Raw genomic sequence first — 57,671 nt, 5'->3', positions numbered from 1 at the left:
GCAGCTTGTTTCCTTCATGGAGAAAGATGGTTTTCCAGTTCCGAATGGATTTACTGAGTCCGATCTTAATAAGGGTGCAAAGAGATTGTTTTCTGACACATTGTGCTTAAATTATTTACATATAATGACGATACATGGTTTGTTGGGTCATACCACTGCTTTAAGTGTTTCTGTCAGAAAGGACCTACGTGAATTTTACAATTCATGTGATAATGATGCAAAAAGGATGTACGATTTAACCATTGAGTTATTGCTTAAAAAAGGAAAATTCCAACGAGATCCCTATTTCTATCCTAAAGAGAACCCTGAATATATTTCCACCAAAGATTTTACTTATGGATTCTTCGGAAAAGGGAGACTTTTATCTGCTACAGAAATAATCAGTATTTCTCTTAATATTAAAAAAAGCATTATGGCAAAAACTCTTTCAATCGGGTTCAGTCAAGTCGCTGAATCGGAAGAAATAAGAACGTTTTTTGAGGAAATAGGAAAAAAGGCAGATGAAAACATACAAGCCCTTGCAAGTATTTTGCACAAGGATAATTTGCCCATTCCAATGTCGTGGGAATCAGAGGTTACAACGTCACAGGACTCTCCTTTTTCAGATAAATTAATGTTGTATCATATGGGTTTCTTGGGTCAAACTGCACAAGTATATTACGGTACAGGTCTAGCAGGAGCCATGCGAACAGACCTAGCTGTCGTTTATGAAAAGACAATTCTAAAAACATTAACATTGACAAAAAGTTGGTTCGATATTATGGTGGAAAACAAATGGTTAGAACAGCCACCACTTGCTCCCAATAGAAAAGAACTTGCACAAGATAAATAAGATATACCCCTCATTAGTGAGGGGTACACTTTTAATTAACTTTTTAATTTAAGGGATAATTTCAACATAAAGTAGTTATTTCCTTCTTAAGCTAATCTGCCCGATAGTTTAAGAACAACATTTCACAATCTTTCTGGTAGAAAAAGAAAAGGGCGACCTTCTTGTTGGAGAATCGCACTCGTGACTAAAAGCAGAAAAATTTTAAATACCCGAATTGACTAAATGCGAGAATAATCCTACCAAACCTATAACAATTGCAATGCTTAATAAAGCAATCGTATATTTCTTTCTAATCAGATTAAATATCGAAACTATAACACCAAGAGATAGAAGTACAACAGTTGAAACAATGTCTTTAGCAAAATACATATAATTTAGTACCCCTAAAATCACCAAAATCAAAGGCAACAAATTTATGAAAAACTTCATTCTATATCCCCCCAATCTCTCTCCTTATAATAACATAATTATCCAAATGTCAATTAAACCTTCTTAAAGTAACCTGCCCCGTTAGTGGAACAAAAAAAGGCTGCCGAAGCAACCCAATCTTTAACTATTGCACCCTATAGTTTAAGTACATACCTTCACAATCTTTATTAATAAATTATGTTAATTCCTATTCCGAATTTATGACCGACTGACTAACTTTCGGATTGGAAAGTAGTAGACTGTACCTTCTCACCAATATTCTGGTTACTTTGCCTCCACAAGCCTACCGCTATCCATAGACAACCTACGGCGACCAGAATTCCGTGGGTAATTCGCAGCGGCTGCCCACCGAAAAATTGCGGAATATATAATCCCATCCCTAAAGCGAAAGGAACACCACTCCATTTTGGGTACATGCCAGACCTCCAAATTGCGATAGCAAGTATAATCGCTGCAATGGCAAGTAGTAGGAGTCCTACAAGGGACATAACGAGACCCGCGCCAGAACGGACGACAGTTGCTAAACTAACAAGGGTGGATGCTTGTTGCCTTATCGCCTCTTGCCCTATAGCGTGTAGACCGAACGTTTCCCCTCCGTAAAACGGCAAGGTTAAACCTGTTCCTATCAAACACATCACGACCGCCCAATACGCAAGTGAGTTTACGGCTGTCCCTTGTAAAGAGTTGTGAAGCCCAAGTAAACCTAGTGGTAGTAGTGTAAAAGCGACAATGGCTAGTATATGTGCCACTAGCCAATCGGTGGAGGCGAAAGCTGTGGCACCTTGCAAGGATGTTTCATCTGAAAAAGGTCGTATCGTTGGATAAAGTACAAACAAGATTCCAGAGATCACGAGAGATGAAGCACTAAGGCGCATTCGTAACATTTTAGGTACTGGCATAGGATCTTCCTCCTTGGTTTGGATGTCGATATAAATATACATTAAAGAAACGCAAGGTTAACTAATTACAAAGTTGATAAAATATCCTGATTTTATTTTTATATAACTTCAACTATTTTGATAATTAAGTGGTTTTATGTAAAAGTTTAATTAAGTTTTTCTCTCATTGGATTAATTCGGAGTCAACCATTGCTTTTGTTAACTGATTCACCTTCTGTCATCTTTTAGTTGAAGAACAAAAGGAATCCCCGCAGCGATCCCTTGTTAAACATAAGCACCCGTTAGGTTAAGTACAATCCTTCACAAATTAGATCATTTTTCGTGATATTCTAACTTGAAAAAGAAATTCCGATTTTTTATTACTATTACTGTAGTTAAAATAAGTAAAAGAACGGTTTGTATGACTTTACTCATTGGGTGTGTTGAAAATAATTCATTGAAAAGCCCCGCTGAAATATGAAAAACGATCGCAACGATAATATTTCGCCCTGTTTTATAATATAACCAGTTCATCAATAGAACAAAGGGTATGAGACTAACCACAAAATTTATAGAATATATTACCCCTGTTTCGACTAGATTGCTTTGATAATAACCTTTAATAAAACCTAGAGGGAAATGCCAAAATGCCCAGAAAATAGCAAAAATCATAGAAACAGTGAAAAGATTAAATCGTTTTCGTAAGCTGTCTGTGCCATATGAGTGCCAAGCCAATTCTTCTAGTATTGGAGCAAAAAAGAGCAAAAACCAGGCTGGAAAAATACCTGCTGAAAATGAAGACTTTCCTGAGAGTGCAAATTGAGAGGTACTATATCCGAAAAGCAAGGAAATTGCCTGTGCAAGAAGAATACTCGTGATCATAAGAAAACACGTTACAATAATGTAAAATGGTCTTATGGTATTGAAATTAAAAAACCTGTTCAATAAATCCTTTCGTAAGTAAGAATCTGGCAATATTAAAACACAAGCAATGACCAATGGACTCGATAAGCCAATAAGTCCCAAAATGCTTACTAAGATTACATATAGATTTCTACTGGGTTCAATATGACTGATGTATGCAGCAATAAACCAAAATATCCACGGAACTAAAATGGATAATCCATAGAACAAAATTGGATGCCGGTATTTCTCGATTGCCATTTCTTTTCCTCCTTTTTATTTTTATCTTACTTTAACCCTATTAAGATTTAATATTTTAAGTATTAAGTTAATGTTTATTTTTGGTAAGTATTCCAACCGGTGATTTTTTATATTAAATTGACCAAACCTTCCACTAATCAGCCCTTTAGCTTAATAAGTCCTAATAAAAAAAGCGTTAATCCTTCTTGGATTAACGCACCCGTTACTTTAAGTACATTTCTTCACAAACTTTTATCGTAAAAGAAAAAGCTGCCGTTAAAACGATTTCTCCTCCCACAACTTTCACTTTATTCACCATTTAATTTTTGAATTTTTTGGAAAACGAAAGATGTGTTCGCTTTGGTTAGTCTACTTGCTCCCCAAACTTCTTGCCGACCTTTTCCATCAAATCAATAATAGGAATGAATTCTTTCCCTTTTGAGGTTAATGAATACTCTACACGAGGAGGAACTTCTGGATAAACTTTGCGATTAATTAAGCCATCGTCTTCTAGTTCTCGAAGTTGCTTTGTAAGAGAACCTTGTGAAATATCCCATAAAAAAGCTTTGATTTCACTATAACGACGCTCTTTAGACTTTAAAAACCAAAGAATGAGATATTTCCAACGTCCAGAGAGTATGTTTTGGGTATAGGCAATGCCATATACTTCTCTTTGTTCCTTTATACACTCTTTGTCAAATCCATCCTTACATATTCTAGACACTCTTACACCTGCTTTCTACTGTTAAGTACAAAAAAATGTACTACGTCAATTTTTATTGCCTACTTCAAAAATATGAGAAATGATTTTATTCTAGTATATGTAACAGAAATACTCAATAGCAGAATAATTCTTTGATATATAAATTCTTTAGGAGGAATAATAATGAGATTTGGAATAATAGGTGCAGGACCAATTGGGTCAATTATTTCTAAAAAATTGGTTAAGAATGGACATGATGTCAAAATTGCGGATGCAAGAGGAATTGAACGTTTAGAAGGAAAAGAGCTTGCTGGAACACCCGTGCATGTAGAAGATGCAATTAAAAATATTGAAGTTCTTATAATATCTCTCCCTATAAAAGCACTGCCAAGCATTCGGAACATTATCAATCAAGTCGGGGAGGAAGTAATCATTGTAGATACTTCAAATTATTATCCGTATAGAGACGATAAAATTGAAGAAATTGAGAACGGGATGGTTGAAAGTGTTTGGGTTTCAAATCAATTAGGTAGACCTATCATTAAAGCTTTCAACAATTTATTAGCCTATACTTTAGAAAATGAAGGAACCTCCGAAGGTACTAGTGGACGAATTGCCATAGCGATTGCTGGTAATGAACTATCAAAAAAACAATTAGTCATGGACGTAGTAAACGAGATAGGCTTCGACGCAGTAGATAGTGGTTCTTTAAGTGACTCTTGGAGACAGCAGCCAGGAACTCCTGCTTACTGCACAGAGCTAACAAAAGATGAACTAATGATAGCGTTGAAAAAGGCAAATAAAGAAAAAGCACCATTACTACGGAATAAGGTGATGGAAAGGTTCGGAGAGCTCCTTGCAGAAAAAAAAGAAGTTGAATTTTCACATAAGGATATTGTGAATTTAAACAGAGAAATATACAATTCATAAAACAAGTGGTGCACTCAGTTAGAGTGTACCTTTATGTATATCCATATATATCCTCATAAAGTTTCGAAGGAATATGTTCGCCTCTTTTCTTTTTACCGCCAAACAATCCAGAATATTATTGATATTCTAGGAGCATACAAAAAGCCTTTCAAGTCCGAACTCAATTACTTTCAAAAACTGAAATCTAAATATGATTGTGTTTTAAATCCCTCTTCTATTAACCTGCCCCGTTAGCACAATAAGAAAAGCCACCAAAATGGCAGCTTGATCTTCAACTCTTGCACCCGTTAGTGAACAAGCTCGATTCAAATAAGGTGCTACCAATTAAAGGCAACACCTCTTCCTGTTACTTATGCTCGTATTCTAAAACTTCAACCTTAAAGCCATGACTACATCCAATTTTAGGACTATCACAAGATGGAGATACTCTTACTTTAACCTTGTCATATGTCGCATCAGGGGGCATAGCACTGTTGTCAGGAACTTTAATTCTTAAGGAAATATCATAAGAATGATTGTTGTTATAAACAATACCCAAAATCCTCTGTTGTTCCCAACCAAAACTAGATTCTTCTTTTCCTCCATACTCTTTTATTACCCTTTTATCAATAGCTGGAAATATAATATCCCGAATAATATCTTCTGGTGTAACATACCAGTCCTCTGCATACGGTTTAATTTCCTTTGGTTCTGGTGGTTTAGCATGAGCTAAGTTATCTGTGGCAAACATTAAAAAAATAGTAAAGAAAACCGTTATTTTCTTCAAGATGCTCACTCCCATATTTTTGAAGTTAGAGTTTGCATCTTCAATTAATATTATCCACAACAACCAACCGCATCTCCAAACCAAGCTATTTCTCTTGTTGAAATGAGACAATAATAACTAATTTAATGTTCAACTAATCTGCCCCGTTAGCCATCCATGCAGCGCAAAATCAGCGCTGCACCAAAGAGAATGAAAATGGCTAAGACCGTCTATACTGTTTTAATGCTGGCGAAGAAGGTCTTTGAACTATGGTGCCTTTTGAGCCCATCCGTTAGTCTGACTCCAACGACCACGGTGTACCACCGACTGTCACACCCATTAGGGGTAGCACTCATGGGAGATTAATCCTTTTTCTGGTTGTTGCGCCAGCTTTAACTGATTTCATTTTAAGTAGAAAGGTTTCACAAGTCGATTTACCAGCCAATCTTATATACGATCCTTCAAGAGGCTCAGCCTTTTTTTAAAAACTGGTTTTTCTAGGTCTATTTTTTCATGCCCTTTTTCAGTTTTTATTTTCATGGGAGTTCAAGAAGAAATCAAAGAATTGTTTTAGATTGAACCCTTTTTCCGATTACAATATAAACCAAGTAACCGATCACATTTAGGAAAGCAAAAACAAGAACCCAACCAACATTTAATCGTCTTTGATGATAAGCATTAATTGTTGCCCAAATCGTAAATAATGCTGCATAAACCGCGACACCTACAAATAAAACTAAAGTCATAATAGTGTCAATATATCTTACTTCCATATTAACATACCATTCTGAATCTCCATTTCCATATGGATAAAGGTCAAAAGCCCAATCAGGAGCCCATATTTTTCTTTCAAACTGGTAATTTGGTTTTGCATTTTCTACATATTCAAATATAGAATTGTAACTTTTTGCCTCTAACTTAACATCTTGCACATTATTAATTTGGACTTTTGAAATTTGGTCTGTACCTTTTACCAATGTCTCTATTTCCTTTTTCATATCTTCAGAAACGTTATCTTTATTATGTAACAGATTGAATATTTTTGTTGCGACAATAGAGTTTTCGTGAGAATTTTGTTCTCCCGCTACCCACATAACCCCAAATACAGTCGAAGAAATAACAAGGAATGCGATGGCTAAATAAAGTACCCATTTTGCAAATACCTTTTGTGCTTTAAACAATTGACTAACGATGGATCTCATTTCTTGTTCTCCACCGAATCGCTCAATAGCAAGTTCAATGGCTTCTTGCTCCGTTTTCCCTTCTGATTTCAAATCATGAACAGCTTCCAACAGATGACCATTCATTTCCTCTTTTAATTCTTGAATTTCTTTTTCGTTACCACCAACACCTTGATAAACCGAATCTACAAATGCTTCAATTTGTTTCATACTTTTCTCCCCCTTCCAAAAACGAATCAATAATGTTTTTAACAAATCTCCACTCCAGACGCTTTTCTTCTAACCCTTCTTTTCCTAAAGACGTGAGTTTATAATATTTTCTTCTTCCTCCTGGTCCTTGTTCATCACCCCAGTAAGAAGAAATCCACTCATTTTTTTCCAATCGCTTTAAAGACAAATAAAGCGTACCTTCTTTTAATTCAAACTGATTATTGCTTTTTTCTCGAACATATTTCGCTAACTCATATCCATACATTTCCCTGTTGTTCAATAACGAGAGAATTAACGTATCAATATGACCTTTTAAAACCTCTTTATTTACTTCCAATTTTGTCCACCTCCTATCATTAATTGTAAATTACAATACTATATAATACAAGGTATTAATTTTAAAAAATTTCCAGATTCTTCTTCAACTCCCTCAGTTTAATACGAATATCTATCGAATGCTCACTTATTCGCAGGATTTCATAACCCTTGTAATTTGGATTTAAGTGTAATTGATATGAGTTCAGATCATTTGACTTCATGAAGGCATAGTTAAATAAAGGAGTCAGCTACCACTCCATATTTTACCATATAATGTACAACTCCACGCCGCCCCTGGAGGCTTTCCCTCCCATGTCTCAACGGGTCAATTGCCCTCTCATTCCTTCGTCATGCCTATCCAAGGGGTGGAGGCCAGTTATGCTAAACTGATGGGTCACAGTGCCCTTTTGTTGAAGAAACCTGGTACTCCGTACATATTTGAAATCCTACGAATAAGACAACATTCAAAATTAAAGTTTAGAATATTAATTAATACATTTTATATATCAAATGTTTTAATTCTAAGCTGCTATAGGGATTAATACTTGGACTTTACTTGGACAATAAGACTCATTACTTCGTGCTATTCCCACAAAAATCCTTGCTAGTTTACCTATCAGTTTCATGATTGATTTCATTTTCTTTATCTTCTTTACCTTCACATTATGGGAGTGGACAGCTTTAAACTCAGGGTTATTCATCACAAGGCTCATTGTTGCTAAGTAGAGGAATCGCCGTAGCCTAGACCTTCCACGCTTTGAAATGACAATCTGTCCTTTCCATTTTCCTGAACTTGCTTCAGCTAGATGCAATCCTGCATGACGTAATAGAGAGTTGCCGTGAGAGAATCCGCTTAAGTCTCCTGCCTCACCTAGTATCCCAGCTAATGAAATTTCACTTATTCCCTTAATCATAAGTAGTTTTTTCGCGAATGGTATTTTGTTGAGGACATCTTTAACTTGTTCTTCAACTCTTTCGAGTTGTTTTGCAGCGAGGTCATATTCCTCTAATAATTGTTCTAAATGGAATTTATAAGCATCAAGTGCTTGTCCGGTTCCAATACAAGATTTTGCTAGATTGATCAGTAATTGAGCTTTTTTAGGTCCTGGTTGTCGTTTCATTAAAGACTTCCACCCTCTCATGACATCTAGTGTTTCAAGTGAAGATATTTCATCCGGTGTAGGAAATAAACGAAGGGTTGCGATGGCCCCTTTGCACGAAACATCTTTAAACACTTGTCTCAGTTCTGGAAAGACTATATCCACCCATCGATTTACTTGATTAATAGACATCACGAGACGTTTAACAATTACATCACGGTTCGAAATTAGAACTCTAAGTTTCTCAAAGGATTCTGATGTTGGACGAACAAAGGAATAATAGCCGTTTTTCACCATATCCGCTATAACGAGGGCATCTTTTTTATCACTCTTCGATTGAGTATTGTCACGATTCTCTTTATTCCTTTTTACTAAGTGGGGATTTACAGTAACTACCTCAATGTTTTGTTTATCCAGCCATTTTGATAGGTTAATCCAGTAATGTCCTGTAGGTTCCATACCCACTATTGTTGAATCTAATTTTTTTAGTTTTTGTAAGTTTTGAATCCAACTTAATAGTTTTACGAATCCCTCTTCATTATTTTCAAATGAAAGTGGATCTCCAACTACAATACCACGGAAGTTAACAGCTCGAGCAATGTGTAGTTGTTGAGCGATATCCACACCAACAATAAGGTGTGTATCGGAAATTCTTTCTATTAGTTGATTTTGTTTGTCTTGCATTTTAAAATTCATAGTAGGGCTTCCTCCTTAAGACAATGAGTTTAGATTGGTCTCTATACTCGTATCTTACTGAGGGGCTCTATTTTTTTCAAACCTGATATTTAACGATCTACAGGAATGCTAAACTGCCCCTTTAGCCACCCATGCAGCAGGGCTGCACCACAAAGAATGAAAATGGATAGGAAGTGCCAATACTGATACTGACCTTAATCCAGTCAATCCAATCTATAGGCTTGCTAATTTAACACTCTCCTCTTTTTTTTAACGATTGAGCAAGGTCTTCTTAAGTATTGTCACTTTTCTATTCTTGAAGAAACTTATTTTCATGGTAGTTGAACAACAAAAAAGCCGCCAATTATGGCAGCCCAATCTTCAAGTATTAAGTTTAAACAATCCTTGCTCTTTCCATTGGTCGAAATATTTTTGATAACCCATTTCCTCAGCGGTCATAGTGTATTGCTTATCTCCCAATTTAAAAGTATGAGATCCTGACAATTCTTCATAGGTCGGATTCCCAGCTACATCCCCGAAAAGCGTTTTGAATGTATTCACATCCACTGAATGTGTTGTTCCATTCTCGTAGGTTTCAAGAAGAATGTAATCAACCTCCTCCTGAGCAAGAGCTGTATGCCCCTTAAACATCAAACCAGCTTCATTTAATGACAGATATAATTGGATTATATTCAACCCCTACTCTTCCTGAAAAATTCATTACCTTATTTGAACTCCTGCCCCTTAGTCGAACAAAGAAAAAGTGTAGCCATTGCAACCCCTTGACCAACTCAGGCACCAGTTTACTTTAAGTGTCATTCTTGACAAATGGTCGGTTGAAAAGGCAGTTTAGCCAAAATTAAACAGCCTGCATTTATTTATTTACTGTTTTGAAAATAATAAGCTGATAGATATTTTTTCTGTTTTAATAGCAATAGGAAAGACAAACAAAGGAAAAATGATGCTATACAATATACCGCTACAATATTAAATGAATCAGCAATCAATCCCATCATCATTGTTGAAACTCCAAAAGTTATCATAATCAGTGTAGTTTGTGCAGCGTAAACCTTTGCTAAAAGTCTGCCTTGAATCATACTTTGTATGAGAGTATGAATTGAAATGTTAGTGATTTCTTGAAAAAAACCATTAACTCCAATTAGTAATAGAGCCAATAAAGGAATCTTATTTATTCCAAACAAAGCTGTTGTTAAGAATACCATAAAGCTGCCTTTGATTATGATCATCCCCGTACTCATATCCAATTCTTGAGGTCTTCGATAAACATAAACTCCCGCAAGCGACAACCCTAATAATAAAGCAGTGTTAATATACCCCCACCAACCTGTATCCACTTTTAATTGTTGTATCATAAATGGATAAAGAAGAGCCGAGACCCATACTGTATTTGCACTGACGTTCAAAAGTAAAAATAAATGTATTGTTCGAAAACTTTTATTTTGAATAATGATTTTCCAGCCCTCTGTAAATGAAGCTATTTTGTTCTCAGTATGCTGCGACCTTTGCTTTTGTCCCGTATCCTTAATCAAGAACATCATCATTGTGGACAGTATATACAGGATAAATGTTAAGAAAAACAATCCATTGGTTCCTAGTAAACTCGCCAATACTCCACCTATTGCCCAACCACCAAGTTGAATAAATTGGTTTATAGAAGAAAGAACACTGTTTGCTTTTGCTAACTCATTCGAAGGAACCAAAGAAGGAAGCAATGCACTACTTGAGGGGCTAGAAAATCCATCTAAGAAGGAAATAAGGAAAACTAATACAAAAATTAAAATTAACGTCGTAGTTGATAAATAAAACCAACAATAAATCGCCAACAACAGTAAAATCAATGTTTTACTTAATTGTGAATACGACAATATTGATTTCAACCTATATTTATCAATTATGAAAGGAGCTAATGCTCCACTCAAACTTCCCGATACCATCTTGGTTAAAGGAACCAGAGACACATAAAACGCTGATTTAGTATCACCATATACAATCGTAATAAGAGCGATAATATAAAATACATCACCCCCATCAGCTAATGACTGTCCTATGGTCAAAAATCGGAATGATTCATTTTTCAATGTAATATCCCCTTATATTCAATTATAAGTCCTCTTATAAAAGGGTAATGATTACATTGGACACACTCCTAAAAATGGTATTATTTAATACCTTATATATTCTTGATTGTATGAGAATGTCCTTCAGGATATTATGATGGATTTTAGTTTAAATCTTGTGCAACTAACCTGCCCAATTAGTCGAAAAAGAAAAAACGATTCCACTTAATAAAGAATCGCATTAGTTTGTAAAATTATAAATTATTTTTGAAAGTAATGCCTTTTAATCCCGATTAAAATCAAAACGATCTTACGTTTTGGAAATTTCGATAAAATAAACCCGTTTATTTTGAAGTTACATAGTTAAGTAAGAAAATTGCTATAAAAACTACACTTAATAAACCAACCCTTTGCATCAAAGACCTTCTTGCAAACCATGTCCACCTTTTACTTTCATTATTAAACATAGTGAAATCAATGATACTTAATATTAATGCTCCAAATACTATCCAAGTAATATTTGACATAAAAACTCTCCCTTAAACATAGCGTATATGTTTAATTTCTACATTTTATTTCCAATTCCTTCTTCAACTAAACTGCCCCTATAGTTGAAGAAGAGAAAGTAGGGAAACCTCTCTCGAGGCTTCCCCCTTATCAAACCGTACGTGCCCTATTAAGGCATACGGCTTACCAAATGTTACAATGTTTATCAAGAGGATGCATTCCAGGCATTTTGCATCTTTTGTAAGCGATGAGGGGTAAAATATTCCTCACCTTTTTCTTTTGCTCTTTTGACTTTGTATTGGAATCTTCTTTTTGCAGATTTACTCATATCGCTTAGGTATTGTTCTATAGTGTATCCGTAGGCTTTATTTAGATAAAGCCAATAGGATGGGATTAGTTTAATCTTTAAAAAGAATTCGTTATTCCAAAGGGTATTCATTCTCATACCTTTTCTTTGGGTTGGGTGCTTATGGATTAACGCAACACGCAGTCTTTTTCTTATATATCCATCAATTCGCTCAAGAATTTTCCTTATCCATCGAGTTCTACAGTGACTCTTTTGTCCGTATTCTTCGTTTGCTTTTACCGCTTTGATAATAGTCACATAGTAATTTACCTTACCTCTAATAATAGGATTTACCCGATTTATCCATTCTTCTTTGCTAAGAGTTAGGGATTTCCTAGTCTTTTCCTTGATTTTCAATCGAAAATCCCTGATGGATTCTTCCTTTGGTGTAACATTAAAGAAGGGTTTATTATCTTTCCTTCTCTTTGTCCAATGATGGAATGTGAACCCTAAAAAGTCAAAGTCGTCCTTATCAAAGTTGACAACTCTGGTCTTCTCTTTAGAGATTTCCAGTCCCAACTCAGCTAACTTATTCTTAGTTAAGGTAGCCGCCTTCTTGATTTCTTCGTTTGATTTAGCAAATAACAAGAAATCATCTGCATATCTGACAAATCGAATACCATTCAAGTCCCACTCCCAGTCAAGTTCATTAAGGTATACATTTGCAAGTAGTGGTGAGATGACGCCGCCTTGAGGTGTGCCATAGTCAGAATGGATAAGTTTCCCCTCTTCCATGTGCCCAGCCTTTAACCATTGTTCAACCAAACTCAGGACCGTACGGTCTGACACATATTTCTTTAAAACCCCAATCAGTTTATTATGGGGTATATTGTCAAAGAAACCTTTTATATCACAATCGTAAATATGGTTATATCCTTGTTCAATATTCCAGAGGATTATTTGCAGGGCTCTTTGTACCCCTCGATTCGGTCTGTATCCAACCGACCAGTTATGAAACAACAAATCTTCAAATTTTGGCTGTAGTACATTTACAATACTTTGTTGAACTATGCGGTCCCCGATAGTTGGAATACCTAAAGGACGTTTCTTTCCATTCTTCTTTGGTATGTATACTCTTCTGACTGGTTGAGCTTGGTAAGTCTTTGCTCTCAATTTGTTTAGAAGTTCCATGATGTTTTCTTGTAATTTGGCATCATAACTTTCAATTGTTTCTCCGTCGATTCCTCCTGCCCCTTTGTTTGCTTTAACTTGTTCGAAGCTTTGGGTTAATTTTCGGTCAAACAATATCTGCCCATATACACTGTGTAATTTAAACTTCCACTCTTGATTCATTGCGTATTCCACGCCTTTCCTTGATGTACATTCAAACGGTTTTACCGCAGTAACATGATTGTTTACATTACACCTAGTTAATGGCTTGGAGCCATAGGTCGTTCCCCTTCCGTTCACTCGATGTTATGGTCATCGAATTACTTCCGTACTATGAGAACGTCTGACTTCTCCACCCGTTCCTCGTCATTTCGGATTACCCTTATAGACTAGAACCCTGCCTGTTTGGTAAGGTGGAGACCTCACGGGGTTATCGCATTTCCCTTCTAGACATACCCTGCACCACCACGTTATAAGTCACATTTTCTCGCTCTGACTTCTAAAGAAAATGCCCCTTTAGCGGGCTTCCTCACTTTTCGAAGAGTCGCCAACTTATCCCGCCGCCGTGCTTCACACTTATTGCATTAGGGTCTATCTAGTTGCCTACGGGTCTCTCGACTTACCGCATCTCCTTCAGACAATACCTCACGGTATTGCCCTAGATTAAGCTTCCCGAGCTAGGTCAGTCTCCTCGGAGATGGACTTTCACCATCTGGGATTCAGTATCATCATCATCAACCAGTCGTTTCACCGAGATGACGTCTCTGTCAGATAATGAAAAGAAGAGTGTCGACAGATCAACACTCCATGCGACTGCCCGTCGCACAAAAAGGACTGCCGAAACAGTCCAATTGTTATAAAAGTAAAGCACCCGTTAGCCACCCATGAAGCGCAAAAATCATCGCTTCACCACAGAGAATGAAAATGGATCAGGCAATCTATACTGTTTTAATGCTGGCGAAGAAAGTCTTTGAACTATGGTGCCTTTGAGCCCATCCGTTAGTCTGACTCCAACGACCACGGTGTACCACCGACTGTCGCGCCCATTTAGGGGTAGCATTTATGGGAGATTAATCCTTTTTCTGGTTGTTGCGCCAGCCTTTGTGATTTAATTTTAAGTAGAAAGGTATTACTATTACGTTTTACCAGCCAACCTCATACTCTTTCCTTCAAGAGGCTCAGCCTTTTTTAAAAAAACTAATTTTTCTGGGTCTGTTTTTTCATGCCCTTTTTCCGTTTTTATTTTCATGGGAGTTGAACAAGGGTAACTTTGTCTTTTCATTAATTTTTTGGAGTTATAACTTTATATTCTTCTGGTATATGTAAAATTGTTTCGTAATACGCATTTGTAGTATATTGGCCAGATATATTTTTATTAATTTTTTTATAAGTTAAAAACGGTTTTTTTATTGGTTCTTTTTGAATAATACATTGTAAAACTATTTTTTTTGAAAGTCTATGCTTATCTAATAACGATATTTTAAACCAAAGAGGTTTTTCTCCATTTATATAGATAGAATTAATTCCATTAACCTCATTATTTAGAAGTAAGGAAAAGTCATCTACATTTTTTTTATGTTCAGGTAATGATAAAATATAAGGCTTTAAATAGCCTTTTTTCCATTGGGTTTCATTAATTGAAAAATTACAATTCATAATTGAATTGGTTAAATAACCTATTATTAAAAGTGTAATTACAAAGAATAATCCTCTAAATGATAAGCCAAGAAGAGAAAATGACTTCCTATCTTTTAATAAATGTACAATAAATACAATTCCAAAAAATATCCATAATATTTCACTTATAATCAACATTGGTGCATTTGATGCACTTTCTAATTCTTGATGTACTTCAATAACTCTAGTAATACTGGGCAACTCTAATTTCCTCCTGAGATTTCATCATTTATATTTCATTCTGTTTCCCTTTTGTACAGCAATTAAAATTACACCTACCTCCTTTATTGAACATTACAGAAAGAGATATAATCACTTCCAAAATTCACTTTAATTATATAATTAACCATCTTTTAACAACAGAATGATTAATAAACTTATCTTAACATTTCTACTTATCTCAGTGGATAATAAATACAATTATTATTCAACTATCCTGCCCCTTTAGTCATAAGAAAGTGCGCCCTTGACAAGCTAAATCCGAAAGGATATTTGGTCTATAAGTTGAACAAGGAATAACTCTATTCATACTGAATAAAACGCTAAATAAAAACATTTGGGTGTGGTGGGTTGACAGTTTCGTTCATATCAGTGCAATAAGAAAAGCCGCCACAATGACAGCCTGACGCAACTCTTGAACCCGTTTGTTGAGTAAGAATTTTTTTAGTCTCCGTTAATTACTCCGTATCTATTTTGTTTGCCCATCCATGAACTAGCATCACGCCACTTAAGACTCTTGGCAGAAATCCAACTATAAGAACCAAGTGTATAATCTTCGGGGTCCGAATCATAGTAATCAGACCAATAAAATAGACCTTTATGTAAAATAAGCTTTGCTTCATCAATAATGGAATCATAATTAATTGGACTTGGAACGATATGAAATTGGGTTACACCTTTAAATAATAACTCAATTTCAGAAGGATCACGATACTGCCTATGGAAAAGGATTCGTACATTAGTATCGAGTTCTGGTGACATAAATACCGATAAATTCTCATCAACATAACTCTCAGTCCACATATGCAATACCTTTAAACAGCTATCATGGAACCCACCAAATTTGTCAAAAAGGTTTTCAATATCATTACTATCTTTAACGTCTATCCAATCCATCGGAAAACACCCACTCTTGTTAATTGTTCTCTACATCATCATAGCATTTTTATCATTTTCTTCTTGCACTAACCTGCCATTTAATTTATAAAAAAGGTGATTACTCCTTGGTTTAGTAATCACTCTCTTTCATTCCTTTTCAATAAAATTAATTTTATTTTCCTTACACCATTCAATCGCAATTTGTTTGAAACACTCGTCCCGGTATAAATACCATTGATCTTCTATTTCAAAATCAATTATTTTGTCCTTAAACCTTCTAAAGGCGCCCTTTCCCTTAATTGCCCTTAATAAGGATTCCTGCTTCCGTTGATCACTTACTGTTAAGCAAAAGTTTTCCATTATTTCATATTCATTTACTTCATATTTAGTAGGTAACTCTAAATAATTTTCAAAGTTTTCAACCACATCAATTGCAATCATTCTATTTTCCTGTTCCCATTCAGGTAAATGATCAAATGGTTTTTCGTCTTCAGCAGCTCTCTGGTCCTCCGACGTTACTAACACAAATTCACCCGTTTTAATATTCAGTAATGAACGTGATTCTTCGAACTGGATTTCCATTTCCTCAATTATGTCTTTTAGTTTAACTTGTATACTCATTATTTGATCACCTTTTTATATTTTTGCTAATGCACCCGTTACTTTAAGTATATTTTTTCACAATCTTACTTTCCCATAAAAAATGAGATTTCGTAGAAATTCCTCTTCTTCTACACAAGTACTCCTCTTTTAGTACACATTGCGTTCGTACTGTTCACCATTAGAATAAGTTTTTTATTTTTTACGTTCTTTATTATCCATTATTCCATACGTTTATTAATGGGGAGTGAAAAATAATGCAAAATGAAAAGTTTGATACTGAAATACTTAAATTAATTGAGAATAAGCTTGATTATATTTACTCCATAGCTAAATGTAATTATAATGATAACCCCGAATTAATGGATACTATTGAAAATTTAGCTCAGGTAGCAAAAATGTTTGCACAAATTAGAATTCAAGAATTAAAAGGTCTTGAAAAAACCTCGAGCCCACAAGGATTCATAGTGTCTAAATTAGCTAACTCATATTCTAGAATGCAAAATTATGAGAAGCAAAAAAAAGAGATTAACGTTCCTCCTTGGAAGCTATAAAGCTTCTTTTTTTGTTCTCCACGGCCAAAACTTTTTTACAACCAGATGGAAACTGTAAAAAATCAGTCGTTAATTTCAAATTCGACATTTATGTGAGTATTCACTTTTCCAAGTCCCCTGCCTTTATTGAAAAAGAAAAGGAGATGTCCCGCAACACCTCCCATTCTTTCTTATACTCAAGCACCCGTTACTTTAAGTGCACTATTTCACAATTTTTTTGTGCGATTAGAAAATGGCAAACTACATCTTGAAGAATCACACCAGTTAAGCTATAGATGTATCCCGATAATAATCGGAATTACTGAACCACCCGCATCGAACCATGTTGAAGTTTCTTTGTAAAAAACCTCCACAAATACTGTTTTTATCAAAACAACTACACCTTGTTTCTCATCAGTAAAATCTTTTGATTTAAGAGGTTTCTAATTTTTTACATATTTTTCAGCTCTGAGAAAACAATAAAAACAATGTACAAGTTCGTTTATTGGAGGATAAATCTTGGAGACAAATAACCCCATTCGATTAACTGCTCCAGAAATGGCAAGCCTTTGGACTCAATACATTTTTGATACCATGTCCATTTGTTTTTTTCGTTATGCACTGGAGCATATTGAAGATCACGATGTCAAATCAATCTACCAAACTGCCCTTGGATTATCCCAAAAGCATGTCCAAAAAATTACAGAATTCATGGTAAATGAAAATTATCCTATCCCACATGGGTTTACAGAAAAAGATGACGTAAACATTCAAGCACCTCGTCTTTTTCAAGACCCGTTCTACCTAAATTATATTTATATCATGACTTTGCAAGGGATGACTGGATATTCTTTGTCTGTTGGTACTTCGATTCGTTCTGACTTACGGAAGTATTACATAACCTGTATGTCCGAAACGATGGAGCTTTTTGATCAATCCATTGATTTAATGCTTTCGAAAGGACTTTTTGTACGACCTCCTGTTATTTCACCACCCGAATCAATCGATTTTGTAAAGCACCAAAGCTTTTTAACGGGATGGTTGGGGGATCGTCGTCCTCTGAATGCTATCGAAATAGGAGATATTACTTTCAACATGCTAAAAATGCATTTACATGCTGCTTTGAAAGTGGGATTCATCCAAGTAGCCCAATCAAAAGAGATTCGTCAATATTTCATGAGGGGACTTGACATTGCCAATAAACACATAAAAATATTTGAATCGGTATTTAAGGAAGATAAATTAAATTCGCCTATTTCTTGGCAATCGATGATCACGAACTCTACTTCTATGACCTTTTCAGATAAATATATGATGTACCAAATTCAATTGTCTACACAATTATCCCTTTCATATTATGGTTCTGCTTTGAGTGTCAATTCAAGAAGAGATTTAGGTGCTCATTACTTACGACTAATTTTAGAACTTTTACAATTTGCAGAAGACGGAGCAAACCTAATGATAAAAAATGGATGGTTAGAGCAGCCTCCAACAGCAAGTGACCGTGACTCGCTCGCCAACAGGAAGGAGAAATAAATAATATGTAAAAACTGGACGCTAGGAACGATTCCTAGCTTTTTCATTTGCTGCACTTCATAGAGCAAAGAAAACAAAATTCCATCTCCCTTGTTACACTAAACTGCCCCTATAGTTGAAGAAGAAAAAATGGCTGCCGTAGCAGCCATTTATTTTGAACTCAAGCACTCTATAGTTTAAGAAGAGTCTTATATTATAAAAAACTTTAATCCCCATAAAAACCAACTCTTACTACTCTTGGGTCTGAAAGTTTTTTTATTAACAAATAAACTTTTTCATGATAGTCCTTATTTATATATGGCAAATAAAGTTTTAGGTCTTCGATAAGACTTTTAACCTCGTTACCCTCAAATTTTGCATCACCATAGTAATTAATAAGCTTTCTAAGGTAAATATAGCTACGATAATATTTATTGCGATTGTTAAAAATTGCTTCGTGTAAAGATTCTGACATAGAAAAATAGTCAATATCATTATCATTTACATCATAAAAAAAGCAATCTAATGCCATAATATTTACCTCCTTGGCTTTTTGAAGTAAAGCACCCCGTTTGTTGAAGAACGATTATTTTAAAAACCACTTTCAATAAGGTGATTTAGTAATTCATTCTGTATACGAAGTAAAGACTGAATATCTTCTCTGGGCATTTTATCTAATGCAAAAAGCATAGCTTTATAGGATATTGAATTTTTACTGGATTTTTTTGAAACGTCTTCACCTTTAGAAGTTAATTTTAGCTTTACTTCTATTCGGTCTTCTTCAGAAAATCCCCTTTCAACTAACCCCATTTCCACTAATTTATCTACGCCAGCACTAATTGTACTTTTTGCTGAGATAAGCCTATCCGCTAACTCTTGTTGCGTTAATTCAGGAAACGCTAATAATGTATTAAGGATTGATAACTGTTGTAATGAAAGACCAAAATTTTCAGCATTCTTTTTCGTTAATTTAGCCGTAGTTTTGTTAATAGCCCAAAACGATTGATAAACTTCTATTACTTGCTTTACTTTTGGGTCGTTATAATTTAAATCCATTTAAGTCACTCCCTTAATAAAATAGTTCAAATGTAAACTGTTCATTTGCGAACAATATTACAAAAAAAAATAACAAAAGTAAACTATTTGTTGTTCAATTAACCTGCCACGTTAGTGGAAGAAGCAAAAAAAGCCCACCGAAAGCAGGCAATCTTAAACTATTGCACCCGTTACTTTAAGTGAAATCATTCACAAACTAAGTTATTGAAATATTGCTTAGTTGTTACAAAGGTTCAAATGATTTTGCCTTACTAATTCGATAAGCTATTAAATAGATAATAATGTAAATTGGAAAGGAATAAAAAACATTCCATTTTACAGTTGTATAAAATCCAATCCATTCAAATAATGGTTCACCTATAAAAGAAGTCAATGCGGAATAAATAACAGCTTTTAAAAAAGGATTTAGAGCTGGTTTAAATTGTAGCCAAAGCATCAGAGTAACAGGAATTAAAGTAAAATCCCAAGGTAAAAACGTTGGAATGGTAGGCAATACTCTCCCAGAATAATGCCAAAGCCCAAAAACAAGGCCTAAAAAATCTAGCCAAGAAGCTACACTTAACCCAAAAATTCCAGCTAAAAGCAATCTTGCCTCACTTCCACGCTTTCGCAGTATTATCCATACAAGCCAAGGAATTATTGATAATGCTACTGAAACCCAAAATTCCCAGTGCCATAACGTATGTTCTTTCCAATAGTTTACATATTCCACTTCTACTTGATGTATTCTTTGAAAAAACTTATCGGAACTTATAATTTTTTCTTTTCTAATCAATGGAGTCATCTTTTAATTCACCTTAGAAAAATATATAACTCCAGTATTCCCTATCCTTGTTCAACTATCCTGCACCTTTAGTTCAGTAATAAAGAAGGCTGCCGCAGCAACCCTTTGTTTAACTAAAGCGCCCGTTAGTTTAAGTGAAACACTTCACAAAATGTCAAGAGGGAAGATACAATAGTCATATGATAGAATACCAGCACCCTGGTAGTAGCAAAGGGTCAACAGTTATCATTAGTCACTGTCATATATGTATATTAGTCTATATCTATAGTTATATTCATTGTCCCTAGGGGTAAGCCTACCTAAGGTAGGTGTATTCAGGTACCCCCATAAGCCTGGCATGGGTGAGGCACCCGTCTGAGCCGTGCTATTTATACGGTACGGATTTTAGAACCATCATGGTAAAAAGTAGTTAAAAAATACGTCCTAATAAAGGACGAATTCTAACCTCATAAACCCTACCAGAAAAAATGGGCACTGATTAGAATTATTACTAAGATAAAAAATACAACATTTAAAATAAGGCCATTTGGTTTTTTACCCATTTTTATATTTATCACCTCCATTTATAGGTTGATATAATATATGTAAAAAAGTTATATCTGTATGGACAAGTATATAGTCAAATAAAAAAAGCGTCATTAGGCGCTTAAAAGTGGTGTCAATGGTGGTAAAACTAGGACTACATTATTTTATGAAAATAATTTTGATAAATAAATAGGACAAATGTGGAGTTTAAGGGGAAATAGTCCTCTTATAAATATCGTGGAAGTAAAATTATATGTATAGGTAACGCTTCCCAATTTACACCTTTAAAAAATACCAGTAACCGTGATATTTCATATCAATAAACAAATCAAAGATATTTTGGAAAGCAATAGTAAATGTCCAAATGCAAACTATTTGGATAGAAGTTAGTCGTTTATTTGTCTTACATATGAGGTATTTTTCCAATAAAAATAAAATAAGCGATGCTTCTTGAAGTATCAGGATTTAGTCAGGAGTTTTCTGGTTTTTTTATTTCTTAAAAAATTTTATTGTACGTACTTGTCCCTTTCATTATTTTCTTATTTACATAAAATAAATTATTAGTTCATACCACAACCTTATATCTTCACTTTCCTTGAAAGCGTCAAATTGACGCTTTTTTATTATTTGTTTCACACTTGTCCATTTCATTTTTGAAGACCATTACATAAACTACTGTAAGCAAGCATATTTTTTCACTCTCTTGTAAAGCTTCATTATTGACGCTTTTTTTATTTACTTCACACTATTTATCAAAGCAACATAAATAAGATATAGATTTTCCTCTTTCTTGTTGCACTAACCTGCCAATTTAGCTCAATAAGAAAAAACGCTGTCGAAACAACGTTTTGTTTAACTCTTGCATCCATTAGTTGAACAAAAATTCTTCTTTATATAAGGTTTCAAATGAATGTTACTTAACATATTCCTTTTCAAAGATTCTTTCCTGCCATATCTGATAAAGATAAAGAATTAATGCTAATATTGTCATTGCTAAAAGATTTTGTAGAGGAGAGAAACTACCGTTTTCTCTTATCTCAAGCTTGTTTAACATTTTAGTAAGACCCATCCCGTAGAAGAGGTCGATAATTAAATTAACAATTATATATATCCAAAATCTACGAAATGTAAAATAAAATATCCATATAGTACCCACCAAGAAAACGCCATAAACTGTAAATAATGGCGCTAATTTATCCCATGTAAAAAGAGTCTCTTTAAATTTCCACCAGTTATATGACCAAGCCATTTGAGCTAATATAGTGTTCAACACGGTGGCAAATAGAGCAACAGGCATATATCTTCGAATCGCTTTACCGTTTAAAAAGAACAAAGAAATCCACGGAATAATAAATAAAGACCAAATAACTACCTTAACCATATTTTTGTCCCTTCTAATTGAACTTTTATATATTATGCCATTTTTGGTTAAGTAATATTATTTTCTATTCAATTAACCTACCCCAGTAGTTGAATAGTTTCTTCCGTTTCAATTTTTAGAATAAGGTCAATAATTCCTCTAAAAAATACATTTTTAGGGAGAGATGTACTTTGTTATTGTCAAAGGCATGGGAAACGTATGAATCAGATAAACGAATTGAAGGGTTCTCACCACAAACATTAAAAGCATACAAACTTCAAGCCACATTACTTATTCGATATTTCAAAGACGTTAAACTTGATACAATATCGACAGGTCAACTAAAAGAATATCTAGCAAAGTCAAGCGAAAAGTTAAAACCTTCGAGTTTAGCTCATCGTATACGGTTCATGAAGTCATTGTTTCGGTGGTCTCATGAAGAAGGGCATATAGCCAAAAATCCTGCCTTCAAAATAAAAGAACCTAAAGCAGGGAAACGTATTCCTAAGTTTTTAACAGAATTTGAAATTGAACATTTACGGGAAGCGTGCACCACTTCAATGGAAAAGGCTTTGTTTGAATTTATGTTTTCAACTGGCTGCCGTATTGGAGAAATTGTTTCATTAGAAAAAATAGAATTAATTGGTCAAACTGTTCCGCTGTCGTAAGAGGAAAAGGAGATAAAGAAAGAGAAGTTTATTTTAATATCCGCTGTGAAATTTGGCTTAAAAGATACTTTGAACAACGCCAAGATGACGATGCCGCAATTTTTTTTACCGAACGGTATCCACACCGAATGAGTATTGCCCAAATGAGATATATCATCAAGCGAATTTCAAAAAGGGCAGGCATAAATAAAACGATCCATCCACACCAACTGAGGCACAGCTATGCTACTCACATGTTAAATAATGGTGCCCCTCTTGAAGTCATTCAGAGTTTATTAGGTCATGAGAAAAGTGAGACTACGAGGATATATGCACAGTTAAGTGGGAGTTTAAGACAAGAGCTTTATAGGAAGTATTTTTAAAAGGGACACAAAAAAGCAATGCTGAAAAAATGCATTGCTTTTCTTCAATTCTTGCACCCGTTAGTGGAATAAGGACCAATCCAAATAAAAATTAAGAAAACGCTCTAACCTAATTCGTGATTGGAGTTATTAATAGATTATTACTTAAAATACATGTAAAGATTTAATCCTTAGATAGTTTAAAACCGATAAGACATCGCTCCAGGGTAATATACTTTTTGTAGGTTAACAACAGCCGTGATGGAATCCATGGTGGTGGTGGAAAGGATAGCCTCCATACCCATAATGATGGAAAGGATAACCTCCATATCCTATACCATAGCCAGGATAGCCTCCATAACCCATGCCCATGCCATAACCAGGATAACCTCCGTATCCCATACCGTAACCAGGATAGCCTCCATAACCCATACTGCCAAAGAATTGTCTTTCCATTTTTTATTTCCTCCTCAAATTGTTTCAAAAATAGTGTATGTGTCCATGTTTAAAGAGGAATAGACGTTTACCTATTATACGTGTTTTCTTGGCTGTCATTAAAAGCTCTAATAAAAGCTCTTCTACCTAAAAATGTTCAATTGCCTAAATACATTTACACGAAATTTGAATAAAATATCCTGTAATAAAAATCTCTTCCATTTTCCTTAACCATCCTAAAAAGGATGGTTTTGTATTTTTTTCTATGTTCCACACTTGTCCAATTCAATTTTTAAGACCACTACATAAAATGGATTAATTTCACTCTATTTGAAGCGTCATTTTTGACGCTTTTTTGTCTACTCCAAATTTGTCCCGTTATATCTTTGTCCGAATAAATACATAATAGGCGTTAAATCCAACATTAGTGAATTATTTACTACTTCAACTATCATATGGTTAGTAGAACAAGAAAAAGATCCGCAGCAGCAACTGTTTTGTTAAACTCAAGCACCCTAAAATTTAAGTTTGCTTCACAATCTTTTACTTATAAGAAAAAATGTGTTGGGTCACCTTGTTCAAAAAATGTTTTAGCCTATGATATTCGCATTTTTTGTCGGCGACCCCCAATATGCTGGAAGAATAATCGTCAATGACAGTATTGATAATTACTTAGGCAATATAAAATTGGATTAGTAGAAATATACTGTTTTTTAATTAACGTATCTGATTCTAAACTCTGTCCAAGTTTAACGGGACGTATATTTTATCCCCATGAATTTGCCTATGTATGATGGGGGTTTCAAAGTATTGATCCAAACGATCTACTTCATTTTTATGCCGTGCTCTAGGTTTTTTTACTCCTAACAAATTTTCGAAGCTTTCTCCAAATAATCTCATTCCCTTTCTCCTTTTTTATTTTAATTGAAATACTATTTTTAACATATCCATATTACGGATTTTAATGAGATTGTTACTAATAAAATTGTTATTAACAAGGTTATTTAGAGTTGTACAAACGAATCGTATATTTTAGTCATTTTAGGGATTTGGTTGAAAATCAATTATTATCTTGTCCAAATTTATTTTAAAAATTTTAAAAGAGGGTTAATAAAACTTTTATGTTCATTTCATTCTTAAATGTGCAACTTTTTTAGGGGACCTATAAGTCTTATTAAAATTTTGGAGGCAAGATTATGGATAATAACACTAAAAAGAAAATTGAAGAGGAAGTATTATGCTTATAGTGGAAGAGTTTCCAAAGGAATAACTAAGACTAAAGATATTTTCGGCTTTTTTTATTCAGCTAACAGAAATTTTTTACTTATACATTTCATTTTCTAAAGTAATCACGTTTTCATTGAAAGAAGTTTTACCAACTTGTTTCGTATTTTCAACTAACCGATAAACATTATCACGGCATTGTTTTGCACCTTTTACTAATAATGGTACCCCTATAAAGTCAATTTTCAATCCTCTCGAGAAAAATCCCCCGAATGACATAACAATTGGAACAGTTGGTGATGTATTGGAGAAAACTATTTTTTCATTAAAATGAAATTTATTTTGTAGTAGTAAAGTCAATTCTTTTAATCCTGGAACAACAAGCTTGTTCCTTTTCCGTCCAATTGTATACACTGAGTTGCCATCTTCATCGTTCCCGTGAAAAATGAGTTTTCCAAAATCCTCTTTTGTTAGTCGATTAAAATATTTTACATTTAATATCTCTTCCGAAGTTAGTGTTCTTTCTGATTGAGGTAATTGTTTTAAATGATATGCGGCAGCCAAAGCCGTGGTATGTGTCCCACCATAATCATGGTAAATATAAATCATAGGAGATCATCCTTTATCATTTTATTTGTTTTTATTATTGGCATTTATTCTAAATCCAATTCGGTTGACTATGTTTACTTCACTTTTGTACTTTTTCTATACTTTTGCTTGTTGAAAATTTGGAAGGTGAATTTTTGAAAAAAAACTTCCAACTTAAGATTTGTAAAAAAGTACTAGCAATTTTTTTCTAAAATTTTAAAAAATAATTTAAGAAATTTAATTTTCCTTAAAGGAGGATTTTACCTTGAAGAAAAACCTTTTTTTATTGCTTGCTGGAACTGTCCTCTCTGCAATGGTTTTAGGTGCCTGTAATGCCAACACTGATAACCGAATAACTCCACAGAGAATCAATAACCCTGACAGGAATGATCGTAACTTAGACAACGACTTGGATCGAAATAATATTAATAATGACCTAAATGAACATGATAACGATTTGAATAACAATTATTATGACCCTTCTGAAGACAAAAACACAGATACTGACAAGGATTTTATTAAGGACAGAAACACCAAGCAAGAAGATATTATCGAAGACGATATTGATAGGAATGACCGAGATAATAAAGACGAATAAGAAAAAAACAAGCATTCGATAAAATCCCTCTCTATGGAAAAAGTCTATCTATACAGGAGGGATTAATTTTGGTAAAAGTGACAAAAACAATAAGAAAAAATACGGTTCCCAAAGTTCCTAAAATAATACAGAAAAGAAAATATCAAAACATTCAACCGAATTTGAATAAATTAGTGGATATAACTCCAGCCTATATATCCCCTTTTTATAAGTTTCTTTCTAATGATTTTAAGTATAAATCCACCTCATAAACACACTATATAAAAGATTGTCTTTAATTAACTTGCTAGGGGGATTTTTATGAGCGATTTTTTAGGGTTATTTGGTGATGACAGAGCTCAAAATGTTGAGAATGAAGATAGACATGAAAATAACCAAACGAGCGGCGCACTCCAGCTTCATAAAGAAGAGGTTGACATTACGAAAAATAAGGTCAATGCTGGAGAAGTAGTCCTCTCAAAAGAGGTTGTGGAAGAACAAAAAACGGTCGACGTTCCTGTCATGCACGAGGAAGTTGTGATAAAAAGAACGAAATTGAATAACGAACGAAGTGATGAACCCATCAGTTCGGAGGAAACTATCCATATTCCAGTTAGCCAAGAAGAAGTTGAGGTAAACAAATATACAGTGACAACCGAGGAGATCTCCGCTGCGAAACGTGAAGTTGAGGAAACCCGGCATATCGAAGAAACGCTTAAACACGAAGAGGCACATGTTAATACAACTGGAAGTGTTGATATCATTTCCGATGATTCAGGTTTTGAAGATATAAATCATAGCTAAAAATAAAACCACCTTAACATCGTCAAGCAATGTTAAGGTGGTTTCACCATTTCTTATGGAGGGAGATTAAGTTGCATGAAAAGCAGAATTCATCAAATGACCATCATGAAGAAGTAACGCTCAAACTACATAAAGAAGAATTGCAGGTGAGCAAGAAGAGGGTTGAGACAGCAGATGTTAGGGTATATAAGAAAACCTTTACCGAGGTTAAACAAATTATGGTCCCTGTTACCCATGAACAGCTAATCATTGAGAAAAAGATTGTAAATCCAAACAGTGACATAGATTCACAAATTGAAACAATTTGCATCCCTTTAAGTGAAGAACATATTGAGGTTACATTAAATCCAACTGTCCTTGAGGATGTTGAGGTTTTTAAGAAACAATGTGAAGAGCTCATACAGGTTAATGAAACCTTGAAGGAAGAAAAAGTCCAAATAAATACATTCGGGGATATAAATGTAATAGTAGACGATCAATAATCACCCCAATAATGCTTCCAGATTGTGCTACATCAAAGGGCGGAGAAGCAAAGCTAACGAAATTATTATCAAAGGAATGGGCAAAGAGAATGTAAACGCTATCTTCCATATATATTCTTGCCATCCATTCCTCCCTCTAAAACCTAATGGCTTTCTCAAAATTACGCCCGTTTTCTCAGTTTTTCGTATTGGTTTAAATATTAATGACACAAGAAGCATGAATGAGAGTTGAATTTCTTTAAATTATAATTGGGTAGTAAGGGACATTGAAATAATACGCACTTCCTATTTTCCTTTTAGCTTAATAACAATATGGAATCGTCGCAATCCCATTCACAATATAAGCATCCGATAGTAAATAATTTTAATTTGATTTAAATACTTAACAAAGCATTACACCACATTTAAGTGGAATCCTTCACAATCTCTTCTACACCTAATCATGGCGATTATAAACCAAGTTACATATATCTTTTTCGCTGTTAACCGCTTTGGCATAAACCAGATAACAATAAGGTTAATACTTAATGCTGTATATGGAGACCACCACATATTTAAACCACCTAATAAATACAAGTATTAGAGATTTAATTAGTTTTTCCAAATATAGAAAATTCATGACACAATTAAAACTTTTTATTTCACCAACCTGCCCCGTTACTTCAATAAGAATATGCATTACCGATGTTCAGTAATGCACTCAGTTAGTTGAATTAGTAAGTCGTTATATTGCCCAACCCCATTCACCTTTTAAGACATTTTCTCTTTCATCATTATCAATATCTGTGAAATCCCATTCCGTCCGTTTACACTTACGACAAGGTAATGGATAATTCTTGTCTTCATCACATCCAAATAATGTTGAAAAACTTCGTTCTAAATCATTGGGGTCATAGAACAAAGTACAAAGCTCAAAGTCGTGAATATATTGGCATTTACAGAATACACACTCTACAAATCTAAAATCAGCGTAATCATCTAGTATGTCACCTGTTTTAAAATTGTTTGCACTTATCATTACTTTCTCCTTTTATTAAATCAATAGCTTTAAGGTATTATACAACACTATTCTTGTTCCACTAACCTGCCCCTTTAGTGCAATAAAAAAAGCTGCCATAATGACAGCCTAATCTACAACTCTTGCACCCGTTAGCTGAATAAGGGAAATTTCCGTTACCCGCACTTCTTTTTTTACAAAACTATCCATGCTCTGACCCTCCCCCTGATTTTCACTTCTTTCCCCTGTATATCCAGGATTTTTGGACTGTATATTTCTAATGGCTCCAGATCAATATCTTGGGCATAATACAGTTTATATACATTAGAGAGGTGGGATAGTATGAGGCTAAGAAATGGGGATTTTTATACAAATGTTTTTACCAATAAGTTATTTAGGTTAAATGAAGATAAAGATAGTAGCTGGAACTTGAGTTTGCGGGATGAAGAAGGTTATCATGAAACAGAAAAGATATCAGGGCGTGATATGATTAGATTGGTAAAAGGTAGTTATAAAAAAAGCTAATAAAAAAAGCTATCCGATTCCTGTCATACTACCTATAATCAAATTTTTTTAGTGGAAAGTAGGTAAAACTTGAAACAATATAAGATGTTCCAAGGAAAAAGTCGCCTTTATGTCGAATATAGTAAATAAAGGGGATTATCCAATGAATAAAGTTGAGTTATTAAAAAAATTACTAAATAGTAGTCGAGGTAATTTGTTTTCATTAGAGATTCCTACTACAAAAGAAAGTGAAAAAAAGATTCAAGAAATGGTTAGAGTATTAGAGGCAGAAAAAAGAATTAAATTAAGAGAATATGTACAGAGAGAATACTCAGTTTATTTACATGGAATAATTAAGTATGCATCCGAATAATCGGATGCATTTTTTATTGGGGTGAATGACCATAGGGTTCTTCAAGTTATACAGTAAGCCAGGATGCGCAAAGAATTTTTATGAGATTTAGAAATTGTGAACCTTCATAACCCACTGAGCCAATAAATCCCCTAGGCATCTATTTTCTTAAATTAACCTGCCCCGTTTGTTCAATAAGGAGTTCAATAAAAAGTGCGTTAATCCTCATTGGATTAACGCACCCGTTATATACGTTTAGCGTGACGCTTTTGGCGGTTGGCACACGTCACATTTACGTTGGCTATTATTTTTAAATTTCGTAAATGTTTTTTCAAAGTTGCTACCACATGCACATTTAAACAGTAACTTTTGAGAAAAACCGTGGTATTCCGTCGTTAGCAACTTACTTTCCGAATTGTTCTCAACAAATTCTTTAATTTTACCAATCGTCCATCGTTTATTCATTCTCTTACACCCCCATTTTTTATTGCTAGTCGGAGGCTTTTCTTGGCATCCGTTCAATTATGAGTAAAAGTCGTAATTATCCTAAGTTCCTCATTATAACATGAGCAGGTACACAATTAAACAAATGGAAGGTATCTTATTAACCTGCCCCTTTAGTTCAACAAGAAAGAGCTTGCTTAATGACAGCTCTGATTTTAAACTCAAGCACCCAGTTAGTTCTATAAGCAACCTCGATAAGTTAAAAAAACAAACACTTTCTACCTAAGGAAAGGTTTGTTAGATAAGACTAATTATTTTAATTTAAGTACTATTTTTCCTTTTGCTCTTCCCGCCTCTGCATACTCCAATGCTTTTTGGGCATCTTCGAAAATAAAAACTTTATCAAGTGTAGGCTTAATCACTTCTGACTCTAACATTTTTGTTAAAATTTTCAACTGCTCTCCACTATGCTTCATAAAAAGAAACGTGTATTGGACATTATGTTTTTTTTCTAGCTTCGTAAGTTTATAACTTGCAATTGAAAATAAGGTTTTTTTAAATGAGCTAAATCCATTTTCTTTAGCAAAGCGACCATTCGGGATTCCAGATATAGAAACAATCTTTCCTCCTTTTTTTAATGTTACAAATGATCTCTCTAACGTCGCCCCCCCAATGGTATCAAGAACTGCGTTGTAGTCACGAATCGAATGTTCGAACTTTTCTGTCTTGTAATTAATAACTTCGTCAGCGCCAAGAGATTTTACTAAATCACTACCATCACTAGCTGTAGTTGCGACAAAAGCACCCATATGTTTTGCAAGTTGGATAGCAAATGTTCCTACTCCCCCTGATCCTGCATGTATTAATATTTTATGTCCTTTTTCAATTCGCAGAATATCATGAAAAGCTTGGTAGGATGTCAATCCGACTAGAGGGATGGAGGCGGCTTCTTCAAAACTTAAATTTTTAGGTTTTAATGCAATATCTTCTTGGTTAACAGAGAGATATTCAGTAAAAGTTCCCATTTTATTTGCTCTAGGTCGACCATATACCTCATTACCGACTTTAAACTTCGTGACACTAGTACCTACTTCAACAATTTTTCCAGAAAAATCATTTCCTAAAATTAACGGCATCTTGTATTTCAATAATAATTTTAATTCACCTTTTCGAATTTTTGTATCAAGAGGATTTATACTTGCCGCATATATCTCAACTAAGACCTCGTCATTATTTATTTTGGGCATAGGGAAGTCTAAAAAATTTGGTTTTTTACCGTAGTTTTCAATTGCTAAAGCTTTCATTACAATCCTCCACATTTTTATTTAACGCACATGTATCTTTTCATAACGAACATAAGAAAAAAGATTATGAATATCCCTAGATGGGATATTCATTAAATAAACTATTTTAAGAAAGGATAATCTGTATAACCTTCTTTTCCCCCTGCATAGAGCGTGTTTTTATCAGGTTCGTTTAGGGGAGCACCTGATTGAATCCGTTCTACAAAGTCTGGATTAGCTAGTACCCAAGTGCCTACTGTGACAACATCCGCAAGATTATTATCTACATCAGACGAAAGTTGATCTAGAGGACGACCTGGACGGTTAACAAGAAGTGATTGATCCCAAAGTTGACGCACATCTTTTAGGAATTGCTCGTTTCCAAAGTGCATTAAATGCAGATATGCAAGGTTAAGCTTATTTAATTCACTTATTAAATAGCGATACATCTCAAGGCTATTTTCCCCCTCATCAATGCCTTGCAGTGTTCCTTGAGGAGAAAAACGGATGCCTGTTCTTTCTGCTCCTATTTCATCAACAACTGCTTTAGCTACTTCAATAGCGAATCGAGAACGACCCTCAATCGTACCACCGTATGCATCTTGACGATGATTGGAGTTTTCACTAAGGAATTGTTGGATCAGATAACCATTCGCTCCGTGAATTTCAACTCCGTCTGCACCAGCTTCAATTGCTGAACGTGCTGCTAAACGAAACTCATTGATAACATCTTTTATCTCAAGCTCACTCAATTCTCTTGGTGTTGGAATTTCTTTCATTCCTTCTGCCGTGAAAATTTCTACACCAGGTGCAATAGCTGACGGTGCAACTGCTTGGCGGTGGTGAGGTGTGTTATCAGGGTGTGATACACGTCCAACATGCATAAGCTGAACAAAAATATGACCGCCTTCACAATGAACTTTAGAAGTTACTTTTTTCCACCCTTTAATATGATTTTCTGTATAAATACCAGGTGTATTAGTGTAACCTTGCCCATCATCTGAAGGTTGGGTTCCTTCGCTTATAATTAAACCGACTGAAGCACGCTGACCATAGTACTCTGCTACTAAATCGCTCGGTGTACCATCTGGTAAAGCTCTACTTCTAGTCATCGGAGCCATACCTATACGATTTTTTAAGTCAATGTTTCCGATACGAACTTTTTCAAATAATCTGCTCATATGAATACTCCTTTTTAATAAGAATTAGAATCAAGAAATGAATTTACGTGTTCTGCAAATAGTTCTGGAAATTGAAACAGATGCCCGTGACCAGAATCAGGATATATAATCAGCTGTGCTTTGGGTAATTTCTCTGTTAAGATATAACTGTTTTTAGTCGGTACCATCACATCATTAACACCATTAGTAACAAGTACAGGGTGTTTGATGTTTTGTAACCATTCATAATCATGATTAGATTTTTGTTTAGCCCATTTTGCAATGGCTTGTAATTGTGCCTCTTTTACTTGTTCTGAACTGTTTACTTTTTTCTGATTAAAAATTCTTTGTAGCGAAGCCATTCCTGCAGATTTACTTGTTTCGGTTTGTTCGTAGAAAAAGAACATAAAATCATTTATTCCATCTTCTTCCGTTCCGCCGTGACGATTCATTCTTTCAAAAATCTCTGGATTTGGATTAATACCAGATTCAGGCGAAGTACCTGCCATAATAATTTTTCTTACTAAATCTCCTTCTTGTAAAGCTAGCTCTTGTGCAACCATGCCACCAATGGAAAAACCAAGAATGTCAACTTGTTCTAATCCAAGAGTTTTTATAAATGTTGCTGTATCTTTTGCCATATCAGCAATTGTAGTAGGCGTTAGTCCATCGGTCTCACCAACCCCTTTATTGTCAAATAAGATTACTGGGCGTGTATTTGCAATAGGTTCAAGCATGTTTGGATCCCAGTTTTCCATCGTTCCTCTAAAGTGAACAAGAAATACTACCGGTATACCATCTTGTGTACCAAATTTTCTATATGCGTAACGAGTTCCATCTGCTTCAATAAATTCTGATTCTGTTGGTATTTTAAAGTTTGTCATTTTTGTGTTCCTCCTTAGAAATTAAAAAACGATTTTATAAGTATGCATTATGATGGTTTGTTTCATGCCGATTTTAGAATGATCGTTCTAAAAAGGGTGAAAAAAGAAAGCTAGTCCAACACTGAAAGTGCTAGAGTGATGATGCCTTCTAATTCTTTTTTATTGTAATTAGTTTTTATTAGTACTCTTATACCTACCAAATTGTTGTGTAAGAAACGAGATGTGTTATCAGAATCGATTTCTTTTGATAGCTCTCCACTAGTTTGGCCCCGTTTTATAAGGTTATTAAACATATCTTCAGTACGGTTAAACATTTTTGTAACTATGCGTCCAATTTCTTTGTCCAACAAAGATAATTCAATGGCTGCATTTACTGTTAGACAACCTTTTGGGTATTGTTCAATGGAATTCAGTATGAAAATAAAAACATCACGTATCGCCTGTTTAATGGATGAAGTGCTACTAATTATGCTTTCCATCTCATTGACGATGAGCTCTTCATAGTGATTAAGGGAAGCTAAGAACAATGAACGCTTGTCACCAAATGTGTCATATATACTCCTGCGGTGTATCCCCATATGATCCACCAAATCTTGCATGGATGTTTTTTCATAACCCTGTTCCCAGAAAAGCTCCATTGCTTTTCTTAATACTGCTTTTTCGTCAAACTCTTTACTTCTAGCCATTTTATTTCTCCTTAAAAAATCCATGAACCAATACTAACAAAAACAAACGTCATAATCTATTATAGAATGAACGTTCTAAAATAAACACATGAATTTCAAACCATGATTAAATAATACTCTTTTTAGAACGATTAGTAAAGAATCATAACTAACCAATAATCCCCAACACATTTGCTACATATCACAATGTTATCCGTTAATGTTCACTTAGGGGTACCGCCAAACATTTCTTCTATTAGTTTGGTTTCTTCAGGATTGTTTTCTTCCACTATTTCAATTAATGGATCAAACTCTTCTACAGATGCACTCATACCAAATAAACAAGAAACAGCAATTAGAAAAACCATCTGAGCCCTTACTCAACTAAACTGCCCCTTTAGTTGCATAAGAACCTGAAATGAAGAAGAGAAAAATTAAGACAAGAAGAATTAAAAGGAAATCCTTCTAGCAGCGTCACGGTGGAGGTCTTGCTGATTTAGTTGGTAGCTTAGGTTGGAAAGTACGGGAATTCTTATTCTTGTAATCATAATCGGCTTTATTTTTGTATCACTCTTCTGTTTCTTTATCTTCCCCCATTTGAACACCCCCTAATTAAGCAACCAGTCCTTTTAAATTTTACCACAAACAACCATTATCCTTGTTGAACTATCCTGCCCCGTTAGTCGAATAAGAAAAAAGCCACCAATATGGCAGCTCCGATCTTTAACTCTTGCTACCCGTTACTTTAAGTGTATTTTTTCACAAACCTTTAATTGTTCATTAAGTAAAGTAATTAGCTTTAGTAATATCCCTTATTACCTTAAAGCAGCTTTTTATTATTAATTCAAATAAAAACTTTAATAAAACATGCCAACAATATAAATCAAACGGAATAAAATTTCCACTTGTAGATCAATTTTGTCCAAATTGAACTCTTATCAAATTTTTCACTTTTTCTCCACTCTTATATTTATATAGGCACGGGTAGCCTTAATTATTGATACAAGTTTATATAAATATGAAGAGCAAGATTATAACTTTACAAAATATGATGGAAAACAAGATTGGGAATACCAAGAGCAAGTTGGTACAAGCAAGTTCTTCTCTTTACCATATATTGTTAAAAACTATACAAAGGAGACATTAAAATTGAATTGGGAGAATTTAGGGTTCGTAATATGTAAACCAGATGCTGTGTACTTACATTTAGAACAAGAAATTTTATCATTTTTGCAGCGAAAAGGTTTTAAGATACTTACTTGCAAATATGTGACTGTTACACCGGATCTATGCCGACTTTTATATTGGAATGAAGGTAACTTAGAGTGGTGGCACGAACTAGAAGCTGAATTCTATAATTTAGGAGAAAGTTTATGTGTGCTGGTTCAAGGTACACCAAAACCACCATACAAATCGGTTTCTGAGCTGATTGTAAAAAAATTGAAGGGAAACTTCAGACCTGAGAAAGCAAAGGAAGGGACAGTACGAAATACGTTTGGTTCAATTAACGGAATATTTAACTTATTTCACGCTGCAGATTGTACAAGTGCTACGAAAAGAGAAGCTGCATTATTTTTTACAACTGAAGAGTTAGAACGATTAACATATCAAGGTACTCCATACTTTCTTAAACAAAAAGAGAAGCACAATCTTGATTTTATAGAAATGTACTTTCGTATCAAGCAGCAATGCATACAAATTTCATCCATGAATCCCGGTGTGAAGAAAAGATATAAAAAATTTATAGATGAGAAGCACATTCAGTCGATTAGTGTAAGCAATTCCATGAAGCAAATTTGGCTGTACAAAACCTTGCAGGAGGAATATCAGATGTTTTATAAGGACATTCGCAAAGACAAATTATTGATGAGTATCACTGACTACAAACATTTTAAAAGAATAAAATTTGATGAGCTATTTCGAGAGTTCGTTACAGTGAGTATAAATCTTACAAGATGGGAAACCTGTTTGTTTAAAACGTCACTGTTATTGGCAGGCAAATTCTCTAAACCATAACAAAAAGACTTCTGAAGAAGTGCTATTTTTTTGTTTTATTTGTTTCCTCCTTGGAAAGAGGTTTTTTAATTTTTGTGAAACTTTTTGATTGGTAAAATCCTATCTGTAGGGAACAAATTTAATTATATTAAATTTCTTTTCCAGAATTACTTGGTTTTTGAAATTGAAAGGCAGGCAGATTCTAATTTTATTCATAAAAAATGAATTTCTTCTCCATGGTAAATAGCTTGGTGCTGCTCCTCGACCTCAACTTTTCGTTTAATTTACTTTCACCAATCGAAAAAGGTTTACCTTAATCGGTTTCCTGTCTTTCAATGAGATTCTTGCTTGCTGTAAAGTGCGACACGAAATCACACTTAACCGTACTGGATCATGATGTTTGCATGACCCAATGTCCTGATAAGCTTTGCATAGTATTTTGCCCGGCAGAGGTTTATAAATGGGAAGGAACACGGATGCAGGTAGGCTTTGAAGGCCGCCATGAATGCGGAAGCTGTCGGATAGGCTGCCCACACGAAAACATTAAATGGGAATATCCAAAAGGCGGACACGGGATTGTGTTTAGGTTAGCGTAAATTGTGAGCATTTTGTGAGCAAATGTGAACATAAATAGAACGCTCTTAACTGTTTGTATAAGTAATTAAGACGTTACTGTTTGATCGGTATCGTCTTTTTGTTTGTCTTTAACAAAATGGCTCTAAAATAGACAGTTTGTCCAATCATTTTTATCCTCTTCTTAATAAATTATAAAGAGAGTTTTAACTAAAAATTAGGGGGTGATTGGAAATATGTCAAGTAGTTCTTCAAGTAAGTCCAGTTCAAATAAGTCCAGTTGTAGTAGATGTAAAGGATGTGTATGCAGACAACTCAGAAAATTACAATCAGGTACTGAAGTAGATTTATTTTTAAAAGGCGGAACAGTAATCGAAGATACCAAGTTCGTTAGCTTCAATAAAAAGACTTGTTGTGCATTCTTCTGTGATAGTGAGGAAGAACCTGGGGTAATCGTTGTCGATTGTAGAGAAATTGCAGGATTCCGATTTGAAGCTGAGTGATTAATAAATAAAAAATAAGGACGATGCATTTTACTGTGTATCGTCTTTTTGTTTGAGTTCTTCATTAATATGGACAATAACAACATCTCAAACACATATATTGTCATTCTGAGAGGTTTACAACATTAGGATTATCATTCACTTGATCCTTAACTTATTTGACTCTAATGCGTGATGAAGAATACCCAGTTCTAGATCACTCAATGCTCTCTTAGGATCAAATAGGTTCAATCCACTCATGTAACTTTTACTCTTAATAAACTCAGTTGACTTTGGCATGGTCGTTTTTGGAGGGAGAGACAAAATGCCTTTTTCCAGCAAATATTGAGTGGCTAACAAATAAATTCTTTGAGTGGTAGAAGTAAGTCCCTCATAAAGCTTTATCACTTGGTTGTTGTAAGCCATATTCATATTCATGGTGCTATTGAGAAATACGCTCGTATTGACTGTGAATCAGCTTCCTTACGGACTTCAAAACAGCCAACAATATCAAGAACAAGAACGGATAAAGAATTGCGGAATACCAAATTTTCCATTGATTGTAATAAAAGTATCTAGATACTTCAGCTAACCACTCGTAAACTACGGCGAAAACCGAGCACCCTATGATGTACCAAAATTTCTGTGCAAAATTCTTCATGTACTGATAGTAATTCAGAAAAATAGCGTTAGCTGCAGGATAAATGCCGAATATGACAATCAAAGATCCCCATTGAACACCTTTCTGGAAGTAGCCGTACCAATCGAGTTTTAGGTCCAAGTAGATGTTTACTATCAGTTCAAAAACGCATGCAAACATACAGGTTGAGAATATCTCAGTTTTAGTCAACTTCTTAGGCATTAACCAGAACACGGCATTAAGTACAATAACCGTCAGTATTAAGAACCACACGTCACCTCACGTCCTTCACTATATTTTCCACAGAATCGAATAATTCATTCGCCATATAGCCGTTAAACAGTGCAATTCTTTTGTCTTATTCAAGTAGTCGAGTAGAAGGGAGCCTTTCTACCTTCCGGTAGATTGTACTCCTCCCCCTCACAGAACCGTGCTTGCACTATTAATGCACACGGCTCCTCCTAGTTATCGTTTACAGACTGTAGCTAATCTCTTTTCTTAGATTCAGATTTTGCTAATTCTGCTATCCATAGTAGTTTTGTTTCCATTTAGTATTCCTACCTCTGTGTGTAGTAAATGTAGCCCTACTAAGGGTGATAACTGGTAGCTAGCCTTTCCTCCATTGGCATTACCCAACTTCATTGGTACTACGCTGCTATCCGACTCCCTACACCGGCGTTTGGCTTCCTTACTTTTTATCGCTTGTACACCATACTCTTCTTACAAGAAAAGACCGGTAGGGTCTCCCGAGTTGCCGTATCATATCAATGTGTAACGTGCCAAGGTCTCTGACTCCAGAGAGGTTTTATCCATCTTGCCTTAAACGAAGGATAAAATGTAGCTTTCTACTGCAGGTAAAGTATCAGCCCTCTCGTTTTACTAACATTATGGAGCTCAATCCCTTCAACCAATTGGCTTTCGGCCCGCCACCTAACTGTCTACGCTTAAAGACTAAAGTTACCTTTAGCCCTCCAAGACTCGCTACGAGCGAATGGCTAGTTCTTACTCGACGGGAATCCCACCCGTTATATGATACGACCTAGGCTCGGCCGCACACCTGCCCCGTTAGCACAACAAAAAAAGCTGACGAAACGACAGCTCTGTTCTTCAATTCTTGCACCCGTTCGTAATATAAGGTTAGCCAGATTTTTCTGGTTGACCTTTTTTTAATTGGTTTTATTATATCGGTAGTCGGGGGAGGACGTAGCACCCGTGGGTCTTGAACCCGTCAAGTAAACTGTCCACCCCCTACTTGTATAATCATGTTTCAGGCTGGTTGGGACAAAGATCCCGTTTAACAAGCGAACCTATGACATTACAAGGAGTTTTAGGGGAAACCGACTAATATTGTATTTCTAGGAGGAGGAGATTCAAGTATGAATCCAGTCATTGGTCTGGATGTTTCAAAGGGTGAAAGTCAGGTCCAAGCATTTTTAGATAAAGGTAAACCATATCGTAAGAGCTTTAGTATTGAACATAATCTTGAAGGTTTGGGGAATTTATTGGAGTTCTTAAAAGAAGTTAAAAGAGCAGCTGGTGGTTATCAACCTTCGGTTGTTTTAGAATCAACTGGACACTACCATTTTCCTGTTATTCAATTCTTAGAGGAAGAAAAATATGTTTATATTATCTTAAATCCTCTTATCTCACATAGAGCCAAGAGCTCAAGCCTGCGAAAGGTAAAAACAGATGCAATTGATGCTTATCATCTTTGTGAACTGTTTTATAAAGAGGAATTAGAGCCATACAAGAAGCGTGGGGTTCAACTCTTAAACCTTCGTAATCTAACAAGACAACAAGAGAGTATTGCAGAAATATCAGCGAAAACAAAGATACAGCTACATTCTTTAATCGACCAGGTGTTTCCTGAGTACCGTGGGGTGTTTGGAAGCCTCTATTCTAAGGTATCTCTGCTTACTTTACTAGCCTTCCCTACTTCTAAGGCTGTGTTAAGTGTAAGTGAAAAAGAGTTAACGGATCGAATAGCTTCATTATGTATGAGTCGTTCAGAGTCTTGGGCAAAAGAAAAGGCACAGAAATTAAGAGCAGCTGCTCTTCAAAATCCTTTTCGAAATAATCTCTTCGAGAGTCATATCTTTAACCTTGAAATCTTAGTAAAGATTGTTCTTCAATATGAAGAGCACCTATCCAACATTGCGAATGAAATATATGCTCTCGCTAAAGAAATTGAAGAATACGAGATCCTTCAATCTATCCCTGGAATCGGAGAAAAAATCGCTGCCACGATTATCTCTGAAATTGGAGAGATAGATCGGTTTAATAATGCCAAGAAGTTAGTTGCATTCGCTGGAATAGATCCTAGTGTATATTCTTCTGGAAAGTTCACTGCATCAGTAAACCGAATAACCAAACGTGGTTCCTGTAGACTCCGCCACGCCTTGTATATGGCTGTGCAAAGTGGCATTCGGGATGCCCGTAAAAAGAAAACCACTGATGAGATCATTCCACGTAATAGAAGACTACGAGAGTTTTATGACAAGAAACGAGAAGAAGGAAAACCCTTCAGGGTAGCCATGATTGCGTGTGTAAATAAGCTCTTACACTGGATTTACGCCTTACTAAAAAGCAGAACCACTTTCCAAGATATAGCATAAAAACTATATCCAACTAAATACAACAAAACCTTCCAATAAGCGAAATGAGGAAGGTTATTTGGCATGGACATTTTTAGTATATCATGACGGGATCAAACATTTTATTGAAAAATGTTGACAAACTATTAGCTGGTTTACTTTAAGTGCAATAACTCACAATCCCATTATGCTTCAAACTGATTGAAGAAGAAAAAGGCTACCGAGGCAGCCCATTTGTTGTGAAACTAACGTTTTACGAGTCCATAAGTAATAACCAACCCTTAAATACAGAGTTACTTTTTAAATTAAAATAATACTTAGTAAATCTAACAAATTCTTGCGTATTAACCTCTTTGTATTTATAGAAATCATAATAGCATTTCAAGAATTTTTCAGCCTCTTTTATTCCACCCCTTTTTTCAAACAATTTCCATAGCATAACCTCTGATTTACCATAAAAGTATGAACTTGCATTTGATGTATATTTATCTAAAGGCATATTTACTGGAAGATTTAATTGTTCTATAGGTATTGATGAAAATGGATTGTCATGTTTCGATTTAGAAAAGTAATATAGCTTTGCAGCAAAGTCTGCGAACCCCTCATCAAGCCAAGCTTCATTATAAGGGTCATTACTAATCATACCGTAAAACCATTGGTGTGCAATTTCATGAACAACCATATATTTGAGTCCAGCTGGATTTACAGAACCAAGATTGCGAATAGATCCAGCTGTTACTATTCCTGGGTATTCCATCCCCATTTGGTTTAGTACTATATCTAATTGTTTAAATGGATATGAACCAATATTCTTTTGAAAGAAGGTTAAGGCATCTGAAGCAGTTTCACTAATATCCATATTTAAATCTTTATCTTCTTGATTTCCAAACACCCTGATATTTACGTTTCCTTCCTTTTTTTCGGTGACATTTGGCTTTTTAAGTATCGCCATAAATAGTTCTTTTACATTTCTAACTTCAAATGAACCTTTGTTTTCACTAGGATATTTGTCATTCTTGCTTGTGGAGACTATAGTATAATCATTCGGAATGTCATAGGTTACTTTAAAATCACTGAATGCAGTATGATAGGTTTCTCCGTGGGTTGTGTATTCTTCCTTATTCCATTTATGATTTCTATATGTCGCAACCATAGGATAGAATTGTGCCAAATAATAATTCCCATTCTCCTTTGTAAATCTATAGCCGTTTTCTGGGAGAGTTAAATCATAGGCAAAATCAACGGTAACTTCTTTGTTAGAGTCTAATTTACTTACCAGAGGAATGGTTAATGTATCCTTATCTAGTTTAAAATCAACTTTTTCTCCCCCGACTGCAACTTTATCAAATTGAACTATAGAGGGGTGTTCTAATTGTGGTGAATTGTTTTTTGTAAACATATTCGGAATAAAGTAAAACACTAAATTGTCCCACGAATCTTTAGAAACGTTTTTTACTTTTACCGTTGTTTCTAAATGCAACCTTCCGTCTTGATTCATTGACAACCTGATATTATATTGGCTTTGACTTCCTGGGGGCACACTTTTTGGAGAGAATTGCATTTTGGGTGTTTTTTCAATTTTAGATGACTCTGCTTGTTTAATATCTTTTAATAGCAACCAAGTAGCGAATGAAATAACAATTATTACAGGTAATAAAATCAAAACAAATTTCTTATTATAAATCGTATCTCCCCACACCTTCCTCAATATTCCAATAACAAGAAGTATTCTCGATTGGTACTGTTATTTCCTTCCTTTTTTTGGTACCTTTAGTCAAATATCTATAATAAAAAAAGACTGCCGAAACAGTCCGTTTGTTGTGAAAGTAATGCACCCGTTAGTTTAAGTGAAAATCTTCACAATCTTTTTTTACCTTAACAAAATCTAATCCGTTGATGTGTAGTGGCATATCAAAAAGACGCCTTCTTACTAAAGAAAAGCGCCCTTTAATGGAATAACCAAAAAAAGCAGCAGCCATAGGCGAGAAAATAAAGTCCTAAGTTCTATTGAACAAACATTCCCAGCTGAAACGTAATATTCAAAGTGATTAAGGTTTTTTTGGCCGATTAACTTTTTTATCGTATTCTAATTCAGGGAGACAAGATAGTCGGCAAGTTTATCGAAAGTACCCTCAAGATCTTGTTGCAGCTTTGGAGCCATACCTTTGTATGTTTCTTGTTCCTCAGCTGAAGCGTTCACAGGGCAACCTTTCAGTTTTAAAACAGTTTTACCGTCGTCATCTTCTAGCGTTATGATATTCATAATTTCAAGAGGCCAGCTCACGCTAAAAGGCGCTCGGACCGTATTGCCTTGCTCATCGGAAAAGGATCGGATAAAAACCACTTTCTCAGGTTCGACAATCTCCTGGTATTCAAATTTTCCCCACATAACCTGATTTCCGTCAGGAGACGTCTGAATACCTAAAAACTCGCCTCCAGAACGAGCATCCATTTTAACGATTTCTAGGGTGACCCCCTTTGGTCCCCACCATTTCGCGAAATGCCCGTACTCTGTCCATGCTTTAAATACGAGTTCGCGAGGGGCATCGAATACACGCGTAATTGCAATTTCGAACGATTGATTCAGATTGTTATCCATGAAAATCCTCCTTGTTTTTTTGAAGGGAACTATTCCCCTACTTTGACAGAGTGCTTGAAGCCTGAACCAGAAGATCTGCCAGGAGATCGTAATCGGGTGATATCTTCGTCTGGCCCGCCCATTTAACGGATTAAAGACCAAGAAAAATGGACTGCTGAAAACAGTCCATCGCTGTTCAATTCTTGCACCCTTTAATGGAATAACTACACCACTTGATTTATCTATTAATGTGGAATAATAAGCCAACGTTTCTTAAACAACATTTATTGATTTTATAATTATCTAAAGCCATTCCGTTAATTCAAGATGGATTATAGTTCCCTCTCTTTAGCACTTATCATTTCGTAATTCCCGAAGCATTTGAAAAATTTGACCTCTATGATGCGATTCATGTTCAATCAAATGGTAAACAACCCACTCAGGTGTGACGTCATAATGTTCAATTACTCTCGGTTTACGCCAATCGGTTAAGTCCATTGAACGAAAGTGAGAAAGAAATACTTCGCGTACCTTATTAAGGCGGTAAAAATGTTCCTCTATGCTTTCTCCCTCAAAGTGAGTTAAATTGCCGTCAGTTCGATGTTCTAAAGGAAATAATGCGCTAATTTCTTGATCCCAATCAGTTCCAAGTACTTCTACATATAACCAATCTGCCTCGATCAATGCAATGTGATACAAGAGTGTCCCAATTGATTGTCTTTCGCCTAATTTCCGGTCAATTAAGCTTTGGCTGGTTCCAGTTAATTCAGTTATAAGAGTACGTCGTACATCCTCTAGACACCATAGCCATCGGCCAATCTCTTCTTCATACTCTGGTAATGAAGATACCAGTAAAGTTCTTCTCTCCAATAGATCAACCTCCTCTAATTAAAATACTTAACATTCTATTAAAAATGGATGTTTCCTTCTTTTAAATAAAAATATTCTTCCCGTATCCCACAATCTGGCCCTTTAATAAAGAAAGAGCGCTATTCTTGCTACAGAATCGCGCCAGATTGCGGAGTATCGGTAAAATAAAAATTAATGTTTACCCTTTATAGGTATAAAAGCTGAGTGGTCTTGGATCATCAGCCAAATTGGGCACTCTACGATATATCACGTAGGATGCCTTGCTTTATTTTATGTGTTAGCCCTCAGATAAACTTGAAAAGTAACTATTTTACTCATTTTAAATATGTTCAGTTAATAATTTCTCCCTTGTTTTTGGCTAAATTTTCGCGCCATTCACGTCGCTCCGTAGTTGTCAGTTTCGCCCACTCTGTTTCTTCACCAATAATTCTTAAAGGTTCTTTTGAGCGATAAGATCGTGTTAAGTTACCCGGAAACTTTTTGTCAGTAACATTTGGGTCGTTTTCAAATTCACCTGTTGGTTCTATTATATAAACGCGTTCTCTTCCTTCTCCTTTTGCTAATGCTGCTGCAAGTCCTGCGCCATTGGCATTAGCAGTGAAATAAATATGGTTCATTTTAAGCTCAGGTTTGTAATTTGAATCTCCACCCGCTGTCAGTAAATCACCAACCTGCAAATCTGCCTTTGTCCCATGATAAAATGGTCCTTCATCAGAAGGTGCACCCTCATATGAATTTGACAATTCATAATTTCTTTTTGCATTATCAGAATCACACAACTCCTCATAGAATTTGGCAATGTTTAAATATAATGTTGAGTATGCACTCTTAACATTTTCATCATTTATATTTAGTGCACACTGTAAAGATGTTTCCATCCATTTCAATTTGTCTGTAATACTCTTTTGTTGACGAGCCAAATGATAAGCTGCAATAAACCTTTCATAGTCGTCTTTTGCTTCGTGCCAAGCTTGATGAAACATCGTGGTTGCACCTTCAACGTTTCCGCCATCTTCCATGTTCATCCCACTCATACAGAGTTTAATAACGACGTTGTTTGGATCAAATTTTATATTCATCTAATCTTACCTCCAAATTAATGAAATCACATTTTGAACTACATTTCTTCATTATTTAAAAGCCCATGCCTTTCCTGTGATATTCTAAAAAAATAAATTTATTCCGCTAACTGGCCCAAGAAATGAATACGTTATTCCCCGAAAGCGCCCGATTATTGAAGAAACTTGGTCTGTATGATTTACTCATTAGCCACACAACCATTGTAATTGCAACTGAGTAAGCCTCCTGTCCATTCGCGAACAGGAGGCTTTGTTTGTTGGTGAAACGGAAGTATGTTTGCTATTACTGCGGTTGCTCTCCTGGGACATTCACTTGGAAAGTAACGCCGAACTTGTCCTTTACTTGCCCGTACAAGGGGCTCCAATCCGTCTTCTGAAGAGGCATAATGACTTGTCCGCCGTCTTCCAAAGCGGCGAAGATTTCTCTAGCTCTAGCCTCTTCTTTGGGATGGATGGCAATCTGAATCGTATCGCCTGGCTGATAAGGCATGCCTGCGAACGTATCGGTGAACATGAGATCCGCGTCGCCGACTTTCAAGTGTGCATGCATAACGCGATCCTTCATGTCATCCGTCAACGGATGATTCGGGTCCGCCGGCATATCTCCGAACGTCATGATACCCATCACTTTCCCGCCAAGCGCTTTCTCGTAAAAATGGATCGCTTCTCTCGTGTTACCGTCAAAAATCAAATACGGGTTCAAACTAATTGACATCATTCAACAGCTCCTTTGGAAAAATTTGGACAACCTCTTATTCATGATACATCAAAATTGAGCTTGCGTAAACTGGACTAACCCACTTGATGGATAACGGTTCCAATTCTAAATAATCCTTATTCGATTAAATGGCCCGATTGTTGAATAAAAGCTAATGACTATTGTTCATACAGATAGGTAAGGGTTTGAAGTTATCGCTCCCTTTTCCCCCGTTCACACCGTACATGAGACTTTCACCTCATACGGCGTTCCAACTAATCCAATTCAATTTAATCACCAACACTTCAGAAATCGTAGCCCCTTCTGTGTCTCAATTCTTCCGTTTTAATAAGTCGGTGCCTCCCGTAGGAGGTGAACCTCTATTAGTCTCACAAGAACCTTATTAACCGATAAAGATTTGCCTTGCATGATTAAATGATTCTTCATTAGTCTAGTGGCTATCCCTCTAGGCTGATTAGACCTTTCATTGGTACTGTGCCACCACTTTCACTGATATAATGACAAGTTATACAATAACTAATGTCATTATTGCTTTCCTTGCCAACGCTTCTTCGGGAGTAAGCCCTCCACGTTAGCAGCTTACAACGTTGAATTATATCTATTATAGAATGAACTTAGGTGCTTCCTGTAAGCCTGTTAGTATTCATACGCCTATAACGTATCATGGATTTTCATATTAGTTATTTTTACTCACCCACATCTAACCTCACAATTTGGTGATATACACATTTCTATGTATCGCAGGTATAGACTCGTACATTCAGAAGTTCGTCAGCTTAACCTTTTCTTTTAGGTTTAATTTGCATTCTCACCATATTCATTCAACTCAAGCATCATGATTTACACCACCCCATCGGGTAGGCCTTCGTCAGCTTAACCTGTTACGGTAAATTCTCACGCCTTTTCGCCGAGCTTATAACACTATCTTTCTTACTAAATCAAGTGCTATTCGACTAAGAGAGAACCCTTCAGGGCGTTACTCCTTCATTTGATTCTTCGATATAATCCTTCAGTTCCGACAGGAACTGTCTAGCCTTTACCAGAGAAATGTAACCATCCTCCATTTAAGCTAGAAACATTTCGCACAACTAAACTGCCCGTTAGTCGAATAAGAAAAAAGCCACCAATATGATAGCTCCGATCTTAAACTCTTGCACCCTTTAGTTTAAGTGCGTTTATTCACAAACTTATCCTTTTTACAGTTCGTTTATTACAGGAATGCTGTCTTGTTTGTAAAAAAACGACTGCCCTTATTTGCAATCGCCCTCGTTAGCTCTATTTTGACTAACTACTTCACCAAATGTTTCCTATTAAGCGAATTATCATTCTTGGTATAAACATTAAGATGTTCCAAACCACTTCAAATATAAACTCAATTAGGATATCTTTAAAAAAGCCGTCTCTATTTCTTTCTTTACTTTTCATCTTATAACTCCCAATTAATCAATCGTTGTTTAACTATTCTGACTCGGAATAGCAAATTCAATCCTTTAAATATATTCTACTTTTATTTTCTATTTCCTTCTACAACCTGCCCCGTTAGTGCAGCAAGCATAACTTCACAAAAATGTATAAATATTAGCTTATATACATTTTTTCTTGAGTATATATTCATAAATATACTGCCAAAACATACATTAATTAATTTACAAAAACATCCAAATGAGGGTCTGCCTGATTAACCAAGGGAATCATGCATGCCTCTACATGTAAAAATGTACGTTTCAAACTGGAAAAAAGTGTCCCAATTTATCAAGCAAAAACTGTGTCATCTCTTTCAAGCGGTCACAATAGATTATCTTACTCCACTAAAGCTACCCGTTTAATAAAAATTCCATTTAAAAAGGAACCGCGATTGGCGATTCCTAAGATTATTATTTATTTGCTGCGTTTATGGTTCTAAGTGAATTGTTAAGTGCTGTTTTACACTTGTTTACATCAGGATTCGATGAACGAACGGCTGCTAATACAACGTCAATCGTTCCATCAATTTTCGTCCATGTTGTGCCATCTATTTTTCGAAGCTTAGGTTCCTGTGTGTCCCATTGATGTTCTAATTCATCTGCCCCTTTTTTCGCTGAAGCAAAATCACTTTTATTTACAGCGTTTAGCATATCATTTTCGATTTTTGCAAAATTGTTTAACTGTCCAGATAATGTAGTTTGTGAAGCACCAGATTTTGATGTTGATTTATTTGCACCTTTTAAGACACTAAGTGAATTAGTAAGTACTGTTTTGCTTTGATTAACATCAGGTTTTGAAGAACGAACAGCTGCTAGCACAGAGTCGATTGTTCCATCAATTTTTGTCCATGTAGTGCTATCAATTTTTCGAAGCTTAGGTTCTTGTGTATCCCACTGATGTTCCAAATTATCAGCGCCTTTTTTTGCTGAAGCAAAGTCGTTTTTATTTACAGCGTTTAGCATATCATTTTCAATTTTAACAAAATCGTTTAATTGACCTGCTAATGTAGCTTGCTCTGCAGCACCTTGTGATGCAATATAATTACTTCGCCAATTATAACCACCTATACCAACAATTAAGAAAATTACGAGTACAACAATCGTTTGTGTTAGCACATGTTTCTTATTTACATTACTTTGGTTTGTTTCCGCTATATCACCTTTAGCATTTGTATCAATTTTTGAAACGGCAAGGAAAACGATGATCGCTAAAATAGCGATAAGAAAAATCACGCTCGTAACGGTTGTTCCGAGTCCTATTCCGCCATTTACTTTTGGTTGAGATAGGTAATCTCCAAGTGACGCTCCAAGCGGACGAGTTAAAATATACGCAGTCCAGAAAGCTAATACCCCGTCAAGTTTCAAAAATTTATAAGCTAAGAACACAAGAGCAATAATAATAACAACGCCAATTCCTGTGTAAAGATAACCAAAACCAAGTTGTTCGGAATATAAATCGCCGACCGCTGTTCCAAGTGCAAAGGTGAAAAGGATCGTAAGCCAGTAGAAAACTTCTCTTTTTGTAGTAAAAATCGAGTGGATCGAAAGTGTTTTTTCACTAAGATACCAAAATAGAAAAGTCAGTCCTAGTAGCACCGAGAAAACAGCTGTACTAACCTCAAGTGGTACGCCCATATTATCTGTCAAATTATCCGTTACCAGTGTTCCAAATACGCTTATAAGAACAACTGTTATCCAGTAAATGGCCGGAACATATTTGTTTGCTTTAAATTGAAAAAACAATGCAATAAAAAACGCAACTCCCATAATGATGGTAGTAAGAGTTAAACCAAGTCCAATGTTGAAATTGATGAAATCAGCAAATGTTTCACCAACAGTTGTACATAAAACTTTGATGATCCAAAAGAAAATCGTCACTTGTGGCACTTTGTTAAGTAAAATTTTCATTTTATTTTGGTTTTCTTGCATATATAATTCCCTTTCTTTAAGGTGGTTTCCCACAACTTAATTTTATTTTTCTCTTTAAATAAGGATACCCATCTAAAACCAAGTTTAGCATTAAGGAAGTCTGCGCTGTTTCTCCCACACTGGTTGTCATAATCTTGACGATTCCAAAAAATATGGTGACTTCTGATTCTTTGCTTATCATTTACCGACCTGAAAAGTAGTCATTGTTATAAAGCAATCTCCATCTTTTATTTTCATTTGATATGATGTTAGTCTCTACTATATTAGAAATGTGGGGGCTATTTATTAAAAACTAATTAAAATTAACTTAAGTGTATATTAAGTATAAGCAACATTTTCTTATTGTATATACGGTGCAGGATTGTTGAATACTTCTTTAAATTTAGAGTGGCTAAAAATGTCACTCTTTTTTTGGAAAGTAATTTTTTATTTTTGATAAATACTAGCTTTAGTAAAAAAATTAAAAATAGATTAAATTTCGAGTATTTCATTGACTCATATTTTTGTATTAGATAAAATCAATTTATTGTAATTGAAAAAGATTATCATTATCAGTTTTAGGGAGTGCATAGATTAAAATGTTCAGGAAAATCTTTAATTTAAAAACTATACTTATTACATTTTCTCTACTTGTAGTTATTGGTGTTATCATATGGCAAGGTATCCATTTTCATGGTAATCCGGATCCTACAGCAAAAAACATAACACCAGGTGCAGCCATTATTAATACTGCTATCCTTGTTTTTCGAGAAGGATTAGAAGCTATATTAGTGTTAGCTGCTATAATTTCTGGACTAGTTCGTAAAAAGGAAGACACTGTATGGAAACCTATCTCAATAGGTGCTGGTGTTTCATTCTTAGCTACCATAGCCACTTGGTTCATTGTTGTAGCTATCATCTCAGCAGTGAACGCATCTGAATTAAATATTCAAGCTTTTACTGGTATTTTAGCAGTGGTTGTTTTACTTATTATTATGAACTGGTTTTTCCACCAAATTTATTGGACTGGATGGATAAAACTCCATAATCAAAAGAAACAAAAAATCACTTCTAATAAAGGGGAAGTAGTTCAAGCATCTACTTTTTGGTCCCTTTTCATGCTAGGTCTCACATCTGTTTATAGAGAAGGATTTGAAGTGGTTCTATTCCTACAGAATTTGAGATTAAAAGCAGGATCGGAAGTTGTTCTTCAAGGAGCTTTAATTGGTTTAGCATTAACGATGATCGTTGGCGTTCTCACATTTTTAGCCCAACGTCGTTTACCTCATAAAAAGATGTTAGTGTTTACCGGTGCTCTTTTAGTAATAGTCCTAGCAGTAATGGTGGGTGAAACTATTCAAGAGATGCAATTAGCAGGTTGGATGAGTACAACCACAATTAGTAATCTTTATATACCTAATTGGGCTCAAGTTTGGTTCTGTATTTTTCCAACGGTAGAAACTTTATCATTTCAAGCACTAGCAGTTATTTATGTATTAGGTTCTTATTTTGCACAACGTTATATAACAAAAAGAAAAGCAATTAAGAAAAAATTAATTGCGGCTTAAAATAAAAGCATTAGAATAAAAAATTAGAGCAACTTTAAAAGCGTTGCTCTTTTTTATTTCGCACGAATCTGTTCTTTAAGTATTCTTCCATTTAGTCATAATGAACGAAACGGCTCCCATCGCTTAACGTAGGTTGCACTTGGTCATAATGTTACTACCCAAAAATAAACCAAGTGTAGAGCTACACACGAAAAGGAGCCGTTTAATATGAAGGATGTACAAAAATTTGTTGGTTTAGACGTATCTAAAGATACAATTGCTGTTGCTATTGCTGATCCAGGTCGTGGTGAACCAAGATTTCATGGAACTATCCAAAATAAGCCAGAAGACATTCGCAAACTAATGAAAAAGTTAGGAAATCCTGACAACCTATTAGTATGTTATGAAGCTGGTTCTACTGGATATGGAATTTATCGTTTACTTCTTTCAATGGAAATTGAATGTTTGGTTGTGGCACCCTCTCTTATCCCAAAGCGATCTGGCGATCGCGTGAAAACAGATAAAAGAGATTCTATTAGATTAGCTCAGTTACTACGTGCGGGAGAGCTTACTTCTGTATGGGTTCCAGATGAAGATCATGAAGCATTGAGAGACTTAATTCGTGCTCGTCATGATGCTCGTGAAGATTTACAAAGTTCTCGTCAGAGACTTATTCACTTTTTACTTCGCCATGATATACGTCCTCCGCAAGGAGTTCGAAATTGGTCTGTAAAACATCGTGAATGGTTAAAACGCTTAACATTTAAAAGAGCTGCACAACGTATTGTTTTTCAAGAGTATCTTCATACAATCAATGAAGTAGAAGATCGTATGAAACGAATTGAAGATCAAATCCATGAAGAAGCACTTCAAAGTGAACACGCCCCCGTTATTCAAGCACTCCAAACATTAAGAGGAGTTGCGGAAGTAACTGCCGTTACCTTGGTAGCTGAAATTGGACAGTTTTCTCGTTTTTCTAACCCAAGACAATTGATGTCCTATGCTGGACTTGTTCCTAAAGAATACTCTAGTGGATCAAGTCGTTGGCAAGGTTCGATTACGAAAACAGGAAACTCACAAATTCGACGTTCCATAGTAGAAGTTTGTTGGTCTTATCGTCATCGCCCATCTGTTAAAGGTGAATTGCTAAAACGTCAAGAAGGTCAAGATCCAGAGGCAAAACGTATAGCTTGGAAAGCTCAACACCGTCTTCATATGAAATATCATCGAATCTCTGCTAAAGGAAAAGGTGGAAAAGTAGCTGTTGTTGCCGTTGCTAGAGAATTACTTGGCTTTATCTGGGCTATCGCTTGTTGTATTGAAGATAAACAAGTAAGTAGATTGAATATTGCTTAAGTAGATTGAAAGTAATAAATTAATGGAGTTTTCTTATGAAGTAATAACTTTTTGGTTGGAAATTGAAGATTTGGCTCGAAGGCAAATTCCCGTGAAGGAGAACCCTCATGTTGAACTATGCACTAGGTCTAGAACTGAACGTGCGCCTTTAGTCCGAGGCAGCTCCGTGACGGATGGAGTGAAATGTGGTACCCAACCCACGCATATCAGTTTGTATATCACCGTCAGAGTTTTTGCCTTCGTGCCAAGTTTTTAAGGTTATCCTGTTCAACTTTCTGTATTGTATCCCTTTCGGATTTAGCTTATCAAGGGAAAGTGCGCCCTTGACAAGCTAGATCCGAAAGGATATTTGGTCTATAAGTTGAACAAGGAATAACTCTATTCATACTGAATAAAACGCTAAATAAAAACATTTGGGTGTGGTGGGTTGACAGTTTCGTTCATATCAGTTCAATAACGGCAATGAGAAAGTAGGGAAACCTCTCTCGAGGCTTCCCCCTTATCAAACCGTACGTGCCCTATTAAGGCATACGGCTTACCAAATGTTACAATGTTTATCAAGAGGATGCATTCCAGGCATTTTGCATCTTTTGTAAGCGATGAGGGGTAAAATATTCCTCACCTTTTTCTTTTGCTCTTTTGACTTTGTATTGGAATCTTCTTTTTGCAGATTTACTCATATCGCTTAGGTATTGTTCTATAGTGTATCCGTAGGCTTTATTTAGATAAAGCCAATAGGATGGGATTAGTTTAATCTTTAAAAAGAATTCGTTATTCCAAAGGGTATTCATTCTCATACCTTTTCTTTGGGTTGGGTGCTTATGGATTAACGCAACACGCAGTCTTTTTCTTATATATCCATCAATTCGCTCAAGAATTTTCCTTATCCATCGAGTTCTACAGTGACTCTTTTGTCCGTATTCTTCGTTTGCTTTTACCGCTTTGATAATAGTCACATAGTAATTTACCTTACCTCTAATAATAGGATTTACCCGATTTATCCATTCTTCTTTGCTAAGAGTTAGGGATTTCCTAGTCTTTTCCTTGATTTTCAATCGAAAATCCCTGATGGATTCTTCCTTTGGTGTAACATTAAAGAAGGGTTTATTATCTTTCCTTCTCTTTGTCCAATGATGGAATGTGAACCCTAAAAAGTCAAAGTCGTCCTTATCAAAGTTGACAACTCTGGTCTTCTCTTTAGAGATTTCCAGTCCCAACTCAGCTAACTTATTCTTAGTTAAGGTAGCCGCCTTCTTGATTTCTTCGTTTGATTTAGCAAATAACAAGAAATCATCTGCATATCTGACAAATCGAATACCATTCAAGTCCCACTCCCAGTCAAGTTCATTAAGGTATACATTTGCAAGTAGTGGTGAGATGACGCCGCCTTGAGGTGTGCCATAGTCAGAATGGATAAGTTTCCCCTCTTCCATGTGCCCAGCCTTTAACCATTGTTCAACCAAACTCAGGACCGTACGGTCTGACACATATTTCTTTAAAACCCCAATCAGTTTATTATGGGGTATATTGTCAAAGAAACCTTTTATATCACAATCGTAAATATGGTTATATCCTTGTTCAATATTCCAGAGGATTATTTGCAGGGCTCTTTGTACCCCTCGATTCGGTCTGTATCCAACCGACCAGTTATGAAACAACAAATCTTCAAATTTTGGCTGTAGTACATTTACAATACTTTGTTGAACTATGCGGTCCCCGATAGTTGGAATACCTAAAGGACGTTTCTTTCCATTCTTCTTTGGTATGTATACTCTTCTGACTGGTTGAGCTTGGTAAGTCTTTGCTCTCAATTTGTTTAGAAGTTCCATGATGTTTTCTTGTAATTTGGCATCATAACTTTCAATTGTTTCTCCGTCGATTCCTCCTGCCCCTTTGTTTGCTTTAACTTGTTCGAAGCTTTGGGTTAATTTTCGGTCAAACAATATCTGCCCATATACACTGTGTAATTTAAACTTCCACTCTTGATTCATTGCGTATTCCACGCCTTTCCTTGATGTACATTCAAACGGTTTTACCGCAGTAACATGATTGTTTACATTACACCTAGTTAATGGCTTGGAGCCATAGGTCGTTCCCCTTCCGTTCACTCGATGTTATGGTCATCGAATTACTTCCGTACTATGAGAACGTCTGACTTCTCCACCCGTTCCTCGTCATTTCGGATTACCCTTATAGACTAGAACCCTGCCTGTTTGGTAAGGTGGAGACCTCACGGGGTTATCGCATTTCCCTTCTAGACATACCCTGCACCACCACGTTATAAGTCACATTTTCTCGCTCTGACTTCTAAAGAAAATGCCCCTTTAGCGGGCTTCCTCACTTTTCGAAGAGTCGCCAACTTATCCCGCCGCCGTGCTTCACACTTATTGCATTAGGGTCTATCTAGTTGCCTACGGGTCTCTCGACTTACCGCATCTCCTTCAGACAATACCTCACGGTATTGCCCTAGATTAAGCTTCCCGAGCTAGGTCAGTCTCCTCGGAGATGGACTTTCACCATCTGGGATTCAGTATCATCATCATCAACCAGTCGTTTCACCGAGATGACGTCTCTGTCAGATAATGAAAAGAAGAGTGTCGACAGATCAACACTCCATGCGACTGCCCGTCGCACAAAAAAGGACTGCCCAAAACAGCCCATTTGTTATGAAACTATAGCACACGTAAGTGTAAGTACAATATTTCACAATTGTTCTTAAAATCCCATAAGCTCTTTTACATGATCTGCGTTCTCTTTAGATGTTAGCTTTTCGAGTAATAAAAATGCAACATCAAAAGCTGTACCTGGATTTGAAGATGTAATAATATTTCCATCCTGAACAATTAAATCATTTTGTACAACTGCACCGAAATTCTTTAACTGATCTTTTCGTTTACTCGTTGGATGATTGTATGTGGTGGCTTTTTTACCCGTAAGAATTCCACTTTTGCCAAGTGCTAATGATGCAACACAGATACTAGCAATCGGCTTCTGCTTTGTATGAAAATGTTGGATAACATTTAAAAATGGCGTACTGAAGGCATCTTCGTAAAAACCAGCTTCTTCAAATCCTCCTGGAATAGCAAGTGCATCAAATTCATCTAATTGAATATTATTGACCGTTTTTTCGGGTGTGACAGTAAAATTCCATGTACAAGTTAATTTATTCCGAAGACCAACTGTCACGACCTCAGTTGAACCGTCTCCCTCCCATTTATTCCAACCTAGCACATCTGTAAATACACTTGCTTCTACTGCTTCAAAGCCATTAGCCAACAATAATAAAATTTTTTTCATATCATTAATTCTCCTCCTTATTCCCTTATTTTATAAAAGTAAAAACAACTCTTACATAAGTTTAAAAAGGTTATTAGGCTATTCATCTTTAATTTATTAAGAATTTAGGTTAGTCTATTTAATAAAAAAAGGTGAGAGAACATATGGATGAAATTGATAAAAAAATCGTTAGGATATTACAGTTAAATGCAAAAATTTCAATGAAGGAATTGGCAGAAGTTGTTCATTTATCCTCTCCGTCGGTAATTGAGCGTGTACGTAAACTAGAGGAGCAACAAATTATTGAAGGTTATCATGCACATGTCGCTCTAAAAAAAATGAACCGTCCTATTTGCGCAATTGTATTATTTGAATCAAAGGATTGTAAAGCATTATCAAACTTTTGCCATAACCATCCAGATGTACTTGAGTGTTACAGAGTAGCAGGAGCAATAAGTTATATTGTCAAATTAGCAACGTATTCTGTAGAGAGTTTAGAACAATTTATTGATGATTCAATGCAATACGGTACACCCTCAACGAATATCGTGTTATCTTCTCATGAAAGAAAAATAATTGATCCTTTTACTTTAGAAGAAGAATAAAAAACTGGTAATTTCTTCTTCTCTCTCTTCTTGAAGTAAACTGCCCCGATAGTTGAATAGTCTCTCCCGTTTCAATTTCGAGAATCAAGTCAATAATTCCTCTAAAAAAGAAATTTTAGGGAGAGATGTATTTTGTTATTGTCAAAGGCATGGGAAACGTATGAATCCGATAAACGAATTGAAGGGTTCTCACCACAAACACTTACAGCATATAAACTTCAATCCACATTACTTATTCGATATTTCAAGGATGTTAAAATTGATGCTATATCCACTGTTCAACTAAAAGAATATCTGGCAAATTCGAGCGAAACCTTAAAACCTTCAAGTTTATCTCACCGAATACGTTTTATGAAATCATTTTTTCGTTGGTCACATGAAGAAGGACATGTTTCAAAAAATCCAGCTGTAAAAATAAAGGAACCTAAAGCAGGGAAACGAATTCCTAAGTTTTTAACAGAAATTGAAATTGAATATTTGCGTGAGGCTTGTACCAGCCCATTGGAAAAGGCATTGTTTGAATTCATGTTTTCTACTGGATGCCGCATAGGAGAAATTGTTACATTGCAAAGGAGTAGAATTAATTGGTCAAACCGATCCGCTATTGTTAGGGGAAAAGGAGATAAAGAAAGAGAAGTTTATTTTAATATCCGCTGTGAAATTTGGCTTAAAAGATACCTTGAACAACGCCAGGATGGCGATACCGCCATTTTTGTTACCGAACGGTATCCGCATCAAATGAGTATTGCCCAAATGAGATATATCATCAAGCGAATTTCAAAAAGATCAGGCATAAATAAAACGATCCATCCACACCAACTGAGGCACAGCTATGCTACTCACATGTTAAATAATGGTGCCCCTCTTGAAGTCATACAGAGTTTATTAGGTCATGAGAAAAGTGAGACTACGAGAATATATGCACAGTTAAGTGGGAGTTTAAGGCAAGAGCTTTATAGGAAGTATTTTTAAAAAGGGGCACAAAAAAGCAATGCGAAAATGCATTGCTTTTCTTCAATTCTTGCACCCGTTTGTTTAATAAAATTTCATGATAGTTATTATTGAATGTTGCATATACTACTTAATTTTCTAATATTTTATTAACTGATTCAATTGCATGTATTTCTGTTGTATCGAATAAAGGGACTTCTGAATCCTCTTGTTTGACTAATAATCCAATTTCCGTACACCCTAATATAATTCCTTCAGCACCATTTGCAACTAAGTTTTTGATAACATCCTTGTAATAATCCCTTGATGATTGCTTGATGTTACCTAAACATAATGGTAGTTGAACAAAATTTTTTATATTACTTTAAATAAAAAGTTTCCGCATTTTCGCCATTCCATTTAATTAATACCTTTATCGGTTTATCCTTAGAGGTTACGGAACATCCTCTACAAGATTTAGGGGTAGAAATTGTTGTACCTTTAAAATTTTCATCCCTTATAACAGTTTTACCGTTATTTATATTAACTTCGATATTCTTAAAGTTTGTTTTGCTATTTCCTTTCTTGAAATGAAACTCATAACTACCGTTCTCATTATTACCGTCGATATTAGCTAAATATTTCCCTTTCCAGTTTTTGCTTTCCCCAGAAAGAAGAATCTGTTCATTACTACATCCAACCAAAATTAAAACAAAAAGAATAAAAAATAAGAAAGTCTTTTTCATTGTAACCCCCTATAAAAAATAGCATTCTTATTTACTAATTCTCCCTATTTTGGTAATTATCCTTTATGCGTTTAAATGTTCCATTTTTCTAAATAGTCTTTAAAAATTTGCGATTATCTTATTCAACTAACCTGCCCCTTTACTTCAATAAGAAAAGCCGTCCCAAAAGGCAGCTGGATCTTAAAGTTCAAGATAGAAAATTACGATGTTATTTGTTTATCAAGAAAGTAGTGGAACAAGCAAAAAGCTGCCGAAGCAGCTATATTCCTTCAACTCTTACACCCGTTACTTTAAATATTTTCCTTCACAAACTTTTCATCTTCCATATTTATTAAGTAAACATTCCTCCCCTTAACTAAGAACAATTTGCTTCCTCTGCCAACGGCGTATTCATATTTCAGTTCTTCTCCATTCTGATCGACGGTTTGAAATGTCTTTCTTTGTTTGTCCCTTAAAGAATACAAATACACCACTGCTCTATCATCATAACCATGACTAAACAAAACAAAATCGTTCAGGTTAGCAAACGCATGACTTCCTTTTATGGGTATATTAGGGAAAATTTCATAG

General features: G+C 35.3%; 57 protein-coding genes and 2 pseudogenes (2 of these 59 running past the window's edge). 18 read left to right on the top strand and 41 right to left on the bottom strand.

Features of this window, described 5'->3' with window-relative positions:
• On the top strand, window positions 1–832 hold the 3' portion of the coding sequence (locus RCG21_RS08720; RefSeq protein ID WP_308913081.1) for a DUF3231 family protein. The gene continues 173 nt to the left of window position 1, outside the view; 832 of the gene's 1,005 nt are visible here — the last part of the coding sequence; its start codon lies beyond the left edge, outside the window; it ends in the stop codon at window positions 830–832.
• Between the two features lie 201 nt (window positions 833–1,033).
• Here RCG21_RS08720 and RCG21_RS08715 read toward each other — a convergent pair whose 3' ends face one another.
• The 4 genes from RCG21_RS08715 to RCG21_RS08700 all read right to left on the bottom strand — a co-directional run bounded on the left by RCG21_RS08715 (window position 1,034) and on the right by RCG21_RS08700 (window position 4,006).
• Window positions 1,034–1,261, bottom strand: coding sequence for a hypothetical protein (locus tag RCG21_RS08715; RefSeq protein WP_133340307.1), 228 nt, complete (start codon window positions 1,259–1,261; stop codon window positions 1,034–1,036).
• A gap of 212 nt (window positions 1,262–1,473) precedes the next feature.
• Complete coding sequence (locus RCG21_RS08710) at window positions 1,474–2,160, bottom strand: hypothetical protein (RefSeq protein ID WP_133340669.1); 687 nt, start codon at window positions 2,158–2,160, stop codon at window positions 1,474–1,476.
• Window positions 2,161–2,472: 312 nt separating this feature from the next.
• On the bottom strand, window positions 2,473–3,303 hold the full coding sequence (locus RCG21_RS08705; RefSeq protein ID WP_308913080.1) for a CPBP family intramembrane glutamic endopeptidase: 831 nt from the start codon (window positions 3,301–3,303) through the stop codon (window positions 2,473–2,475).
• 343 nt (window positions 3,304–3,646) lie between these two features.
• Window positions 3,647–4,006, bottom strand: a complete 360-nt coding sequence (locus RCG21_RS08700; RefSeq protein ID WP_133340661.1) for a winged helix-turn-helix transcriptional regulator — start codon at window positions 4,004–4,006, stop codon at window positions 3,647–3,649.
• A 162-nt stretch (window positions 4,007–4,168) separates the two neighbouring features.
• Here RCG21_RS08700 and RCG21_RS08695 point away from each other — a divergent pair, with 162 nt between their 5' ends.
• Window positions 4,169–4,915 carry an NADPH-dependent F420 reductase gene (locus RCG21_RS08695; protein ID WP_133340659.1) on the top strand — a complete coding sequence of 249 codons (747 nt, stop codon included), beginning with the start codon at window positions 4,169–4,171 and terminating at the stop codon, window positions 4,913–4,915.
• Between the two features lie 201 nt (window positions 4,916–5,116).
• On the opposite strand, the gene RCG21_RS08690 is transcribed toward RCG21_RS08695, so the two are convergent.
• The 12 genes from RCG21_RS08690 to RCG21_RS08635 all read right to left on the bottom strand — a co-directional run bounded on the left by RCG21_RS08690 (window position 5,117) and on the right by RCG21_RS08635 (window position 16,581).
• On the bottom strand, window positions 5,117–5,239 hold the full coding sequence (locus RCG21_RS08690) for a hypothetical protein (protein WP_308913079.1): 123 nt from the start codon (window positions 5,237–5,239) through the stop codon (window positions 5,117–5,119).
• Window positions 5,240–5,261: 22 nt separating this feature from the next.
• The gene (locus RCG21_RS08685) at window positions 5,262–5,690 is read right to left on the bottom strand and encodes a hypothetical protein (RefSeq protein ID WP_372512752.1); all 429 of its coding nucleotides are present in this window, start codon (window positions 5,688–5,690) and stop codon (window positions 5,262–5,264) included.
• A 527-nt stretch (window positions 5,691–6,217) separates the two neighbouring features.
• Complete coding sequence (locus RCG21_RS08680) at window positions 6,218–7,051, bottom strand: permease prefix domain 1-containing protein (protein WP_308913078.1); 834 nt, start codon at window positions 7,049–7,051, stop codon at window positions 6,218–6,220.
• Window positions 7,038–7,388, bottom strand: a complete 351-nt coding sequence (locus RCG21_RS08675) for a PadR family transcriptional regulator (protein ID WP_133340655.1) — start codon at window positions 7,386–7,388, stop codon at window positions 7,038–7,040. Before RCG21_RS08675 ends, RCG21_RS08680 begins: the two co-directional genes overlap by 14 nt.
• Before the next feature lie 502 nt (window positions 7,389–7,890).
• Window positions 7,891–9,165 carry an IS110 family RNA-guided transposase gene (locus tag RCG21_RS08670; protein ID WP_308913077.1) on the bottom strand — a complete coding sequence of 425 codons (1,275 nt, stop codon included), beginning with the start codon at window positions 9,163–9,165 and terminating at the stop codon, window positions 7,891–7,893.
• Window positions 9,166–9,525: 360 nt separating this feature from the next.
• Window positions 9,526–9,840 carry a hypothetical protein gene (locus RCG21_RS08665; protein ID WP_308913076.1) on the bottom strand — a complete coding sequence of 105 codons (315 nt, stop codon included), beginning with the start codon at window positions 9,838–9,840 and terminating at the stop codon, window positions 9,526–9,528.
• 182 nt (window positions 9,841–10,022) lie between these two features.
• Complete coding sequence (locus tag RCG21_RS08660) at window positions 10,023–11,243, bottom strand: MFS transporter (RefSeq protein WP_308913075.1); 1,221 nt, start codon at window positions 11,241–11,243, stop codon at window positions 10,023–10,025.
• A 323-nt stretch (window positions 11,244–11,566) separates the two neighbouring features.
• A complete protein-coding gene (locus RCG21_RS08655; protein WP_308913074.1) occupies window positions 11,567–11,749 on the bottom strand; it encodes a hypothetical protein in 183 nt (60 codons plus the stop codon).
• Between the two features lie 185 nt (window positions 11,750–11,934).
• Window positions 11,935–13,368, bottom strand: coding sequence for a group II intron reverse transcriptase/maturase (ltrA, locus tag RCG21_RS08650; RefSeq protein ID WP_133340727.1), 1,434 nt, complete (start codon window positions 13,366–13,368; stop codon window positions 11,935–11,937).
• Between the two features lie 1,098 nt (window positions 13,369–14,466).
• Window positions 14,467–15,063, bottom strand: a complete 597-nt coding sequence (locus tag RCG21_RS08645; protein WP_133340681.1) for a hypothetical protein — start codon at window positions 15,061–15,063, stop codon at window positions 14,467–14,469.
• A 462-nt stretch (window positions 15,064–15,525) separates the two neighbouring features.
• Entirely contained in the window at window positions 15,526–15,978 is a 453-nt protein-coding gene (locus tag RCG21_RS08640; RefSeq protein ID WP_133340683.1) for a hypothetical protein, read from the bottom strand.
• A gap of 129 nt (window positions 15,979–16,107) precedes the next feature.
• Window positions 16,108–16,581, bottom strand: coding sequence for a UPF0158 family protein (locus RCG21_RS08635; protein ID WP_308913073.1), 474 nt, complete (start codon window positions 16,579–16,581; stop codon window positions 16,108–16,110).
• Between the two features lie 236 nt (window positions 16,582–16,817).
• On the opposite strand from RCG21_RS08635, the gene RCG21_RS08630 reads away from it, so the two are divergent.
• Together RCG21_RS08630 and RCG21_RS08625 are read left to right on the top strand one after the other, a co-directional pair.
• The gene (locus RCG21_RS08630) at window positions 16,818–17,114 is read left to right on the top strand and encodes a hypothetical protein (protein WP_133340685.1); all 297 of its coding nucleotides are present in this window, start codon (window positions 16,818–16,820) and stop codon (window positions 17,112–17,114) included.
• 498 nt (window positions 17,115–17,612) lie between these two features.
• Entirely contained in the window at window positions 17,613–18,629 is a 1,017-nt protein-coding gene (locus RCG21_RS08625; protein ID WP_308913072.1) for a DUF3231 family protein, read from the top strand.
• Between the two features lie 205 nt (window positions 18,630–18,834).
• Here the strand turns inward: RCG21_RS08625 and RCG21_RS08620 are convergent, their stop codons facing one another.
• The 4 genes from RCG21_RS08620 to RCG21_RS08605 form a co-directional block, all read right to left on the bottom strand.
• The gene (locus RCG21_RS08620; protein WP_133340705.1) at window positions 18,835–19,140 is read right to left on the bottom strand and encodes a hypothetical protein; all 306 of its coding nucleotides are present in this window, start codon (window positions 19,138–19,140) and stop codon (window positions 18,835–18,837) included.
• Window positions 19,141–19,199: 59 nt separating this feature from the next.
• Complete coding sequence (locus RCG21_RS08615) at window positions 19,200–19,664, bottom strand: MarR family winged helix-turn-helix transcriptional regulator (RefSeq protein ID WP_133340707.1); 465 nt, start codon at window positions 19,662–19,664, stop codon at window positions 19,200–19,202.
• Window positions 19,665–19,887: 223 nt separating this feature from the next.
• On the bottom strand, window positions 19,888–20,448 hold the full coding sequence (locus RCG21_RS08610) for a CBO0543 family protein (RefSeq protein ID WP_133340092.1): 561 nt from the start codon (window positions 20,446–20,448) through the stop codon (window positions 19,888–19,890).
• Between the two features lie 1,438 nt (window positions 20,449–21,886).
• Complete coding sequence (locus tag RCG21_RS08605) at window positions 21,887–22,354, bottom strand: hypothetical protein (RefSeq protein WP_133340094.1); 468 nt, start codon at window positions 22,352–22,354, stop codon at window positions 21,887–21,889.
• Window positions 22,355–22,524: 170 nt separating this feature from the next.
• On the opposite strand from RCG21_RS08605, the pseudogene RCG21_RS08600 reads away from it, so the two are divergent.
• Window positions 22,525–23,363: pseudogene (locus tag RCG21_RS08600) on the top strand (tyrosine-type recombinase/integrase).
• A gap of 225 nt (window positions 23,364–23,588) precedes the next feature.
• Here RCG21_RS08600 and RCG21_RS08595 read toward each other — a convergent pair.
• Window positions 23,589–23,798, bottom strand: a complete 210-nt coding sequence (locus RCG21_RS08595; RefSeq protein WP_133340096.1) for a hypothetical protein — start codon at window positions 23,796–23,798, stop codon at window positions 23,589–23,591.
• Between the two features lie 1,299 nt (window positions 23,799–25,097).
• Complete coding sequence (locus tag RCG21_RS08590; protein ID WP_133340098.1) at window positions 25,098–25,610, bottom strand: DUF3189 family protein; 513 nt, start codon at window positions 25,608–25,610, stop codon at window positions 25,098–25,100.
• Between the two features lie 244 nt (window positions 25,611–25,854).
• Here RCG21_RS08590 and RCG21_RS08585 point away from each other — a divergent pair, with 244 nt between their 5' ends.
• The 4 genes from RCG21_RS08585 to RCG21_RS08570 all read left to right on the top strand — a co-directional run bounded on the left by RCG21_RS08585 (window position 25,855) and on the right by RCG21_RS08570 (window position 27,452).
• Window positions 25,855–26,187 carry a hypothetical protein gene (locus RCG21_RS08585; RefSeq protein ID WP_308913071.1) on the top strand — a complete coding sequence of 111 codons (333 nt, stop codon included), beginning with the start codon at window positions 25,855–25,857 and terminating at the stop codon, window positions 26,185–26,187.
• A 68-nt stretch (window positions 26,188–26,255) separates the two neighbouring features.
• Window positions 26,256–26,438 carry a hypothetical protein gene (locus RCG21_RS08580; protein WP_308913070.1) on the top strand — a complete coding sequence of 61 codons (183 nt, stop codon included), beginning with the start codon at window positions 26,256–26,258 and terminating at the stop codon, window positions 26,436–26,438.
• Between the two features lie 49 nt (window positions 26,439–26,487).
• The gene (locus RCG21_RS08575) at window positions 26,488–26,970 is read left to right on the top strand and encodes a YsnF/AvaK domain-containing protein (RefSeq protein ID WP_133340102.1); all 483 of its coding nucleotides are present in this window, start codon (window positions 26,488–26,490) and stop codon (window positions 26,968–26,970) included.
• A 71-nt stretch (window positions 26,971–27,041) separates the two neighbouring features.
• The gene (locus RCG21_RS08570; RefSeq protein WP_165976416.1) at window positions 27,042–27,452 is read left to right on the top strand and encodes a YsnF/AvaK domain-containing protein; all 411 of its coding nucleotides are present in this window, start codon (window positions 27,042–27,044) and stop codon (window positions 27,450–27,452) included.
• A 724-nt stretch (window positions 27,453–28,176) separates the two neighbouring features.
• Here RCG21_RS08570 and RCG21_RS08565 read toward each other — a convergent pair.
• Complete coding sequence (locus RCG21_RS08565; protein WP_133340106.1) at window positions 28,177–28,470, bottom strand: hypothetical protein; 294 nt, start codon at window positions 28,468–28,470, stop codon at window positions 28,177–28,179.
• Window positions 28,471–28,791: 321 nt separating this feature from the next.
• Here RCG21_RS08565 and RCG21_RS08560 point away from each other — a divergent pair, with 321 nt between their 5' ends.
• On the top strand, window positions 28,792–28,974 hold the full coding sequence (locus RCG21_RS08560; RefSeq protein ID WP_133340108.1) for a hypothetical protein: 183 nt from the start codon (window positions 28,792–28,794) through the stop codon (window positions 28,972–28,974).
• 142 nt (window positions 28,975–29,116) lie between these two features.
• Window positions 29,117–29,326: a hypothetical protein gene (locus RCG21_RS08555; protein ID WP_133340110.1), complete on the top strand. Its 210-nt coding sequence runs from the start codon at window positions 29,117–29,119 to the stop codon at window positions 29,324–29,326.
• A gap of 234 nt (window positions 29,327–29,560) precedes the next feature.
• Here RCG21_RS08555 and RCG21_RS08550 read toward each other — a convergent pair whose 3' ends face one another.
• From RCG21_RS08550 to RCG21_RS08525, 6 genes are all read right to left on the bottom strand, one after another.
• On the bottom strand, window positions 29,561–29,770 hold the full coding sequence (locus tag RCG21_RS08550) for a hypothetical protein (protein WP_133340112.1): 210 nt from the start codon (window positions 29,768–29,770) through the stop codon (window positions 29,561–29,563).
• A 290-nt stretch (window positions 29,771–30,060) separates the two neighbouring features.
• Window positions 30,061–31,053 (bottom strand): NADP-dependent oxidoreductase, encoded by a 993-nt coding sequence (locus RCG21_RS08545; protein ID WP_133340114.1) that lies wholly within the window; start codon window positions 31,051–31,053, stop codon window positions 30,061–30,063.
• Window positions 31,054–31,154: 101 nt separating this feature from the next.
• On the bottom strand, window positions 31,155–32,213 hold the full coding sequence (locus RCG21_RS08540; RefSeq protein WP_133340116.1) for an alkene reductase: 1,059 nt from the start codon (window positions 32,211–32,213) through the stop codon (window positions 31,155–31,157).
• A 14-nt stretch (window positions 32,214–32,227) separates the two neighbouring features.
• The gene (locus RCG21_RS08535; RefSeq protein ID WP_084006895.1) at window positions 32,228–33,076 is read right to left on the bottom strand and encodes an alpha/beta fold hydrolase; all 849 of its coding nucleotides are present in this window, start codon (window positions 33,074–33,076) and stop codon (window positions 32,228–32,230) included.
• A gap of 110 nt (window positions 33,077–33,186) precedes the next feature.
• Entirely contained in the window at window positions 33,187–33,762 is a 576-nt protein-coding gene (locus tag RCG21_RS08530; RefSeq protein ID WP_133340118.1) for a TetR/AcrR family transcriptional regulator, read from the bottom strand.
• A gap of 203 nt (window positions 33,763–33,965) precedes the next feature.
• The gene (locus RCG21_RS08525; protein WP_165976417.1) at window positions 33,966–34,109 is read right to left on the bottom strand and encodes a hypothetical protein; all 144 of its coding nucleotides are present in this window, start codon (window positions 34,107–34,109) and stop codon (window positions 33,966–33,968) included.
• Window positions 34,110–34,890: 781 nt separating this feature from the next.
• On the opposite strand from RCG21_RS08525, the gene RCG21_RS08520 reads away from it, so the two are divergent.
• Complete coding sequence (locus tag RCG21_RS08520) at window positions 34,891–35,757, top strand: nucleoside-diphosphate kinase (RefSeq protein ID WP_165976418.1); 867 nt, start codon at window positions 34,891–34,893, stop codon at window positions 35,755–35,757.
• A gap of 314 nt (window positions 35,758–36,071) precedes the next feature.
• Window positions 36,072–36,332 (top strand): ferredoxin family protein, encoded by a 261-nt coding sequence (locus RCG21_RS08515; RefSeq protein ID WP_133340122.1) that lies wholly within the window; start codon window positions 36,072–36,074, stop codon window positions 36,330–36,332.
• Between the two features lie 901 nt (window positions 36,333–37,233).
• Here the strand turns inward: RCG21_RS08515 and RCG21_RS08505 are convergent.
• The gene (locus RCG21_RS08505) at window positions 37,234–37,653 is read right to left on the bottom strand and encodes a CBO0543 family protein (protein ID WP_308914255.1); all 420 of its coding nucleotides are present in this window, start codon (window positions 37,651–37,653) and stop codon (window positions 37,234–37,236) included.
• A 1,154-nt stretch (window positions 37,654–38,807) separates the two neighbouring features.
• Between RCG21_RS08505 and RCG21_RS08500 the strand changes: the two genes are divergently transcribed.
• Complete coding sequence (locus RCG21_RS08500; protein WP_133340745.1) at window positions 38,808–40,046, top strand: IS110 family RNA-guided transposase; 1,239 nt, start codon at window positions 38,808–38,810, stop codon at window positions 40,044–40,046.
• A 232-nt stretch (window positions 40,047–40,278) separates the two neighbouring features.
• Here RCG21_RS08500 and RCG21_RS08495 read toward each other — a convergent pair whose 3' ends face one another.
• The 6 genes from RCG21_RS08495 to RCG21_RS33500 form a co-directional block, all read right to left on the bottom strand.
• Window positions 40,279–41,724 carry a M1 family metallopeptidase gene (locus RCG21_RS08495; protein WP_133340413.1) on the bottom strand — a complete coding sequence of 482 codons (1,446 nt, stop codon included), beginning with the start codon at window positions 41,722–41,724 and terminating at the stop codon, window positions 40,279–40,281.
• 387 nt (window positions 41,725–42,111) lie between these two features.
• Window positions 42,112–42,624, bottom strand: coding sequence for an SRPBCC family protein (locus RCG21_RS08490; RefSeq protein ID WP_133340415.1), 513 nt, complete (start codon window positions 42,622–42,624; stop codon window positions 42,112–42,114).
• Window positions 42,625–42,951: 327 nt separating this feature from the next.
• On the bottom strand, window positions 42,952–43,473 hold the full coding sequence (locus tag RCG21_RS08485) for a DinB family protein (RefSeq protein WP_308913069.1): 522 nt from the start codon (window positions 43,471–43,473) through the stop codon (window positions 42,952–42,954).
• A gap of 329 nt (window positions 43,474–43,802) precedes the next feature.
• Window positions 43,803–44,216, bottom strand: a complete 414-nt coding sequence (gene arr / locus RCG21_RS08480; RefSeq protein WP_308175926.1) for an NAD(+)--rifampin ADP-ribosyltransferase — start codon at window positions 44,214–44,216, stop codon at window positions 43,803–43,805.
• A gap of 619 nt (window positions 44,217–44,835) precedes the next feature.
• Window positions 44,836–45,267: a VOC family protein gene (locus RCG21_RS08475; RefSeq protein WP_133340421.1), complete on the bottom strand. Its 432-nt coding sequence runs from the start codon at window positions 45,265–45,267 to the stop codon at window positions 44,836–44,838.
• Window positions 45,268–47,144: 1,877 nt separating this feature from the next.
• On the bottom strand, window positions 47,145–48,662 hold the full coding sequence (locus tag RCG21_RS33500) for a COG4705 family protein (RefSeq protein ID WP_133340419.1): 1,518 nt from the start codon (window positions 48,660–48,662) through the stop codon (window positions 47,145–47,147).
• A gap of 578 nt (window positions 48,663–49,240) precedes the next feature.
• Here RCG21_RS33500 and RCG21_RS08465 point away from each other — a divergent pair.
• On the top strand, window positions 49,241–50,209 hold the full coding sequence (locus RCG21_RS08465; protein WP_308913068.1) for an FTR1 family iron permease: 969 nt from the start codon (window positions 49,241–49,243) through the stop codon (window positions 50,207–50,209).
• A gap of 207 nt (window positions 50,210–50,416) precedes the next feature.
• Window positions 50,417–51,544: an IS110 family RNA-guided transposase gene (locus tag RCG21_RS08460; protein ID WP_133340743.1), complete on the top strand. Its 1,128-nt coding sequence runs from the start codon at window positions 50,417–50,419 to the stop codon at window positions 51,542–51,544.
• 557 nt (window positions 51,545–52,101) lie between these two features.
• Here RCG21_RS08460 and ltrA (RCG21_RS08455) read toward each other — a convergent pair.
• Both ltrA (RCG21_RS08455) and RCG21_RS08450 read right to left on the bottom strand, forming a co-directional pair.
• Window positions 52,102–53,535, bottom strand: coding sequence for a group II intron reverse transcriptase/maturase (gene ltrA / locus RCG21_RS08455; protein WP_133340727.1), 1,434 nt, complete (start codon window positions 53,533–53,535; stop codon window positions 52,102–52,104).
• A gap of 724 nt (window positions 53,536–54,259) precedes the next feature.
• Complete coding sequence (locus RCG21_RS08450) at window positions 54,260–54,841, bottom strand: DJ-1/PfpI family protein (RefSeq protein ID WP_133340610.1); 582 nt, start codon at window positions 54,839–54,841, stop codon at window positions 54,260–54,262.
• Window positions 54,842–54,984: 143 nt separating this feature from the next.
• Here RCG21_RS08450 and RCG21_RS08445 point away from each other — a divergent pair, with 143 nt between their 5' ends.
• Both RCG21_RS08445 and RCG21_RS08440 read left to right on the top strand, forming a co-directional pair.
• Window positions 54,985–55,425: an Lrp/AsnC family transcriptional regulator gene (locus RCG21_RS08445; protein ID WP_133340608.1), complete on the top strand. Its 441-nt coding sequence runs from the start codon at window positions 54,985–54,987 to the stop codon at window positions 55,423–55,425.
• Between the two features lie 132 nt (window positions 55,426–55,557).
• A complete protein-coding gene (locus RCG21_RS08440) occupies window positions 55,558–56,397 on the top strand; it encodes a tyrosine-type recombinase/integrase (protein ID WP_133340606.1) in 840 nt (279 codons plus the stop codon).
• A 109-nt stretch (window positions 56,398–56,506) separates the two neighbouring features.
• Here RCG21_RS08440 and RCG21_RS08435 read toward each other — a convergent pair.
• From RCG21_RS08435 to RCG21_RS08425, 3 genes and pseudogenes are all read right to left on the bottom strand, one after another.
• Window positions 56,507–56,713, bottom strand: a pseudogene (locus tag RCG21_RS08435) (aspartate/glutamate racemase family protein); the annotation flags it as partial.
• Between the two features lie 22 nt (window positions 56,714–56,735).
• Window positions 56,736–57,101: a hypothetical protein gene (locus RCG21_RS08430; protein ID WP_133340604.1), complete on the bottom strand. Its 366-nt coding sequence runs from the start codon at window positions 57,099–57,101 to the stop codon at window positions 56,736–56,738.
• 290 nt (window positions 57,102–57,391) lie between these two features.
• Window positions 57,392–57,671 carry the 3' end of a YxiH-YxzG fusion protein gene (locus tag RCG21_RS08425; RefSeq protein ID WP_133340603.1) on the bottom strand. It continues 584 nt past the right edge of the window, so 280 of the gene's 864 nt are visible here — the last part of the coding sequence; the start codon falls outside the window, past its right edge; the stop codon is at window positions 57,392–57,394.

The sequence above is a fragment of the Bacillus salipaludis genome, assembly GCF_030938565.1.
GTDB lineage: Bacteria > Bacillota > Bacilli > Bacillales > Cytobacillaceae > Neobacillus > Neobacillus salipaludis_A.
Note: the sequence above shows the minus strand (reverse complement) of the source record. Positions and strands in the feature narration are given on the sequence as shown.

Excerpts from the sequence above, each read along its gene's own strand:
- RCG21_RS08530 (WP_133340118.1), bottom strand. The coding sequence starts at position 33,762 with ATGGCTAGAAGTAAAGAGTTTGACGAAAAAGCAGTATTAAGAAAAGCA.
- RCG21_RS08620 (WP_133340705.1), bottom strand. The coding sequence starts at position 19,140 with ATGGCATTAGATTGCTTTTTTTATGATGTAAATGATAATGATATTGAC.
- RCG21_RS08560 (WP_133340108.1), top strand. The coding sequence starts at position 28,792 with ATGAGGCTAAGAAATGGGGATTTTTATACAAATGTTTTTACCAATAAG.
- RCG21_RS08475 (WP_133340421.1), bottom strand. The coding sequence starts at position 45,267 with ATGTCAATTAGTTTGAACCCGTATTTGATTTTTGACGGTAACACGAGA.
- RCG21_RS08595 (WP_133340096.1), bottom strand. The coding sequence starts at position 23,798 with ATGGAAAGACAATTCTTTGGCAGTATGGGTTATGGAGGCTATCCTGGT.
- ltrA (WP_133340727.1), bottom strand. The coding sequence starts at position 13,368 with ATGAATCAAGAGTGGAAGTTTAAATTACACAGTGTATATGGGCAGATA.
- RCG21_RS08695 (WP_133340659.1), top strand. The coding sequence starts at position 4,169 with ATGAGATTTGGAATAATAGGTGCAGGACCAATTGGGTCAATTATTTCT.
- RCG21_RS33500 (WP_133340419.1), bottom strand. The coding sequence starts at position 48,662 with ATGCAAGAAAACCAAAATAAAATGAAAATTTTACTTAACAAAGTGCCA.
- RCG21_RS08460 (WP_133340743.1), top strand. The coding sequence starts at position 50,417 with ATGAAGGATGTACAAAAATTTGTTGGTTTAGACGTATCTAAAGATACA.
- RCG21_RS08430 (WP_133340604.1), bottom strand. The coding sequence starts at position 57,101 with ATGAAAAAGACTTTCTTATTTTTTATTCTTTTTGTTTTAATTTTGGTT.
- RCG21_RS08450 (WP_133340610.1), bottom strand. The coding sequence starts at position 54,841 with ATGAAAAAAATTTTATTATTGTTGGCTAATGGCTTTGAAGCAGTAGAA.
- RCG21_RS08655 (WP_308913074.1), bottom strand. The coding sequence starts at position 11,749 with ATGTCAAATATTACTTGGATAGTATTTGGAGCATTAATATTAAGTATC.
- RCG21_RS08615 (WP_133340707.1), bottom strand. The coding sequence starts at position 19,664 with ATGGATTTAAATTATAACGACCCAAAAGTAAAGCAAGTAATAGAAGTT.
- RCG21_RS08545 (WP_133340114.1), bottom strand. The coding sequence starts at position 31,053 with ATGAAAGCTTTAGCAATTGAAAACTACGGTAAAAAACCAAATTTTTTA.
- RCG21_RS08525 (WP_165976417.1), bottom strand. The coding sequence starts at position 34,109 with ATGGTTTTTCTAATTGCTGTTTCTTGTTTATTTGGTATGAGTGCATCT.
- RCG21_RS08605 (WP_133340094.1), bottom strand. The coding sequence starts at position 22,354 with ATGGTTAAGGTAGTTATTTGGTCTTTATTTATTATTCCGTGGATTTCT.
- RCG21_RS08630 (WP_133340685.1), top strand. The coding sequence starts at position 16,818 with ATGCAAAATGAAAAGTTTGATACTGAAATACTTAAATTAATTGAGAAT.
- RCG21_RS08490 (WP_133340415.1), bottom strand. The coding sequence starts at position 42,624 with ATGGATAACAATCTGAATCAATCGTTCGAAATTGCAATTACGCGTGTA.
- RCG21_RS08540 (WP_133340116.1), bottom strand. The coding sequence starts at position 32,213 with ATGAGCAGATTATTTGAAAAAGTTCGTATCGGAAACATTGACTTAAAA.
- RCG21_RS08550 (WP_133340112.1), bottom strand. The coding sequence starts at position 29,770 with ATGAATAAACGATGGACGATTGGTAAAATTAAAGAATTTGTTGAGAAC.
- RCG21_RS08535 (WP_084006895.1), bottom strand. The coding sequence starts at position 33,076 with ATGACAAACTTTAAAATACCAACAGAATCAGAATTTATTGAAGCAGAT.
- RCG21_RS08505 (WP_308914255.1), bottom strand. The coding sequence starts at position 37,653 with ATGCCTAAGAAGTTGACTAAAACTGAGATATTCTCAACCTGTATGTTT.
- RCG21_RS08680 (WP_308913078.1), bottom strand. The coding sequence starts at position 7,051 with ATGAAACAAATTGAAGCATTTGTAGATTCGGTTTATCAAGGTGTTGGT.
- RCG21_RS08610 (WP_133340092.1), bottom strand. The coding sequence starts at position 20,448 with ATGACTCCATTGATTAGAAAAGAAAAAATTATAAGTTCCGATAAGTTT.
- RCG21_RS08635 (WP_308913073.1), bottom strand. The coding sequence starts at position 16,581 with ATGAGTATACAAGTTAAACTAAAAGACATAATTGAGGAAATGGAAATC.
- RCG21_RS08590 (WP_133340098.1), bottom strand. The coding sequence starts at position 25,610 with ATGATTTATATTTACCATGATTATGGTGGGACACATACCACGGCTTTG.
- RCG21_RS08715 (WP_133340307.1), bottom strand. The coding sequence starts at position 1,261 with ATGAAGTTTTTCATAAATTTGTTGCCTTTGATTTTGGTGATTTTAGGG.
- RCG21_RS08710 (WP_133340669.1), bottom strand. The coding sequence starts at position 2,160 with ATGCCAGTACCTAAAATGTTACGAATGCGCCTTAGTGCTTCATCTCTC.
- RCG21_RS08555 (WP_133340110.1), top strand. The coding sequence starts at position 29,117 with ATGAATAAAGTTGAGTTATTAAAAAAATTACTAAATAGTAGTCGAGGT.
- RCG21_RS08565 (WP_133340106.1), bottom strand. The coding sequence starts at position 28,470 with ATGATAAGTGCAAACAATTTTAAAACAGGTGACATACTAGATGATTAC.
- RCG21_RS08515 (WP_133340122.1), top strand. The coding sequence starts at position 36,072 with ATGAGATTCTTGCTTGCTGTAAAGTGCGACACGAAATCACACTTAACC.
- RCG21_RS08575 (WP_133340102.1), top strand. The coding sequence starts at position 26,488 with ATGAGCGATTTTTTAGGGTTATTTGGTGATGACAGAGCTCAAAATGTT.
- RCG21_RS08465 (WP_308913068.1), top strand. The coding sequence starts at position 49,241 with ATGTTCAGGAAAATCTTTAATTTAAAAACTATACTTATTACATTTTCT.
- RCG21_RS08500 (WP_133340745.1), top strand. The coding sequence starts at position 38,808 with ATGAATCCAGTCATTGGTCTGGATGTTTCAAAGGGTGAAAGTCAGGTC.
- RCG21_RS08670 (WP_308913077.1), bottom strand. The coding sequence starts at position 9,165 with ATGAATTTTAAAATGCAAGACAAACAAAATCAACTAATAGAAAGAATT.
- RCG21_RS08640 (WP_133340683.1), bottom strand. The coding sequence starts at position 15,978 with ATGGATTGGATAGACGTTAAAGATAGTAATGATATTGAAAACCTTTTT.
- ltrA (WP_133340727.1), bottom strand. The coding sequence starts at position 53,535 with ATGAATCAAGAGTGGAAGTTTAAATTACACAGTGTATATGGGCAGATA.
- RCG21_RS08705 (WP_308913080.1), bottom strand. The coding sequence starts at position 3,303 with ATGGCAATCGAGAAATACCGGCATCCAATTTTGTTCTATGGATTATCC.
- RCG21_RS08445 (WP_133340608.1), top strand. The coding sequence starts at position 54,985 with ATGGATGAAATTGATAAAAAAATCGTTAGGATATTACAGTTAAATGCA.